The sequence below is a fragment of the Burkholderia ubonensis genome (genome assembly GCF_001718695.1).
In the GTDB taxonomy this organism is placed as follows: Bacteria; Pseudomonadota; Gammaproteobacteria; order Burkholderiales; family Burkholderiaceae; genus Burkholderia; species Burkholderia ubonensis_B.
This window is the reverse complement of the sequence record NZ_CP013420.1, coordinates 3,071,700-3,128,125: the sequence shown is the minus strand read 5'-3', so window position 1 is coordinate 3,128,125 and position 56,426 is coordinate 3,071,700. Positions and strand designations below refer to the sequence as shown.

The 56,426-nt window shown below is 69.6% G+C and carries 48 protein-coding genes and 5 pseudogenes (2 of these 53 cut by a window edge); 25 read left to right on the top strand and 28 right to left on the bottom strand.

Features of this window, described 5'->3' with window-relative positions; genetic code table 11:
• Nucleotides 1-670 carry the 5' portion of an EamA family transporter gene (locus tag WJ35_RS14230; protein WP_196222098.1) on the bottom strand. It extends 209 nt beyond the left edge of the window, so the window shows 670 of its 879 coding nt (coding positions 1-670); its start codon is at nt 668-670; its stop codon lies off the left edge, out of view.
• Nucleotides 671-899: 229 nt separating this feature from the next.
• Between WJ35_RS14230 and WJ35_RS14225 the strand changes: the two genes are divergently transcribed.
• Both WJ35_RS14225 and trxA read left to right on the top strand, forming a co-directional pair.
• On the top strand, nt 900-1,781 hold the full coding sequence (locus WJ35_RS14225; RefSeq protein ID WP_010090876.1) for a pirin family protein: 882 nt from the start codon (nt 900-902) through the stop codon (nt 1,779-1,781).
• Between the two features lie 52 nt (nt 1,782-1,833).
• Entirely contained in the window at nt 1,834-2,685 is an 852-nt protein-coding gene (gene trxA / locus WJ35_RS14220; RefSeq protein WP_069239342.1) for a thioredoxin, read from the top strand.
• A gap of 46 nt (nt 2,686-2,731) precedes the next feature.
• On the opposite strand, the gene tcdA is transcribed toward trxA, so the two are convergent.
• Nucleotides 2,732-3,589 carry a tRNA cyclic N6-threonylcarbamoyladenosine(37) synthase TcdA gene (gene tcdA, locus WJ35_RS14215; protein WP_060237843.1) on the bottom strand — a complete coding sequence of 286 codons (858 nt, stop codon included), beginning with the start codon at nt 3,587-3,589 and terminating at the stop codon, nt 2,732-2,734.
• Between the two features lie 128 nt (nt 3,590-3,717).
• On the opposite strand from tcdA, the gene pdxH reads away from it, so the two are divergent.
• The 3 genes from pdxH to WJ35_RS14200 all read left to right on the top strand — a co-directional run bounded on the left by pdxH (nt 3,718) and on the right by WJ35_RS14200 (nt 7,028).
• Nucleotides 3,718-4,362: a pyridoxamine 5'-phosphate oxidase gene (gene pdxH, locus WJ35_RS14210; RefSeq protein ID WP_059478793.1), complete on the top strand. Its 645-nt coding sequence runs from the start codon at nt 3,718-3,720 to the stop codon at nt 4,360-4,362.
• Between the two features lie 126 nt (nt 4,363-4,488).
• Complete coding sequence (locus WJ35_RS14205; protein WP_060237840.1) at nt 4,489-5,709, top strand: SAM-dependent methyltransferase; 1,221 nt, start codon at nt 4,489-4,491, stop codon at nt 5,707-5,709.
• A gap of 23 nt (nt 5,710-5,732) precedes the next feature.
• On the top strand, nt 5,733-7,028 hold the full coding sequence (locus tag WJ35_RS14200) for a DUF72 domain-containing protein (protein ID WP_060237834.1): 1,296 nt from the start codon (nt 5,733-5,735) through the stop codon (nt 7,026-7,028).
• A gap of 19 nt (nt 7,029-7,047) precedes the next feature.
• Here WJ35_RS14200 and msrA read toward each other — a convergent pair whose 3' ends face one another.
• Complete coding sequence (msrA, locus tag WJ35_RS14195) at nt 7,048-7,608, bottom strand: peptide-methionine (S)-S-oxide reductase MsrA (protein WP_069239341.1); 561 nt, start codon at nt 7,606-7,608, stop codon at nt 7,048-7,050.
• A 237-nt stretch (nt 7,609-7,845) separates the two neighbouring features.
• Here msrA and WJ35_RS31220 point away from each other — a divergent pair, with 237 nt between their 5' ends.
• The 4 genes from WJ35_RS31220 to WJ35_RS14175 all read left to right on the top strand — a co-directional run bounded on the left by WJ35_RS31220 (nt 7,846) and on the right by WJ35_RS14175 (nt 10,984).
• A complete protein-coding gene (locus tag WJ35_RS31220) occupies nt 7,846-8,040 on the top strand; it encodes a hypothetical protein (protein ID WP_124260310.1) in 195 nt (64 codons plus the stop codon).
• A gap of 126 nt (nt 8,041-8,166) precedes the next feature.
• Entirely contained in the window at nt 8,167-9,573 is a 1,407-nt protein-coding gene (locus WJ35_RS14185; RefSeq protein ID WP_069239339.1) for a selenium-binding protein SBP56-related protein, read from the top strand.
• Entirely contained in the window at nt 9,570-10,235 is a 666-nt protein-coding gene (locus WJ35_RS14180; RefSeq protein ID WP_060237830.1) for a hypothetical protein, read from the top strand. The genes WJ35_RS14185 and WJ35_RS14180 overlap by 4 nt, the downstream gene beginning before the upstream one ends.
• A 239-nt stretch (nt 10,236-10,474) precedes the next feature.
• Nucleotides 10,475-10,984, top strand: coding sequence for a flavin reductase family protein (locus tag WJ35_RS14175; RefSeq protein ID WP_059734102.1), 510 nt, complete (start codon nt 10,475-10,477; stop codon nt 10,982-10,984).
• On the opposite strand, the gene WJ35_RS14170 is transcribed toward WJ35_RS14175, so the two are convergent.
• On the bottom strand, nt 10,971-11,471 hold the full coding sequence (locus WJ35_RS14170) for an Lrp/AsnC family transcriptional regulator (RefSeq protein ID WP_010090865.1): 501 nt from the start codon (nt 11,469-11,471) through the stop codon (nt 10,971-10,973). The genes WJ35_RS14175 and WJ35_RS14170 overlap by 14 nt on opposite strands.
• Before the next feature lie 130 nt (nt 11,472-11,601).
• Between WJ35_RS14170 and kynB the strand changes: the two genes are divergently transcribed.
• The 6 genes from kynB (at nt 11,602) to WJ35_RS14140 (ending at nt 18,975) form a co-directional block, all read left to right on the top strand.
• Nucleotides 11,602-12,243 (top strand): arylformamidase, encoded by a 642-nt coding sequence (gene kynB / locus WJ35_RS14165; protein ID WP_060237827.1) that lies wholly within the window; start codon nt 11,602-11,604, stop codon nt 12,241-12,243.
• A 27-nt stretch (nt 12,244-12,270) separates the two neighbouring features.
• Complete coding sequence (gene kynU, locus WJ35_RS14160) at nt 12,271-13,524, top strand: kynureninase (protein WP_060237824.1); 1,254 nt, start codon at nt 12,271-12,273, stop codon at nt 13,522-13,524.
• A gap of 101 nt (nt 13,525-13,625) precedes the next feature.
• Complete coding sequence (kynA, locus tag WJ35_RS14155; RefSeq protein WP_060237821.1) at nt 13,626-14,561, top strand: tryptophan 2,3-dioxygenase; 936 nt, start codon at nt 13,626-13,628, stop codon at nt 14,559-14,561.
• Between the two features lie 384 nt (nt 14,562-14,945).
• On the top strand, nt 14,946-16,340 hold the full coding sequence (dalD, locus tag WJ35_RS14150) for a D-arabinitol 4-dehydrogenase (RefSeq protein WP_069239338.1): 1,395 nt from the start codon (nt 14,946-14,948) through the stop codon (nt 16,338-16,340).
• A 99-nt stretch (nt 16,341-16,439) separates the two neighbouring features.
• Nucleotides 16,440-17,921, top strand: a complete 1,482-nt coding sequence (xylB, locus tag WJ35_RS14145; protein ID WP_060237802.1) for a xylulokinase — start codon at nt 16,440-16,442, stop codon at nt 17,919-17,921.
• 97 nt (nt 17,922-18,018) lie between these two features.
• Nucleotides 18,019-18,975, top strand: coding sequence for a sugar-binding transcriptional regulator (locus tag WJ35_RS14140; RefSeq protein ID WP_060237799.1), 957 nt, complete (start codon nt 18,019-18,021; stop codon nt 18,973-18,975).
• Between the two features lie 13 nt (nt 18,976-18,988).
• On the opposite strand, the gene WJ35_RS14135 is transcribed toward WJ35_RS14140, so the two are convergent.
• The 6 genes from WJ35_RS14135 to WJ35_RS14110 all read right to left on the bottom strand — a co-directional run bounded on the left by WJ35_RS14135 (nt 18,989) and on the right by WJ35_RS14110 (nt 24,984).
• Nucleotides 18,989-20,098: an ABC transporter ATP-binding protein gene (locus WJ35_RS14135; RefSeq protein ID WP_060237796.1), complete on the bottom strand. Its 1,110-nt coding sequence runs from the start codon at nt 20,096-20,098 to the stop codon at nt 18,989-18,991.
• Nucleotides 20,099-20,163: 65 nt separating this feature from the next.
• Nucleotides 20,164-20,859: an HAD family hydrolase gene (locus tag WJ35_RS14130; protein WP_060237793.1), complete on the bottom strand. Its 696-nt coding sequence runs from the start codon at nt 20,857-20,859 to the stop codon at nt 20,164-20,166.
• The gene (locus WJ35_RS14125) at nt 20,856-21,725 is read right to left on the bottom strand and encodes a carbohydrate ABC transporter permease (protein WP_069239337.1); all 870 of its coding nucleotides are present in this window, start codon (nt 21,723-21,725) and stop codon (nt 20,856-20,858) included. The genes WJ35_RS14130 and WJ35_RS14125 overlap by 4 nt, the downstream gene beginning before the upstream one ends.
• A complete protein-coding gene (locus WJ35_RS14120; protein WP_059734116.1) occupies nt 21,722-22,666 on the bottom strand; it encodes a carbohydrate ABC transporter permease in 945 nt (314 codons plus the stop codon). Before WJ35_RS14120 ends, WJ35_RS14125 begins: the two co-directional genes overlap by 4 nt.
• Before the next feature lie 110 nt (nt 22,667-22,776).
• Nucleotides 22,777-24,096: an ABC transporter substrate-binding protein gene (locus tag WJ35_RS14115; RefSeq protein ID WP_010090842.1), complete on the bottom strand. Its 1,320-nt coding sequence runs from the start codon at nt 24,094-24,096 to the stop codon at nt 22,777-22,779.
• A 111-nt stretch (nt 24,097-24,207) separates the two neighbouring features.
• Nucleotides 24,208-24,984: an L-iditol 2-dehydrogenase gene (locus WJ35_RS14110; RefSeq protein ID WP_042586187.1), complete on the bottom strand. Its 777-nt coding sequence runs from the start codon at nt 24,982-24,984 to the stop codon at nt 24,208-24,210.
• A 327-nt stretch (nt 24,985-25,311) separates the two neighbouring features.
• Here WJ35_RS14110 and WJ35_RS14105 point away from each other — a divergent pair, with 327 nt between their 5' ends.
• The 4 genes and pseudogenes from WJ35_RS14105 to WJ35_RS14095 all read left to right on the top strand — a co-directional run bounded on the left by WJ35_RS14105 (nt 25,312) and on the right by WJ35_RS14095 (nt 28,407).
• Nucleotides 25,312-25,773, top strand: coding sequence for a Fur family transcriptional regulator (locus WJ35_RS14105; protein ID WP_069239336.1), 462 nt, complete (start codon nt 25,312-25,314; stop codon nt 25,771-25,773).
• A gap of 48 nt (nt 25,774-25,821) precedes the next feature.
• Nucleotides 25,822-26,736, top strand: coding sequence for a metal ABC transporter solute-binding protein (locus WJ35_RS14100; RefSeq protein ID WP_069239335.1), 915 nt, complete (start codon nt 25,822-25,824; stop codon nt 26,734-26,736).
• Nucleotides 26,733-27,629, top strand: a pseudogene (locus WJ35_RS30085) (ABC transporter ATP-binding protein). The gene WJ35_RS14100 and the pseudogene WJ35_RS30085 overlap by 4 nt, the downstream one beginning before the upstream one ends.
• The gene (locus WJ35_RS14095) at nt 27,622-28,407 is read left to right on the top strand and encodes a metal ABC transporter permease (protein WP_060237785.1); all 786 of its coding nucleotides are present in this window, start codon (nt 27,622-27,624) and stop codon (nt 28,405-28,407) included. Before WJ35_RS30085 ends, WJ35_RS14095 begins: the two are co-directional and overlap by 8 nt.
• A gap of 104 nt (nt 28,408-28,511) precedes the next feature.
• Here the strand turns inward: WJ35_RS14095 and fghA are convergent, their stop codons facing one another.
• Nucleotides 28,512-29,360, bottom strand: a complete 849-nt coding sequence (gene fghA, locus WJ35_RS14090) for an S-formylglutathione hydrolase (protein WP_060237782.1) — start codon at nt 29,358-29,360, stop codon at nt 28,512-28,514.
• A 292-nt stretch (nt 29,361-29,652) separates the two neighbouring features.
• Nucleotides 29,653-31,092 (bottom strand): xylulokinase, encoded by a 1,440-nt coding sequence (locus tag WJ35_RS14085; protein ID WP_069239334.1) that lies wholly within the window; start codon nt 31,090-31,092, stop codon nt 29,653-29,655.
• A 415-nt stretch (nt 31,093-31,507) separates the two neighbouring features.
• On the opposite strand from WJ35_RS14085, the gene WJ35_RS14080 reads away from it, so the two are divergent.
• Nucleotides 31,508-32,884 (top strand): nucleobase:cation symporter-2 family protein, encoded by a 1,377-nt coding sequence (locus WJ35_RS14080; RefSeq protein ID WP_069239333.1) that lies wholly within the window; start codon nt 31,508-31,510, stop codon nt 32,882-32,884.
• A 242-nt stretch (nt 32,885-33,126) separates the two neighbouring features.
• Here the strand turns inward: WJ35_RS14080 and WJ35_RS14075 are convergent, their stop codons facing one another.
• From WJ35_RS14075 to WJ35_RS14065, 3 genes are read right to left on the bottom strand one after another with little or no spacing between them, the layout of a single operon-like run.
• Entirely contained in the window at nt 33,127-34,653 is a 1,527-nt protein-coding gene (locus tag WJ35_RS14075; RefSeq protein WP_069239332.1) for an efflux transporter outer membrane subunit, read from the bottom strand.
• Nucleotides 34,653-37,853 (bottom strand): efflux RND transporter permease subunit, encoded by a 3,201-nt coding sequence (locus tag WJ35_RS14070; protein ID WP_069239331.1) that lies wholly within the window; start codon nt 37,851-37,853, stop codon nt 34,653-34,655. Before WJ35_RS14070 ends, WJ35_RS14075 begins: the two co-directional genes overlap by 1 nt.
• Nucleotides 37,854-37,868: 15 nt before the next feature.
• Complete coding sequence (locus WJ35_RS14065) at nt 37,869-39,125, bottom strand: efflux RND transporter periplasmic adaptor subunit (RefSeq protein ID WP_069239330.1); 1,257 nt, start codon at nt 39,123-39,125, stop codon at nt 37,869-37,871.
• Nucleotides 39,126-39,526: 401 nt separating this feature from the next.
• Here WJ35_RS14065 and WJ35_RS14060 point away from each other — a divergent pair, with 401 nt between their 5' ends.
• Nucleotides 39,527-40,165, top strand: coding sequence for a TetR family transcriptional regulator (locus WJ35_RS14060; protein ID WP_010098534.1), 639 nt, complete (start codon nt 39,527-39,529; stop codon nt 40,163-40,165).
• 25 nt (nt 40,166-40,190) lie between these two features.
• Here WJ35_RS14060 and WJ35_RS14055 read toward each other — a convergent pair whose 3' ends face one another.
• Complete coding sequence (locus WJ35_RS14055; RefSeq protein ID WP_060236940.1) at nt 40,191-40,844, bottom strand: cysteine hydrolase family protein; 654 nt, start codon at nt 40,842-40,844, stop codon at nt 40,191-40,193.
• Nucleotides 40,845-40,995: 151 nt separating this feature from the next.
• On the opposite strand from WJ35_RS14055, the gene WJ35_RS14050 reads away from it, so the two are divergent.
• Nucleotides 40,996-41,991, top strand: coding sequence for a helix-turn-helix domain-containing protein (locus WJ35_RS14050; RefSeq protein WP_069239329.1), 996 nt, complete (start codon nt 40,996-40,998; stop codon nt 41,989-41,991).
• On the opposite strand, the gene WJ35_RS14045 is transcribed toward WJ35_RS14050, so the two are convergent.
• The 7 genes and pseudogenes from WJ35_RS14045 to WJ35_RS14015 form a co-directional block, all read right to left on the bottom strand.
• Entirely contained in the window at nt 41,946-42,209 is a 264-nt protein-coding gene (locus tag WJ35_RS14045; RefSeq protein ID WP_059461454.1) for a hypothetical protein, read from the bottom strand. The genes WJ35_RS14050 and WJ35_RS14045 overlap by 46 nt on opposite strands.
• 126 nt (nt 42,210-42,335) lie before the next feature.
• A complete protein-coding gene (locus tag WJ35_RS14040; RefSeq protein ID WP_069239328.1) occupies nt 42,336-43,031 on the bottom strand; it encodes a CoxG family protein in 696 nt (231 codons plus the stop codon).
• Nucleotides 43,032-43,058: 27 nt separating this feature from the next.
• Nucleotides 43,059-43,418 (bottom strand): DUF427 domain-containing protein, encoded by a 360-nt coding sequence (locus tag WJ35_RS14035; RefSeq protein WP_069239327.1) that lies wholly within the window; start codon nt 43,416-43,418, stop codon nt 43,059-43,061.
• A gap of 129 nt (nt 43,419-43,547) precedes the next feature.
• Nucleotides 43,548-43,983: pseudogene (locus tag WJ35_RS14030) on the bottom strand (carboxypeptidase-like regulatory domain-containing protein).
• A 108-nt stretch (nt 43,984-44,091) separates the two neighbouring features.
• A complete protein-coding gene (locus tag WJ35_RS14025; RefSeq protein WP_060236691.1) occupies nt 44,092-45,576 on the bottom strand; it encodes a DegQ family serine endoprotease in 1,485 nt (494 codons plus the stop codon).
• A gap of 141 nt (nt 45,577-45,717) precedes the next feature.
• Complete coding sequence (locus WJ35_RS14020) at nt 45,718-47,064, bottom strand: ATP-binding protein (protein ID WP_060236693.1); 1,347 nt, start codon at nt 47,062-47,064, stop codon at nt 45,718-45,720.
• A gap of 3 nt (nt 47,065-47,067) precedes the next feature.
• The gene (locus tag WJ35_RS14015; protein ID WP_010090818.1) at nt 47,068-47,730 is read right to left on the bottom strand and encodes a response regulator; all 663 of its coding nucleotides are present in this window, start codon (nt 47,728-47,730) and stop codon (nt 47,068-47,070) included.
• Between the two features lie 180 nt (nt 47,731-47,910).
• Between WJ35_RS14015 and dacB the strand changes: the two are divergent.
• From dacB to WJ35_RS14000, 3 genes and pseudogenes are all read left to right on the top strand, one after another.
• Nucleotides 47,911-49,432: pseudogene (gene dacB / locus WJ35_RS14010) on the top strand (D-alanyl-D-alanine carboxypeptidase/D-alanyl-D-alanine endopeptidase).
• A gap of 203 nt (nt 49,433-49,635) precedes the next feature.
• Nucleotides 49,636-50,553 (top strand): sterol desaturase family protein, encoded by a 918-nt coding sequence (locus WJ35_RS14005; RefSeq protein WP_060236696.1) that lies wholly within the window; start codon nt 49,636-49,638, stop codon nt 50,551-50,553.
• A gap of 93 nt (nt 50,554-50,646) precedes the next feature.
• Nucleotides 50,647-51,782 (top strand): annotated as a pseudogene (locus WJ35_RS14000) (SGNH/GDSL hydrolase family protein).
• A 100-nt stretch (nt 51,783-51,882) separates the two neighbouring features.
• Here the strand turns inward: WJ35_RS14000 and WJ35_RS13995 are convergent.
• From WJ35_RS13995 to fba, 5 genes and pseudogenes are all read right to left on the bottom strand, one after another.
• Nucleotides 51,883-52,913 (bottom strand): annotated as a pseudogene (locus WJ35_RS13995) (L-threonylcarbamoyladenylate synthase).
• 10 nt (nt 52,914-52,923) lie between these two features.
• Nucleotides 52,924-54,117, bottom strand: a complete 1,194-nt coding sequence (locus WJ35_RS13990; protein WP_060236703.1) for a 5-(carboxyamino)imidazole ribonucleotide synthase — start codon at nt 54,115-54,117, stop codon at nt 52,924-52,926.
• 103 nt (nt 54,118-54,220) lie between these two features.
• Entirely contained in the window at nt 54,221-54,742 is a 522-nt protein-coding gene (purE, locus tag WJ35_RS13985; protein WP_006763511.1) for a 5-(carboxyamino)imidazole ribonucleotide mutase, read from the bottom strand.
• Between the two features lie 19 nt (nt 54,743-54,761).
• Nucleotides 54,762-55,652 (bottom strand): phosphoribosylaminoimidazolesuccinocarboxamide synthase, encoded by an 891-nt coding sequence (locus WJ35_RS13980; protein WP_010090810.1) that lies wholly within the window; start codon nt 55,650-55,652, stop codon nt 54,762-54,764.
• A 198-nt stretch (nt 55,653-55,850) separates the two neighbouring features.
• Nucleotides 55,851-56,426, bottom strand: partial view of a class II fructose-bisphosphate aldolase gene (fba, locus tag WJ35_RS13975; protein ID WP_010090809.1) — the 3' portion only. The gene runs 489 nt beyond the window's last position; 576 of the gene's 1,065 nt are visible here — the last part of the coding sequence; its start codon lies beyond the right edge, outside the window; it ends in the stop codon at nt 55,851-55,853.

Sequence of the window (56,426 nt, the reverse complement as noted above, 5' to 3'; positions counted from 1 at the left end):
CGTAGCCGAGCAGCGTCGCGACGAACGCGAGATAGACGACCGCGAAGATCGACGCACCCGTCAGCGCGCCGAGCGCGGCCGCGATCCGCTGCGGCCCTTCGAACCACAGCGACAGCAGGAAGAACGGCACCGGCGGCACGAGGCTCGCCCACACGACGAGCGACACGAGGTTGGCCTGCCCGACCTTCTTCGTCACGATGTTGCCGAACGCCCACATCGCGGCCGAACAGGGCGTGAGCAGGAAGCCGGCCAGCGTCATCGCGCGACCGCCCTGCGCGGCGATCACGACGAGGCCCGTCGCGGCGATCGCGAGGCCGATCAGGTTCTGCACGCGCAGCCGCTCGCCGAGGAACGCCATCGCGAACACCAGCGTGAAGAACGCCTGCGACTGCAGCACGAGCGATGCGAGCCCGGCAGGCATCCCGACGTACATCGCGGTAAACAGGAACACGAACTGGCCGAGCTGGATCGTCGCGCCGTACAGCACGAGCAGCCGCCACGGAATCTGCGGGCGGCGCACGAAGAACACCGCCGGCACCGCCGCGAGCGTGAAGCGCAGCGCGCCGAGCAGCATCGGCGGCATCCCGTCCAGCCCGACCCGGATCACGACGAAGTTCACCCCCCACGCGAGGATCACGACCAGCGCCAGCAGCAGATCCTTCGGGGTCATCATCCGGGTCTCCTTGATTTGTCGTATTGAAGACCGCCAGTTTACCGGCGATCGGGAGCCGCCCGGAATCCCGCGCGCGCAATGTGGATAACGCGCCCACGGCGGTGCGGCGAGCACACTGCCCGCGAGCAAGAACCGTACCGCGCCCCCCGGCCCGCGACGCGTCGCGCGCATGCTGCCGGGCGCCAGTACAATGACCCGCATCCCCGCAGTATCGACAGGATCCACCATGACCGATTCCATCCAAGCCCTGCTGAAGCCGCACGTGCGCGACATCGGCAATCTGCAGGTGCGCCGCACGCTGCCCGCGCTCGCCGCGCGCCTCGTCGGCCCGTTCATCTTCTTCGATCACATGGGACCCGCGACGCTGCCGCCCGGCACGGGCCTCGACGTGCGCCCGCATCCGCACATCGGGCTCGCGACCGTCACCTATCTGTTCGAGGGCGCGATCCTGCACCGCGACAGCCTCGGCTCGCTGCAGGAGATCGTGCCCGGCGACGTCAACTGGATGACCGCGGGACGCGGGATCGTCCATTCCGAGCGCACGCCCGACGCGCTGCGCGAGCGGGGCCACACCGTGCACGGGATCCAGACCTGGGTCGCGCTGCCGCTCGCGCACGAGACCGACGCGCCGTCGTTCGAGCACCACGAGGCCGCGGCGCTGCCGAAGCTGAACGACGACGGCGTATCGCTGACGGTGATCGCCGGCGACGCGTTCGGGCTGCGCTCGCCCGTCACGACGTTCTCGCGCACGCTGTACGTCGCCGCGGAATTCGCGGACGGCGGCCGGCTCGTGCTCGACGCGTCGCACGAGGAGCGCGCGATCTATCTGGTCGACGGCGACCTCGCGATCGACGGCACGCCGCTCGAGCCCGCGCAGATGGCCGTGCTCGCACCGGGCGCGACCGTCACGCTGACGAGCGGCGCCGGCGCGCGCGCGATGCTGCTCGGCGGCGACCGGCTCGAAGGCGAGCGCTTCATCGACTGGAATTTCGTCGCGAGCAGCCGCGACGCGATCGAGCGCGCGAAGGAAGCCTGGACGCGGCAGGAAATGGGCAAGGTGCCCGGCGAGACCGAGTGGATTCCGTTGCCGGAGCGCAAGCCGCGTTGAAAAACGCGCGTGCCGCCCCCACCCTGACGACATTCGAACTCAAGAGGACGACATGGACACCACGCTTGCCACTTTCGAGAAAGACGTCATCGAGGCGTCGCTGGACACGCCCGTGCTGGTCGATTTCTGGGCGCCGTGGTGCGGCCCCTGCAAGACGCTCGGCCCGTTGCTGGAAAAGCTCGAAAGCGACTACGAGGGGCGCTGGAAGCTCGTGAAGGTCAACGTCGACGAGAACCAGGAACTCGCCGCGCACTTCCAGACGCGCAGCATTCCGCACGTGATCGCGTTCGCCGACGGGCGCCCGGTCGACCAGTTCGTCGGCGTGCTGCCCGAAGGGCAGCTGCGCGCGTTCCTCGACCGGCTGCTGCCGGCGCCCGAGGAAGCCGAGCGCCGCGCCGCGCAGCTCGCGGCAGCGGAAGCGCGCTTCGACGACGCGCGCGCCCACCTCGAAGCCGCGCTCGCGCTGAACCCCGGCTTCGACGACGCGCGGCTCGACCTGATCGAGCTGCTGCTCGCGGCCAACCACGTCGATGCGGCGCGCGCGGAAACCGAGCGCCTGTCGCCGCAGACCGTGCAGAACAACGGCGATCCGCGCCTGCAGGCGATCCAGACTCGTTTCGACGCACTCGCCGCGACCGCCGACCTGCCGCCCACCGACGCGCTCGAGGCGCGCATCGCCGCGAATCCGGCCGACCTCGACGCGCGCTTCGATCTCGCGCAGAGCCTGATCGCGCGGCGCGCATACGAAGGTGCGCTGGCGCAGTTGCTGGAAATCGTCGTGCGCGACCGCGCGTACGGCGACGACCTCGGCCGCAAGACGATGATCTCGGTGTTCGAGCTGGCGGGCGACCGCCCGGACCTCGTTGCCGCATGGCGGCGCAAGCTGAGCATGGCGCTCAACTGAACCGGCGCGGCGGGCGGCAAGCGCGCCCGCCGCCTCCCCCCTCCATTCAGGCCGCGACGGCCCGCGCGGCGATCGCCCGCAGCGCGTGCGCGGCCGCCGCGAAGCCGAAGCTCGCGGTCACGCACACGCTCGAGCCGAAGCCCGCGCAGTTGAGCCCCGCGACGTGCGCGGCCGTGGACGGCTCCGCGCCGTCCTCGAGGTCGCAGGCGGCGGCTTCCGGATAGATCAGCGGCTCGTCCGAATACACGGCGCTGACCTTGAAGCGCGCCTTCGGCCCGCGCGGAAAGCCGTGCTGCTTGCGCAGCTGCGCGCGCACCTTCGACAGCAGCGGATCCTGGATCGTCAGCGCGAGATCGTCGATGCGAATGCGGGTCGGGTCGAGCTGCCCGCCCGCGCCGCCGACCGTGACGAGCGGCTGCCCTTTCGCGACGCACCACGCGATCAGCGCGACCTTCGTGCGCACGCTGTCGATCGCGTCGATCACATAGTCGAAGCCGCCGCCGAGCAGCGCATCGAAATTGTCGGGCTCGGCGAAATCCTCGACCCTGTGCACGCGGCACGCGGGATCGATCAGCGCGATCCGCTCGGCCATCGCGTCGACCTTCGGCTTGCCGTAATTGCCGTCGAGCGCGTGGATCTGCCGGTTCGTATTGCTTTCGGCGACGTTGTCGAGATCGACGAGCGTCAACGTGCCGACCCCGCTGCGCGCGAGCGCCTCGGCCGTCCACGAGCCGACCCCGCCGATGCCGATCACCGCGACGTGCGCGCGCTCGAACGCGGCGAGCGCAGGCGCGCCGTACAGCCGCGCAATGCCGCCGAAGCGCCGTGCGCGATCCACGTCAAGCTGACTTGACGGGCTCGGGGTAAGATCAGAGGTTATCGGGGAGGCGTCGTGGGATGACATGGCGGCAAGGAAAACGTAAATCGTGCAGCCCCGTATTTTGCCTGATCCGCTCGCCGACACGCGCCACTGTGCACGCACGTTTCTTCCGCCTTCGCTATACTGGCCCCAGATTGAAGCGTTTGCATAACATGACGACACTCGCCGATCTCCGCATCAATTACTCGCGTGCTTCGCTCGACGAAGCCGATGCCGCCCCGAACCCCTTCGCGCAGTTCGATCGCTGGTTCAAGGAGGCGCTCGACGCCAAGCTCCCCGAGCCGAACACGATGACGCTCGCCACCGTTGGCGAAAACGGCCGGCCGTCCGCACGGATCGTGCTGATCAAGGGCGTCGACGAACGCGGGTTCGTCTTCTTCACCAATTACGAAAGCCGCAAGGGCCGCGATCTCGCCGCGCATCCGTATGCCGCGCTGCTGTTCTACTGGATCGAGCTCGAGCGCCAGGTGCGCATCGAAGGCCGCATCGAGAAGACCAGCGCCGAGGACAGCGACCGCTATTTCGCGTCGCGCCCGCTCGGCTCGCGCATCGGCGCGTGGGCGTCCGACCAGAGCGCCGTGATCGACAGCCGCGCGACGCTCGAAGCGCGCGAAAAGGCCGTCAGCGAGCGCTACGGCGACGACCCGCCGCGGCCGCCGCACTGGGGCGGCTACCGCCTCGTGCCCGACTCGCTCGAATTCTGGCAGGGCCGCCCGTCGCGGCTGCACGACCGGCTGCTGTATACGCGCGACGACGCCGCGCCGCACGGCTGGACGATTTCGCGCCTGTCGCCGTAAGCCGGCGCGGCGCGCACCGCCGATCGCGTTTCGTATTTTTCGTATGGCATCCGGGCGCCCGCCAGGTCGGCGGGCGCCGGTCAAGAAACTCGGCTGTATTCGATTCAACGAACACGGAGATTCCAAATGTTCTGGGAAAAGAAGCTGGCACAGTGGGCGGACGAAGTACGGGCGAAGGCGAACATTCCGGCGCGCCTCGTGTTGTGGAACGGCGATCAGCTCGATTTCGGCACGTTCGCCGCGCCGCAGGTCACGCTGAAGGTCAACAGCGCATCGGCGCTGCCGCTCCTGCTCGACCCGAGCCTCGACAACCTCGGCGAGGCGTACGTGAAGGGCAAGATCGACATCGAGGGCAAGCTCTCCGACATCATCAACATCAGCTACTCGCTCGCGCGCAGCACCGTGACGAATGCGAGCAAGCTCGCGCGCGTGAAGCGCTACTTCAATCACACGAAGAGCACCGACAAGAAGGCGGTCCAGTATCACTACGACGTCTCGAACGCGTTCTACCAGCTGTGGCTCGACGAGAACATGGTCTACTCGTGCGCGTACTTCGAGAACGGCGACGAGGATCTCGCCACCGCGCAGATCAAGAAGATCGACCACATCCTCACGAAGATCCGGCTGCAGCCGGGCCAGCGGCTGCTCGACATCGGCTGCGGCTGGGGCGCGCTGGTGCTGCGGGCCGCAAGCAAGTTCGGCGCGCAGTGCCTCGGCGTGACGCTGTCGCAGAACCAGTTCGACCTCGCGACCGCGCGCGTGAAGGCCGCGGGGCTGCAGGACAAAATCGAGATCCGCCTGCAGGACTACCGCGAGATCGACGGCCAGTTCGACCGCATCACGAGCGTCGGGATGTTCGAGCACGTCGGCCGCAAGAACCTGCCGCTCTACTTCAAGCGCATTCATGACCTGCTCGCCGACGACGGCATCGCGATGAACCACGGCATCACGTCGACCGACGCGGAAAGCGGCGAGACGGCGCTCGGCGGCGGCGAGTTCATCGACCGCTACGTGTTCCCGGACGGCGAGCTGCCGCACATCAGCCTCGCGCTCGAAGCGGCGCAGCGCGGCGGGCTCGAGGCGATTGACGTCGAAAGCCTGCGGCGGCACTATGCGCGCACGCTCGACATCTGGACCGAGAACTTCGAGGCGAAGGCCGAGGAAGCCAGGAAGCTCGTCGACGACGAAAAATTCCGCATCTGGCGCGTGTATCTCGCCGGCTGCGCGTATGCGTTCGAGCACGACGACGTGTCGATCTTTCAAATCGTGTGCCGCAAGGCCGGGCAGAGCGCGAAGACGCTGCCGTGGTCGCGGCGCTACATGTACGAACACGCGCTGCCGCGCTAGGCGGCGCTTCACGCACGGCATGCATGGGTGACGGCAGCACACGGCGCAAGGCGCCGCCGGGACGGCGGCAACACGACGATTCGGACGGGACGCCCGCCGACGGACAGTTCGACCTGTTCGGCGCGGCGCCCGATGACGCGCGCGCCGCTCCCGCCGCGGACGACGACACCCGTGCGAACGCCGGCGATGACGTTGATGCGACGCCGGACGACGGCGGCAACCCAGCGCCGACGCCATCGCCGGCGCGCCGCGCGCACGACGTAGAAACGCCTCCCTCCACCGGCCTGCTGTGGGACGAACCCGCGCCGCAGCCCGCGCCGAAGCAAGGCAAGCGCCGGCGCGGCGTGCCGCCCGCGCCGATCGCGCCCGACGTGGCGGACGCCGCGGCCGGGTTGCCGCCGAACGTGCGGCTCGGCACGTCGTCGTGGTATTTCCCCGGCTGGAACGGCATCGTCTACGACGGCGACTTCGCGCAGACCAAGCTGTCGCGCGAAGGGCTCGAAGCGTACGGCGCGCATCCGCTGCTCAGGAGCGTGAGCCTCGACCGGTCGTTCTACGGGCCGCTGTCCGTCGCCGACTACCTGCGCTACGCGCAGCAGGTGCCGGACGACTTCCGCTTCGTCGTCAAGGCGCCCGCATCGGTCACCGACGCGGTCGTGCGCGGCCGGCGCGGCGAGCCGTCGGGACCGAACCCGACCTTCCTCGACGCAACGCTCGCGACGAACGAATTCGTGCGGCCGTGCGTCGACGGGCTCGGCCAGAAGGCCGGCGTGCTGGTATTCCAGTTCTCGCCGCTGCCCGATCGCCTGCTCGCCGACCCCGCCGCGCTGATCGACCGGCTGAGCGCGTTCTTCGCGGCGCTGCCGCCGCTGCCGCCCGAGCCGGACGGCCCGCGCTACGCGATCGAGATCCGCGACGCGAGCCTGCTCACGCCGCGCTTCATCCGCGCGCTCGCGACGCTCGGCGTGCGCTACTGCGTCGGCCTGCATGCGCGGATGCCCGACCCGCTGCGGCAGGCGGCCGCGCTCGCGCTGCTCGACGGCGACGCGCCGGGCCCGCTGATCGTGCGCTGGAGCCTGCACGGCGGGTTCAAGTACGAGCAGGCGAAAGCGAAATACGAGCCGTTCGACCGGCTCGTCGACGAGGATCCGCACACGCGCTCGGCGCTCGCCGAGCTGGCCGCGCGCTATGCGCTGGCCGGGCAACCCGTGATCATCACGATCAACAACAAGGCCGAAGGCTCCGCGCCGCTGTCGTGCATCGCGCTCGCGCGCGAGATCGCCGCCGCGTGCGCGCACTTGCGCAGCGAGGCGGCATAGGCCTTGTGGAAAGGCCTGTTCACGCGCCGCGCGACGACTTCAGCCGGTGCGCGAACTTCTGGCGGAACTTCGCGAGCTTCGGCCCGATCACGACCGCGCAATAGCCCTGGCCGGGATTCTGCGCATAGTAGTTCTGGTGATAGTCCTCGGCCGGCCAGTAATTGCCGTCGAGCGGCACGACCTGCGTGACGATCGGCTGCGCGAACACCTGCTCGCGCTCGAGCGCGCGGATCACGTCGAGCGCGGTGTCGCGCTGCGCGTCCGAATGCGTAAACACGGCCGACCGGTATTGCGTGCCGACGTCGTTGCCTTGCCGGTTCAGTTGGGTCGGATCGTGCGTCGCGAAGAAGATCTCGAGGATCTCGCGATAGCCGATGCGCGCCGGGTCGAACGTCACGTTGACGACCTCCGCGTGCCCGGTGTCGCCGTCGCATACGTCGCGGTAGCCCGGATTGCGGGTGTGGCCGCCCGCGTAGCCGGACTCGACCGCCGTCACGCCGTCGACGTCGAGAAACACCGCTTCCGTGCACCAGAAGCATCCCCCTCCTAAAGTCGCGGTTTCAAGCATTTCGTTCACCATGAAGTTGAGTACCTCGTTGAAGGTAGCGGCCGGGCACGCGCGCGTGCCCGGCTCGCCGGTCCGTATCGCCGCTGCCCGGTCGCCCGGCGCGCAGCGGCACGCGTTCAAGTATCTCACTCGCACGAAAATCCGGCAGACAGGCATGCGCGCGCCGCGCCCGACCCGCCGCGCATTTCTCGTCTACACTTAGGCACGCTTCGCCGCGACGGCACCCCGCCGCGGCCGCACGCAGCGCCGATGCATGCCCGCCCCGATGCCAACGTCATCCGCCGGAACATCGATATGCACGCCTTAGCAGATACCGTCCGCCTCGCAGGCGAACCGACCGACGCGCATTGCGCCGCGTCGTTCATCCGATCGCATTGCGACGCAACACGCGTGCGTGAGCGGCGCGCGTCGGATGCCGCACCTTTCCGCACCGTTTCCACCTGACGTACCGCAGCGCGCGCCGTGCCGGCGCGTGCGGGCGGCGGCGCGTTCGCCTCGCGCAGCGCTTGCCCACGCACGGCCGGACCGCGGCGCACCCGTGATTCGACACCACCGACAGGAGGCACCACGATGAACATGCGGCCCGACCCGACCTTTCACGCCTCACCGGAGCTTGCGATGCAGGCGCCGCCCGAGGCGTTCGCCTATACGTTGTTGCTGAGCCCCGATTTTTCCAGACCCGACGCGCTCGCCGTGATCGACGTGAAGCCCGGCTCGGAAACCTACGGCCAGGTCGTGCATACGGTGACGATGCCGACCACCGGCGACGAATTCCATCACTTCGGCTGGAATGCGTGCTCGTCGGCGCTGTCGCCGCTCACCGGCCACGCGTTTCTGCAGCGCCGCTACCTGATCATTCCGGGCCTGCGCTCGTCGCGCATCTACGTCGTGGACACGCATCCGCACCCGACCCAGGCGCGCATCCACAAGATCATCGAACCCGACGAAGTGTTCAGCAAGACCGGCTACTCGCGGCCGCACACGGTCCATTGCGGCCCCGAGGGGATCTACGTCAGCACGCTGGGCGGCGCCGGCAAGGACGGCATGGACGGACAGCCGGGCATCTTCATCATGGACTGCGAGACCTTCGACGTCGTCGGCCGCTGGGAAATCGACCGGGGCACGCAGGACAAGCATTACGACTTCTGGTGGAACCTGCCGCGCGACTACATGGTGTCGAGCGAATGGGCGCTGCCGCCGCAATTCGAGAACGGCATCGTCCCCGAGGAACTGCTGGCGAACCGGTACGGGCACCGGCTGCATTTCTGGGATCTGCGCGCGCGGCGCAACGTGCAGACCATCGACCTCGGCGCGCAGCACCAGATGGCGCTGGAAGTGCGGCCCGCGCACGATCCCGTGCGCGAATACGGCTTCGTCGGCGTCGTGATCGACACGACGAACCTCGAAGGCTCGATCTGGACCTGGTGGCGCGAAGACGGCCGGTTCCACATCGAGAAAACCGCGACGATCCCGGCCGAGCCCGCGCCCGCGGACCAGCTGCCGCCGCTGCTGAAACCGTTCGGCGCGGTGCCGCCGCTCGTGACCGACATCGACCTGTCGCTCGACGACCGCTTCCTCTACGTGTCCTGCTGGGGCACCGGCGAGATGCGCCAGTACGACGTCACCGACCCGCGCAAGCCGAAGCTCGCGGGATCGGTGCATATCGGCGGCATCGTGCGGCGCACGCCGCATCCGAACGGCAAGACGTTCGCGGGCGGCCCGCAGATGGTCGAGATCAGCCGCGACGGCAAGCGGGTCTACTGGACCAACTCGCTCTATTCGACGTGGGACGACCAGTTCTACCCCGACGGCGTGCCCGGCGCGCAGGTGATGGCGCACGCCGGCCCCGACGGCGGCCTGACGCTCGCCGACGACTACTGGGTGGCGTTTCCGGACGGCTACCGCGCGCACCAGATCCGGCTCGAAGGCGGCGACTGCTCGACCGATTCGTTTTGCTATCCGTCGGTCCGATCTTGAGCGGCCACGTCACGGCCCAGGTCGGTCTCTGGTCCGCGGTGCTGGCAAGCGGCCTCTATCACGGGTTCAATCCCGCGATGGGATGGCCGCTGGCCGTGTCGAACGGACTGATGGCGCGCAGCAGCCGCGCGCTGGTCGCGGCGCTCGGCTATCTCGCGCTCGGGCACGCGCTGTCGGTGTTCGCGATGATGCTGCCGTTCGCGGCGCTCGCCGCGCTCGTCGCGTGGCAGGCGCCGATCCGGATCGGCGCGAGCGTGCTCGTGATCGCCTGCGGGGCCTTCCTGCTGCTGCGGCCGCGCCACCCGCGGATCCTCGCGCGCATTCCGCCGTCGCGGCTCGGGCTCTGGTCGTTCGCGGTGGCGATCGCGCACGGCGCGGGGCTGATGCTGGTGCCGATCTATCTCGGGCTCTGCGGGATCGACATGGACCCGGGGCATCGGGCGGCGACGGCGCTCGTGAATGCGAACCTCGGGATGGCGCTCGTCGTCGCAACCGCGCACGCCACCGCGATGCTCGCCGCCGGCGGACTGCTCGCGTGGCTCGTCTATCGCTACCTCGGGCTGAAGTTCGTGTCACGGAGCTGGTTCAACCTCGATGCGCTGTGGGCGTCGAGCCTGATCCTGATCGGCGCGCTGTCGCTCGGGCTCGGCGCGGCGGGCTGAAGCCCGCTCACGCCGATGACGGGCTTGCACCACCGGCCGCCGCGCGTCGCGCCATCCTTCGCCGGCAAGTTCGTTGCGCCACCATACCGACCGGATGCGCGGGGCGCAGCGTCCCGCCACGGTCGATTCCGCTAAAATCGCGCCATGCGTCCCATTTCCAGACTGACCGCCTTGTCGCCCTTCGCCCGCTTCACCCGCCGCGCGCCGTGTGCGCGCGCCCCGTTCCGGATGGCCGCCCGATGAGCCGCGCAACGCCGCCGAATTTCGACGCCGCCGCGTTCCGGCAGGCGCTCGGCCAGTTTGCGACCGGCGTGACCGTGATCACGACGCGCGCGCCGTCCGGGCAGCTGATCGGCATCACCGCGAGCTCGTTCAACTCGGTGTCGCTCGACCCGCCGCTCGTGCTGTGGAGCCTCGCGCACAAGTCGGCGTCGATGCCGGTGTTCCGCAGCAACAGCCACTACGTCGTCAACGTGCTCGCGGCATCGCAGCTCGACCTGTGCAAGCGCTTCTCGACCTACAAGGGCGACCGCTTCGAGGGCATCGCGCACGCGGCCGGCAACTCGGGGATGCCCGTGCTCGACGGCGCGATCGCGTGGTTCGAGTGCCACAACCGCAGCCGCTACGACGAAGGCGACCACGTGATCTTCGTCGGCGAGGTCGAGCGCTGCGGCGTGCATCCGGATGCCGGCGCCACCGCGCCGCTCGTGTTCCACGGCGGCGGCTTCCACGGCCTCACACAGCTTTGATCGCCCCGGTGCGCGCCAGCACGACCGGCGCGCCCGCCTCGTCCTTCAGCGTCTGCAGCACGATGTTGGAACGGATGTCCATCACGCCCGGCGCCTTGTACAGCCGGTTCAGCACGAAATCCGAATAGTGCTTGAGGTTGTGCGCGAGCACCCGCAGCAGGTAGTGGCTCTCGCCCGTCACGACGAACGCGCCGACCACCTCCGGCCATTCGCGCAGTTCCTCGGCGAATCGTTCGTGCCACTGCGTCTGCTCGTTGCGCATCGACACCTGCACGAACGCCTCCAGCTCGAAGCCGAGCTTCTCCCGGCTCAGGCACGCGCGGTAATGCTCGATCACGCCCTGGTCCTCCAGCAGGCGCATGCGCCGCAGGCAGGCCGATGGCGACAAGGAAATCCGTTCGGCAAGATCGAGGTTGCTGATTCTGCCTTCCTCCTGCAGGACCGCGAGAATCCGGCAGTCGGTGGCGTCGAGCGTGATCGCGTGCATTTTTGGTCTCCGTTTCCTCTCTGCTTCGAATTATCTGCCAATCTGGCGGTTTGTCCATGGTTATTTCGCAAGCACTTTTTGCGAGCGTCCGCCTATCATGCGAAGCATCATTTCGCTGCTTCGCCATGCCATGGACACCCTCTGGGACATCTCGCCGCCGGTCGACCCCGCCACCCCCGTGTGGCCGGGCGACACGCCGGTCACCGTCGAACGCGTCTGGCGGATGGAGGCGGGCTCGCCCGTCAACGTCGCGCGCCTGACGCTGTCGCCGCATACCGGCGCGCACACCGACGCGCCGCTCCACTATGACGCCGACGGCGCGCCGATCGGCGCGGTGCCGCTCGACGCCTACCTCGGCCGGTGCCGCGTGATCCACTGCATCGGCGCATCCCCCGTCGTCATGCCGGACGACGTCGCGGCCGCGCTCGACGGCGTACCGCCGCGCGTGCTGCTGCGCACCTATGCGCATGCGCCCGCCGCGCAATGGGACCCGGATTTCTGCGCGGTCGCGCCCGACACCATCGACCTGCTCGCCGAGCGCGGCGTGAAGCTGATCGGCATCGACACGCCGTCGCTCGATCCGCAGGAATCGAAGACGATGGACGCGCATCGCCGCATTCGCGCGCACCGGATGGCGATCCTGGAAGGCATCGTGCTCGACGCCGTGCCGGCCGGCGACTATGAACTGATCGCGCTGCCGCTCAAGCTCGCGACGCTCGACGCGAGCCCCGTGCGCGCCGTGCTGCGCGCGCTGCCCGGCCGCGCCGCCTGAACCCTCGACCACCAACCCCGACCCATCATGATCAAGACCCGTGAAGATGCGCTCGCGCTCGACCGCGACGACCCGCTCGCCCCGCTGCGCGGCCAGTTCGCGCTGCCCGACGGCGTGATTTACCTCGACGGCAACTCGCTCGGCGCGCAGCCGCGCGCGTCGGCCGCCCGCGCGCAGCAGGTGATCGGCGCCGAATGGGGCGACGGCCTGATCCGCAGCTGGAACACCGCCGGCTGGTTCGCGCTGCCGCGCCGCCTCGGCGACAAGCTCGCGACGCTGATCGGCGGCGCACCGGACGAGACCGTCGTCACCGATACGATCTCGATCAACCTGTTCAAGCTGCTGTCCGCGATGCTGCGCCATCAGGCCGAGCGCGCGCCCGAGCGCCGCGTGATCGTGTCGGAGCGCTCGAACTTCCCGACCGACCTGTACATCGCGCAGGGGCTGATCGCGCAGCTCGGCGGCGGCTACGAGCTGCGCCTGATCGACGATCCGGCCGACCTGCCCGACGCGCTCGGCGACGACACCGCGGTCGCGATGATCACGCACGTGAACTATCGCACCGGCTACATGCACGACATGCCGGCCGTCACGCAGCTCGTGCACGACGCGGGCGCGCTGATGCTGTGGGATCTCGCGCATTCGGCGGGCGCGGTGCCGGTCGACCTGAACGGCGCGCGCGCGGACGGCGCGGTCGGCTGCACGTACAAGTACCTGAACGGCGGCCCCGGCTCGCCCGCGTTCGTGTGGGTGCCGAAGCGCCATCACGCGCATTTCTCGCAGCCGCTGTCCGGCTGGTGGGGCCACCGCGCGCCGTTCGCGATGCAGCCCGGGTTCGCGCCCGATCCCGGCATCGCGCGCTTCCTGTGCGGCACGCAGCCGATCGTGTCGATGTCGATGGTCGAATGCGGGCTCGACGTGTTCCTGCAGACCGACATGCACGCGATCCGCCGCAAGTCGCTCGCGCTGACCGACGCGTTCGTCGCGCTCGTCGAGGCGCGCTGCGAGGGTCATTCGCTGAAGCTCGTCACGCCGCGCAGCCATCACCAGCGCGGCTCGCAGGCGAGCTTCGAGCATCCGCACGGCTACGAGGTGATGCAGGCGCTGATCGCGCGCGGCGTGATCGGCGACTATCGCGAGCCGCACGTGCTGCGCTTCGGCTTCACGCCGCTCTATACGCGCTTCGCCGACGTGTGGGACGCCGTCGAGACGCTGCGCGACATCCTCGACACCGGCGCATGGAAAGCGCCCGAGTTCGCCACGCGCGGCGCGGTGACCTGACCTGCTGCCGCGGGCCAAGCGGCCCAGCTAGGCGCCCCCAGCTAGGCGCCCCCAGCGATACACATTCAAATCTGGAGATGGAAGTCGTGAATTCTGGTCATATGCAACCGTCCGGCAGCGACGCGCCGGCGGGCTGCCCGTTCTCGGGCGCACGTACCCCAGCCCCTGTACACCCGGCGCACGAAGCGCCGCACGTGCCGGGCGAAGCCGGCGAGCAAGCCGGCTGGCACAACGCGCAGCTCGATTTCTCGAAGTCGATGAGCTACGGCGACTACCTGTCGCTGAACCAGATCCTCGACGCGCAGCATCCGCTGTCGCCCGATCACAACGAGATGCTGTTCATCATCCAGCATCAGACGAGCGAGCTGTGGATGAAGCTCGCGCTGTTCGAGCTGCGCGCGGCGCTCGACGCGGTGCATCGCGACGCGCTGCCGCCCGCGTTCAAGATGCTCGCGCGCGTGTCGCGCATTTTCGAGCAGCTCGTGCAGGCGTGGAACGTGCTCGCGACGATGACGCCGTCCGAGTATTCGGCGATGCGGCCGTATCTCGGCCAGTCGTCGGGCTTCCAGTCGTACCAGTACCGCCAGCTCGAATTCATGCTCGGCAACAAGAACCCGCAGATGCTGCAGCCGCATGCGCATCGGCCGGACATCCTCGAACAGGTGCGCGCGACGCTCGAGGCGCCGTCGTTCTACGACGAGGTCGTGCGCCTGCTCGCGCGGCGCGGCTTCCCCATCGCGCCGTCGCGGCTCGCGCGCGACTGGACCCAGCCGACGCAGCACGACGAAACGGTCGAGGCCGCGTGGCTCGAGGTGTACCGGCATCCGCAGCAGCACTGGGAGCTGTACGAGATGGCCGAGGAGCTGGTCGATCTCGAGGACGCGTTCCGCCAGTGGCGTTTCCGGCACGTGACGACCGTCGAGCGCATCATCGGCTTCAAGCAGGGCACGGGCGGCACGAGCGGCGCGCCCTATCTGCGCAAGATGCTCGACGTCGTGCTGTTCCCCGAGCTCTGGCACGTGCGCACGACGCTGTAGCGCACGCGCGGCTCACGCGGCCCGCGCGTCGTGACGACGAGCGGGCCGCATCATATGCGCGCGGCAAGGCCGGCGCGGGCGGTCAGACGACGCTCGACGCGTTCCTCCGCCACCGTGGCGCGCCGGTGCAGCCGCTTCGGCACGCTGCCGCTATCTGCGCCGCCGCGCCGGTCTGATTCGCCGCCTGATTCGCCGCCTGATTCGCCGCCCGCTTCCCCGCCCCACCCCGCCGCAGCGCACCATCGAAAAGCCGCGCGCACGCCTTGACTTTCGCTCGCCTGAATACGATCATTCGCTCACACGTAGAGCAAATGATCGTATTCGACAGCGCGGATCGCCGGCTTCCCTGCCAGGCCGGCATCCGATCGCGACAGGAGACACCGGATGACCGCATCGCCTTCCGAGCACCCGCCCGTGCTGCTGCACATCGGCGCCGGATCGTTCCACCGCGCGCACCAGGCGTGGTACCTGCATCGCGTGAACGCGGCCGTGCCGGCCGCCGAGCGATGGTCGCTGGTCGTCGGCAACATCCGCGACGACATGCGCGCGACCATGGATGCGCTTGCCGCGCAGCACGGCGCGTACACGCTCGAGACGGTCACGCCGCAAGGCGAGCGCGCGTACGAGACGATCCGCGCGATCACGCGCGTGCTGCCGTGGTCGATCGATCTCGCCGCGCTGATCGACGCCGGCGCGGACCCCGCATGCCGGATCGTGTCGTTCACCGTCACCGAAGGCGGCTACTACCTCGACGAGCACAACCGGCTCGACCTTGCGAACCCCGATCTCGCGGCCGACCTGCAGGGCGCGCGCACGACGCTGTATGGCGCGCTCGCCGCGCTGCTCGCCGAGCGGATGAAGCGCGGCGCGGGCCCGCTCACGCTGCAGAGCTGCGACAACCTGCGCAGCAACGGCGCACGCTTTCGCGCGGGGATGCGCGAATTCCTCGAACGGCGCGGCGCGCGCGACCTGCTCGACTGGTTCGATGCGCACGTCGCAGCCCCAAGCGCGATGGTCGACCGGATCACGCCGCGCCCGACCGCCGACGTGCGCGAGCGCGTGCGCGCGGCAACCGGCGTCGACGACGCGTGCCCGGTGATGGGCGAATCGTTCATCCAGTGGGTGATCGAGGATCGCTTCGCGGCCGGCCGGCCGCAATGGGAGCGGGCGGGCGCCGAACTCGTCGACGACGTGCATCCGTACGAGGAAGCGAAGATCCGCCTGCTCAACGCGACGCACAGCTGCATTGCCTGGGCCGGCACGCTGGCGGGCCATACGTACATCCACGAAGGCACGCACGACGCGGCGATCCGCCGCTTCGCGCACGACTACGCGACGCAGGACGTGATCCCGTGCCTCACTCCGAGCCCGCTCGATCTCGCGCGCTATCGGGACGTCGTGCTCGAGCGCTTCGGCAACCCGTACGTGCTCGACACCAACCAGCGCGTCGCCGCGGACGGCTTCTCGAAGCTGCCCGGCTTCATCGCGCCGACGCTCGCCGAATGCATCGCGCGCGGCGCGGCGCCGGTCGCGACCGCGGTGCTGCCCGCGCTGTTCCTGCGCTTCCTCGAGCGCTGGGCCCGCGGCGCGCTGCCGTATGAATACCAGGACGGCGTGATGGACGAAGGCGCCGCGCGCGCGATCGTGGCGGCCGGCGACCCGGTCGCCGCGCTGTGCGCGCAGCGCCAGCTGTGGGGGGCGCTCGCCGGCAACGCCGTGCTCGTCGACGCGGTGCGCGCCGGCCTCGCGCGCGTCGATGCGTGGCTCGCGCAGCGCTGAGTGCGCCGGCGCCCGGCCGCGCGTCGGGTCTGCCGGCATTGGCACGCCCGCGCCCGCGCGGCTAAAGTAGCGGCTCCTCCCTGACGGAACGGATCGCACATGTATCTCGGCATCGACCTCGGCACCTCGGAAGTGAAGGTGCTGCTGCTCGCCCCGGACGGCACGGTCGTCGGCACCGCGGGCGCGCCGTTCACCGTGTCGCGGCCGCGCCCGCGCTGGGCCGAACAGCATCCGGACGACTGGTGGCGCGGCACGCGCGCCGCGCTCGCCGCGCTGCGCGAGCGTCACCCGCACGCGTTCGCGCAGGTGCGCGGCATCGGGCTGTCGGGCCAGATGCACGGCGCGGTGCTGCTCGACCGCGCCGATCGCGTGCTGCGTCCCGCGATCCTGTGGAACGACATGCGCAGCGCCGACGAATGCGCGCTGCTCACCGAACGCGCGCCGGACCTGCATGCGCTCACCGGCAATCTCGCGATGCCTGGCTTCACCGCGCCGAAGCTGCTGTGGGTCGCGAAGCACGAACCCGGCCTGTTCGCGGCGACGGCCTGCGTGCTGATGCCGAAGGACTACCTGCGGTTCATGCTGACGGGCGCGAAGGTGTCCGATCCGTCCGACGCCGCGGGCACGCTGTGGCTCGACGTCGCGCGCCGCGACTGGTCCGACGCGCTGCTCGCCGCATGCGGGATGACGCGCGCGCAGATGCCGTGGATCGTCGAAGGCAACGCGCCGTCGGGCACCCTGCGCGCCGACGTCGCGCGCGAGCTCGGGCTGTCGGAAGCGGTCGTCGTCGCGGGCGGCGGCGGCGACAACGCGACGAGCGCGCTCGGCATCGGCGCGATCCACGCGGGCGACGGCTTCGTGTCGCTCGGCACGTCGGGCGTGCTGAGCGTCGTCGGCGACCGCTTCATGCCGAACCCGGCGTCCGCGGTACACGCGTTCTGCCACGCGATTCCCGACCGCTGGCAGCTGATGAGCGTCGTGCTGTCGGCGGCGAGCTGCCTGCGCTGGGTCTGCAAGCTGACCGGCACCGACGAGCCGACGCTGCTCGCGGAAGTCGAGGCGCTCGACGCCGGCGCGCTCGCCACCGCGCCGCTGTTCCTGCCCTACCTGTCGGGCGAGCGCACGCCGCACAACGATCCGTACGCGCAGGGCGTGTTCTTCGGGATGACCCATGCGACCGAACGCGCGCATCTCGGCTATGCGGTGCTCGAAGGCGTGACGCTCGGCCTCGCCGACGGCTTCGACGCGCTGCATGCGGCCGGCGTCGAGGCCGACGCGCTGTCGCTGATCGGCGGCGGCGCGCGCAGCGCGTACTGGGCGCAGCTGATCGCCGATGCGCTGAACGTGCGCACCCGCCAGCACGGCGGCGGCGAGACGGGTGCCGCGCTCGGCGCGGCGCGGCTCGGCTGGCTCGCGGTCGGCGGCGATCCGCACGCGGTGCTGGGCAAGCCGCCGGTGCGCGCCGAATACGCGCCCGACGCCGCGCGCCATGCGGCGCTGCGCGAGCGCCTCGCCGCGTTCCGCGCGCTGTACCGGCACGTGCGCCCGCTCTACGAGCCGTCGCGCGCACGGCTCGCCTGACTGACCGACACGCGGGCCGGCCGCGGCGGCGAGTGCGGTACAGTGCGTACCCATGCGCCGCCGGCCGGCCCGCCAGGATCCGAATTCAATCGCTATCGTGCCCAAGTCCTCCGAAAAACTCGATCTCGCCACCCGCGCCGCGTGGCTCTACTACGTCGCGGGCGACACGCAGAACGAAATCGCCGAGAAGCTCCAGGTGTCGCGCCCGGTCGCGCAGCGCCTCGTCGCGTTCGCGGTCGAGAAGAACCTGATCCGCGTGCGCGTCGACCACCAGCTCGCCGACTGTCTCGATCTCGGCACGCAACTGTCGAAACGCTACGGCCTGTCGATGTGCGAAGTCGTGCCGGTCGACGACGACGCGCCCGAGGCGATCGACCGCAAGCTCGCGGTCGCCGGCGCGCAGGTGATGGAGCGCTACCTGAACGAGACGCGGCCGATGGTGATCGCGGTCAGCAGCGGCCGCACGCTGAAGGCCGCGGTCGCGCAGATCGCGCAGATCGACCGGCCGCAGCACCGGCTCGTGTCGATGGTCGGCGCAATCGCCGCCGACGGCTCGTCGAACCGCTACGACGTCGCGCAGGACATCTCCGAGAAGACGGGCGGCAAGCACTTCCTGCTGCCCGCGCCGCTGTTCGCGGACAGCGGCGCCGAACGCGCGCAGTGGTGCAATCACCGGCTGTACCGGATCGTCGAGGCGCTGTCGGGCGAAGCCGACGTCGCGCTGGTCGGCATCGGCAACATCGGCACGCACTGCCCGCTTTACGAGGACGGCTTCATCACCGAGCAGGAGCGCGACGAGATGATCGCGCTCGGCGCGGTTGCCGAACTGCTCGGCGTGCCGATCGACGCGCAGGGCCGCCGGATCACCGCGTCGACGAGCGCGCGCGTGACGAGCGTGCCGCTCGACACGCCGCCGAAGCGCCCGACGATCGCGTTCGCGGGCGGGCCGAAGAAGCGCGACGCGGTGATCGCCGCGCTGCGCGGCGGCTGGCTGTCGGGGCTCGTCACCGACGAGACCTGCGCGCGGGCGGCGCTGGGCGCTCAGGCGTCCTGACGCCGCGGCGCCGTCATGCGGCCTGCGCGTGCGGGCTCAGGCGCCGGAACGCGCGCCCCTCGCCGTCGAACAGATGGCAGTGGTCCGCATCCGCCTGCACGCGCAGCGCCTCGCCGGTGCGATACGTGTCGAGCGGCGGAATCCGCGCGATCAGCCCGTCCGGCGCGACCGCCGATTCCGCGTACAGGTACGCGGCGTCGCCGAGCGATTCGACGGCCATCGTCCGCGCGGCGACGCCGTCGGCCCCTGCCCCGACCTTCAGGTGCTCGGGCCGGATGCCGACCGTCACCGCCGCGCCGCGCTGCAGCCCGGCCGCGTCGACCGACACGCGCTGCGTCTCGCCGCTGTCGAAGCGCACCAGCACGCCGAGCGCATCGACCGCTTCGACGGTGCCGCGCAGGAAGTTCATCTTCGGCGAGCCGATGAAGCCCGCGACGAACTGGTTCGCGGGCGCGTGGTAGAGCGCGTTCGGCGTGCCGACCTGCTGCACGCTGCCGGCCGACAGCACGACGATCTTGTCCGCGAGCGTCATCGCCTCGACCTGGTCGTGCGTCACGTAGATCATCGTCGTCTTCAGCTCGTCGTGCAGCCGCGCGAACTCGAGCCTCATCTTCACGCGCAGCGCCGCGTCGAGGTTCGACAGCGGCTCGTCGAACAGGAACACCTTGGGCTTCCTCGTGATCGCGCGGCCGATCGCGACGCGCTGCCGCTGGCCGCCCGACAACTGCTTCGGCTTGCGGTCGAGCAGGTGGTCGATGTGCAGGATCTTCGCGGCCTGCTTCACCGCCTGGTCGATCTCGGGCTTCTTCGCGCCGGCGAGCTTCAGGCCGAACGCCATGTTGTCGTACAGCGTCATGTGCGGATACAGCGCATACGACTGGAACACCATCGCGATCCCGCGCCTCGCGCTCGGCACGTCGTTGACCTTCGCGCCGTCGATCAGCAGGTCGCCGCTCGAGATGTCCTCGAGCCCCGCGATCATCCGCATCAGCGTGGATTTGCCGCAGCCGCTCGGCCCGACGAACACGACGAACTCGCCGTCGGCGATGTCGAGGTTCACGTTGCGCAGCACTTCGTTGTCTTCGTAGCGCTTCGCGATGTTGCGCAGGAGCACGCTTGCCATGATTTGTCTCCGTTCGAGGTTCGAAGGTTCGATTCCTGATGCGCCGCCCGCGGGCGGCGCGTTGCTCAATGCGGCAGCACCGCGCCCGTCGCCTGCCAGCGTGCGACGTAGCCGGGCAGCTCGTGCATGTCGTCGAATACGTGGCGCGCGCCGATGCCGCGCAGCGCATCGACCTGCGCGGGCGACGCGTGCCCCGCGCCGACGAAGCCGAGCACGGTCATGCCGGCCGCGGCCGCCGCGGTGATGCCGGTCGCGCTGTCCTCGACGACGAGGCATTGCGCGGGCGCGACGCCGAGCGCATGCGCGGCCGCGAGATACACGTCGGGCGCGGGCTTCGGGCGCGCGACGGCGTCCGCGCAGAACAGCCGCTCGCCGAAGAAGCGCTCGAGGCCCGTGCGCGCGAGCGCGGCCTCGACGTACGCGCGGTAGCTGTTGCTCGCGCACGCGATCGGCAGCGTGATCGCGTCGAGGGCAGCCGCGATGCCGTCGACGGCCGGCGCGTTCACCGCCGCGGCTTCGACCGCGCGCCGGATCGCGCCGACGTCCGCGTCGCCCAGCGTGCGGCCGAGCGCATCGCTCGCGCCGGCGAGCACGCGCTCGATCCGCAGCCCGAGCAGCGGCATCACCGCCGGCCGCGCGTCGACGCCGGGCCAGCGCGCTTCGAGCTCGCGCACCAGCATGTCGGCGGCCACCGCTTCGCTGTCGATCAGCACGCCGTCGCAATCGCAGATCAGCGCGCCTTCGTTGCGCGTTCCGTTCATTTGACCGCCCCGAACGTGAGCCCGCGCACGAGCTGCTTCTGCGACAGCCAGCCGACGATCAGGATCGGCGCGACCGCGAGCAGGGACGCTGCGGACAGCTTCGCCCAGAACAGCCCCTCCGGGCTCGAGTACGACGCGATGAACACCGTCAGCGGCGCCGCGTTCGAGCTCGACAGGTTGATGCTCCAGAACGCCTCGTTCCACGACAGGATCACGAGCAGCAGCGCGGTCGACGCGAGCCCCGGCAGCGCCATCGGCAGCAGCAGGTAGACGATCTCCTGCCACGTCGACGCGCCGTCGATGCGCCCCGCCTCGAGGATGTCCTTCGGGATCTCGTTGAAGTAGGTGAAGGTCATCCACACCGCGATCGGCAGGTTGATCAGCGTGTAGACGATCACGAGCCCCGACACGCTGTCGAGCAGGCCCGCGTTCTTCCACAGCAGGTAGATCGGCACGAGCACGCCGACCGACGGCATCATCTTCGTCGACAGCATCCACAGCAGCACCTTCTGCGTGCGGCGGTTCGGGAAGAACGCCATCGCATAGGCGGCCGGCACCGCGAACAGCAGGCAGATCGCCGTCACGCCGGCCGAGATCAGCACCGAATTCCACGCGAACGAGAAGTAGTCGCTGCGCGCGAACACCTCGCGGAAGCTGTCGAGCGTCGGGATGAAGAACAGCGTCGACGCATACGCCTGCTGCTCGGTCTTGAACGCGGTGAGCGCCATCCAGAAGATCGGGAAGAACAGCGCGAGCGCGATCAGCCACGCCAGCAGGCCCGGCGCCGCGCGGCGCGCCCGGCCCCGGCCGAGCGCGGCGGATACGGTGGACACGCGGCGGCCGGCATCGAAAGTCAGGTCGCTCATTGTTCGTACTCCCCTTTCAGGTTGCGTGCGAGCATCCGCACGAGGAAGAACGACACGACGTTCGCGACCACGACGGCGATGATCCCGCCCGCGGACGCGAGGCCGACGTCGAACTGCTGCAGGCCGAGCGCATAGATCAGGTACGACAGGTTGGTCGTCGCGTTGCCGGGGCCGCCGCCCGTCGTCGTGTAGATCTCCGCGAAGATCGACAGCAGGAAGATCGTCTCCATCATCACGACCACCGCGATCGCGCGCTTCAGGTGCGGCAGCGTGATGTAGAAGAACATCGCGACCGGCCCGGCGCCGTCGATGCGCGCCGCCTCCTTCTGCTCCTGGTCGAGCGACTGGATCGCGGTGAACAGGATCAGGAATGCGAACGGCAGCCACTGCCACGCGACGATGATGATCACCGCGGTCAGCGGATAGTCGGCGAACCAGTCGACCGGCGTCATGCCGAGTGCGCGCATCGCGTTCGCGACGAGCCCGTACACCGGATGCAGGATCATGTTCTTCCAGATCAGCGCGGACACCGTCGGCATCACGAAGAACGGCGCGATCGCGAACAGCCGCGCGACGCCCTGCCCGTAGAACTTGCGGTCGAACAGCACCGCCATCAGCACGCCGCCGACCACGGTGATCGCGAGCACCGCGCCGATCAGCACGAGCGTGTGCCAGATCGCCGGCAGGAACGCCGGATCGGTCGCGAGGAAACGGTAGTTGTCGAATCCGGCGAAGCCCTTCACGTCCGGATTGAGCAGGTTGTAGCGCGAGAACGAGTACCAGACCGTCATCGCGAGCGGGATCGACATCCACAGCACCAGCACCGCGACGGACGGCGACACGAGCCAGTTCGCGCCGCGCCGCGGCCGGTCCGGCGCGGGCGGCCGCGGCGCGGCGTCGAGCGGGTGCGCGTGGGTCAAGGGAAGACGTAAGTGACGCATGATCGGGACCACCTCCGATTGAAACGCGGGCGCGCAGCGCTCGCCCGCCTTGCCGCTTCACGACGGCCGTGCGTGCGCAGACGCACGGCGCGCCGCGTGACTTCTCCGTGCTACTTCTGGTAGCCGGCCTGGCGCACCGCGCGGTCGGCCGCGGCCTGCCCGGCCGCGAGCGCCTGGTCGACCGTCAGCTGCCCGGCCACCGCACCCGCGATGCTCTGCCCGACCACGGTGCCGAATGACTGGAACTCGGGAATGCCGACGTACTGCACGCCCGTGTACGGCACCTTCTGCGCGGACGGATCGTTCGGGTCGGCCGTCTCGATCGCCTTCAGCACGAAGTCGGAGAACGGCGCGGCGGCCTTGTATTCGGCGCGCTGATACGTCGACGTGCGCGTGCCCGGCGGCACCGACGCCCACCCTTCGTCCTTCGCGACCAGCTCCACGTACTGCTTCGACGTCGCCCACGCGATGAACTTCTTCGCGGCGTCCTGCTGCTTCGACGTCTTCGGGATCGCGAGCGCCCACGCCCACAGCCAGTGCGAACCCTTCGGCGTCGCCGCGACCGGCGCCGCCGCATAGCCGATCTTGTCCGCGACCTGCGACTGCTGCTTGTTGTACAGAATCCCCGCCGCGACGGTCGCGTCGATCCACATCGCGCACTTGCCGGACGCGGTCAGCGTCAGGTTCTCGTTGAAGCCGTTCGAGCTCGCGCCCGGCGGGCCGTTCTTCTTCAGCAGGTTCACGTAGAAATTGACGGCCTTCTTCCACTCCGGCGACGCGAGCTGCGCATTCCACTTGTCGTCGAACCAGCGGCCGCCGAACGTGTTCACGACCGTCGACAGGTACGCCATGTTCTCGCCCCAGCCGGCCTTGCCGCGCAGGCAGATGCCGTAGATGCCCTTCGACTTGTCGGTCAGCTTGTCCGCGAACCCGGCGATCTGGTCGTAGGTCGGCTGGTCGGGCATCTTGAGGCCCTTCGCCGCGAACAGGTCCTTGCGGTAGAACGTCATCGAGCTCTCGACGTAGAACGGCAGCGCGTAGAGCTGGCCGTTGTACGACAGGCTGTCGCGCGCGGTCTTCACGACGTCGTTCAGGTCGTAGTCGGCCGGCAGGCCGGCCACCGGTGCGAGCCAGCCGCGCTTGCCCCACTGCGGCGTCTCGTAGGTGCCGATCATCACCACGTCGAACTGGCCGCTGCCGGTCGTGATGTCGGTCGTCGCGCGCTGGCGCAGCACGTTTTCCTCGAGGATCACCCAGTTCAGCCTGATGTCGGGATTGGCCTTCTCGAACGCCGGCGCGAGCTTCTTCAGCTCGATCATGTCGGGGTTGTTCAGCGTCGCGATCGTCAGCGTTCCCGCGAGCGCGGCGCCGGCGGCCGTCGCGAGCGCCGCGCCGGCGAGCACGCGGGCGGCAAGCGTCTTTCGTTGCATGGCATGTCTCCAGTGTCTTCTGTGTTGTGTGTTGTCGATGTCGATGAAACGGCGCGCAACCGGCCGGTCAGGCCGCCGCGCGCAGGTCGGGCCGCGTCGGCTCATCCCGCGTCAGCTCATCCAGTTACCGCCGTCGACGTTCAGCGTCTGCGCGGTGATGTAGTCCGCATCGGCCGACGCAAGGAACAGCGCGGCGCCCGTCAGGTCGGCGGGCAGGCCCATCCGGCCGAGCGGCACCGCCTCGCCGACGAGCCGCTTCTTCTCGCCGAGCGGCCGGTTCTCGTAGCGCGCGAAGAGCGCATCGACCTGCTCCCACATCGGCGTGTCGACGACGCCCGGCGCGATCCCGTTCACGTTGATCCGGTGCGGCGCGAGCGCGAGCGCGGCCGACTGCGTATAGCTGATCACCGCCGCCTTGGTCGCGCAATAGTGTGATACGAGCGCCTCGCCGCGCCGCCCGGCCTGCGACGACATGTTGATGATCTTGCCGCCGCGCCCCTGCTCGACCATCCGCTGCGCGACGGCCTGCATCAGGAAGAACAATCCCTTCACGTTGACCGCGAACAGGCGGTCGAACACGTCCCACGATTCGTCGAGGAGCGGGCGCATGTCGAACAGCGCCGCATTGTTGAACAGGATGTCGACGCCGCCGAACCGCTCGACCGCGGTAGCGACGATGCGCGCGATGTCGTCGCGGCGGGTGACGTCCGCGGCCACGGCAACCGCGCGGCCCGGGCTCGCCTCGATGAGCCGCGCGAGCGACCCGCCGGCCGGTTTCACGTCGACGAGCACGCAGCGCGCGCCCTCCTCCAGATAGCGTTGCGCGACCGCTTCGCCGATGCCGCTCGCGGCACCGGTCAGGATCGCGACCTTGTCCTGCAATCTCACTGGCTGTCTCCGTTTCGTTCTGCTGCATGAAGGCCGCGAGGTGAGCGAACGCTCGCCAGCCGATCAATTGCTCTGTTTGTGGTCGAATGATCGGATACGCGATTCGCGCTGTCAAGGCGACGCGGCGGCTTTCGATGATGCGCTGCGGCACGCCGATGCGCGGCGGCGGCCGTCCATGCCCGTCCGGCAAAGGCGCGCGGGTTCGGTGCAGCGCGGCTGAGGCGGGGCGCGTGCGGCGGCGCGCATCGGCGACGCCGCAAGAGCGGTGCAAACCGGCGAGATACGTTATATCATCGCGGTACTCCGTCACCTTGCCTGCTTGCTGCCATGGCTACCTCAACGCCCATCGACGCCCGCCTGTCCCGCGCCGACGCGTTCGCCGCTGACCACGGGCTCGCGTGGACGCCGCTGCGCCGGCAGGTCTACGAGCGCGTGCTCGCCGCGCAGCGCCCCATCGGCGCGTACGACCTGCTCGCCGAGCTCGAGCCGCAGCGCGGCCGGGTGCCGCCCACAACCGTGTATCGCGCGCTGGATTTCCTCGTCGAGCACGGCTTCATCCACCGGATCGAATCGAAGAACGCGTTCTTCGCGTGCTGCGAGATCGGCGTGCCGCACGAAGGCCAGTTCCTGATCTGCGAATCGTGCGGCGACACCACCGAGATTCCGGGCGGCGACCTCGCGAAGCAGCTGTCCGCGAGCCCGCCCGCGCACGGTTTCGAGGTTCATCACCAGGTCGTCGAGCTGAGCGGCCTGTGCGGACACTGCAAGGGCAAGCCCGCGTCACGCTGATCCCGCATCGGGCGGCGTGCAGCGCCGCCCCTTCCTACGAGGAGTTCCATGTTCATTGCCCTGAAGCGCGCGCCGCGGCGCGCCCGGTCGCTTGTCCGTCTGCTCGGTGTGGCCGCCGCCGCGCTGTCCCTCGCCGTGCCCGCGCTCGCGCAGGCCGCGGCCGTCAACGTGGTCGCCGCCGAGAATTTCTACGGCGACGTCGCGTCGCAGATCGGCGGCCGCCACGTCGCGGTGACGAGCATCCTCAGCAATCCCGAGCAGGACCCGCACCTGTTCGAGGCGAGCCCGAAGACCGCGCGCGCGCTGCAGCAGGCGCAGCTCGTGATCTACAACGGCGCCGACTACGACCCGTGGATGGGCAAGCTGCTCGCGGCGTCGAAGCAGGCGAAGCGCGCGACGATCGTCGTCGCCGATCTCGTCGGCAAGAAGGCCGGCGACAACCCGCACCTGTGGTACGACCCGGCGACGATGCCGGCCGCCGCGCGCGCGATCGCGGCCGAGCTCGGCCGCGCGGACCCGGCGCACAAGGCCGACTACGACGCGAACCTGCAGAAGTTCGTCGCGTCGCTGAAGCCCGTCGACGACAAGGTCGCCGCGCTGCGCGCGCAGTACAAGGGCGTGCCGGTGACGGCCACCGAGCCCGTGTTCGGCTACATGTCCGACGCGATCGGCCTCGACATGCGCAACCAGCGCTTCCAGCTCGCGGCGATGAACAACACCGAGGCGAGCGCGCAGGACGTCGCCGCGTTCGAGAGCGACCTGCGCAAGCGGCAGGTGCGCGTGCTCATCTACAACAGCCAGGCCGAGGAGCCGGTGACGAAGCGGATGCTGAAGATCGCGCGCGACGGCGGCGTGCCGACCGTCAGCGTCACCGAGACGCAGCCGGCCGGCAAGACCTTCCAGCAATGGATGGCCGGCCAGCTCGATGCGCTCGGCAAGGCCCTTTCCACCGCCAAGAAATGACCCGGAACCCTCACGCACTCGAACTCGATCGCGTCACGCTCGAACTGGGCGGCCGCACGATCCTGCGCGACGTCAGCTTCTCGATCAAGCCTGGCGAATTCGTCGGCGTGCTCGGGCCGAACGGCGCCGGCAAGACGACGCTGATGCGCGCGGTGCTCGGCCTCGTGCCGGTCGCGGCCCGGCGCGCTCCGCGTCGGCGGCGAGCCGGTCGCGCGCGGCAACCCGTCGATCGGCTACATGCCGCAGATCAGGAGCGGTCTCGCGAGCCGCCGGATGCGCGGCTACGATTTCGTCGCGATGGCGGCCGACGGGCACCGCTGGGGGCTGCCGCATGCGAGCGCCGCGACGCGGCGCGGCGTCGACCGCGTGCTCGACCTGGTCGGCGGCAGCACGCTCGCGCGCCGGCCGCTGTCGGAGCTGTCCGGCGGCGAGCGGCAGCGCCTGCTGCTCGCGCAGTGCCTGCTCGGCAGCCCGAAGCTGCTGCTGCTCGACGAGCCGCTGATCAGCCTCGACCCGAACCACCAGCGCGGCGTCGTCGAACTCGTGCGCCGCGTGCAGCGCGAGCTCGGCATCACGGTGCTGTTCTCCGCGCACGAACTGAACCCGCTCCTCAACGCGCTCGACCGCGTGCTGTATCTCGGCAACGGCGTCGCGGCGCTCGGCACCGTCGACGAGGTGATCACGAAGCCCGTGCTGTCGCGGCTGTACGGATCGCCGATCGACGTGATGCGCGTGAACGGCAAGATCTTCGTGATGTCCGGCGACGTGGAAGTCGAGAAGCACGACCACGAGCACGAAGAGGCGACGACGACGGCCATGCGCACGGCGGCCACGGCCATTCCCACCACGGACACGCGCACCCTCACGCGAGCGGGCAATCACACGATGTTTGAATACGACTTCATGATCAACGCCTTCGCGGCGTCGGGAATCGTCGCGGTGCTCGCGGGCATCGTCGGCTACTTCCTGGTGCTGCGCGGGCAGACCTTCGCCGGCCACGCGCTGTCGCACGTCGGCTTCACCGGCGCGACGGGCGCGGTGCTGCTCGGCATCTCGCCGATCTGGGGGATGGTCGGCTTCACGCTCGCGGCCGGCGTCGGCATGGGCGCGCTCGGCGAGCGGCTCGCGGGGCGCGACGTCGCGATCGGCGTGATCCTGTCGGGCGCGCTCGGCTTCGGCCTGCTGTTCCTGCATTTCTATACGTCGTTCGCGACGCAGGTGACGGCGCTGCTGTTCGGCAACGTGCTCGCGGTCAGCCACGACACGCTCGCGGTGCTCGCGGGCATCGGCGCGGTGAGCCTCGCCGCGCTCGCGCTGATCGCGCGGCCGCTGCTGTTCGCATCGCTGCAGCCCGAACTCGCCGAAGCGAAGGGCGTGTCGCTGCGCGCGGTGTCGGTGCTGTTCCTCGCGGTGTGCGCGCTCGCGGTCGCCGCGGCGACGCAGATCGTCGGCGTGCTGCTCGTGTTCACGCTGCTGGTCGGCCCGGCCGCCGCCGCGCAGAACGTGTCGACGCGGTTGTCGACGGGCGTCGCGCTCGCCGCGCTGTTCGCGCTGTCCGAGGCGTGGCTGGGCATCGTGCTCGCGTATTACACCGACTGGCCGACGAGCTTCTGGATTACGGCGCTGTCGGCGATGGTGTATGGGGCGAGCCTGTTGCGGCGGCACGCGTGACGCATGCGGCGGCGTGACTGCACGCATCATGAAAAACGCCGGCGTGCCTTCGAAGGCACGCCGGCGTTTTTGATTGCGCGACCCGCGCGAAGCAGGTCACACGGTCAGCGCGCGAGCACCCGCGCGTGATGCGCAATGTGATCGGCGATGAACGTCGAGATGAAGTAATACCCGTGGTCGTAGCCCGCATGCCGACGCAGCGTCAGCGGCTGCGCGGCCGCCGCGCACGCCGCTTCGAACACGTCGGGATTCAGCTGGTTCGCGAGGAACTGGTCGGCGAGCCCCTGATCGACGAGGATGCCGTCCGTAAACTTCCGCGCGTCCGCGCGCGCGACGAGCTCGCTCGCGTCGTAGCGCTTCCACGCTTCGCGATCCGCGCCCAGGTAGCCCGAGAATGCCTTCTCGCCCCACGGGCAGCGCGACGGCGCGGCGATCGGCGCGAACGCCGACACCGAGCGATACACGTCCGGATTGCGCAGCGCAAGCACGAGCGCGCCGTGCCCGCCCATCGAGTGACCGAAGATGCCGAGCCGCGCGCCGTCGATCGGCAACTCGGCGCTCACCGTCTCGCGCAGCTCGTCGACGACGTATGAATACATCCGGTAATGCGTCGACCACGGCGATTCGGTCGCATCGACATAGAAGCCCGCGCCGACGCCGAAGTCCCACGCGTCGGTCTCGCCCGGCACGCCCGCGCCGCGCGGGCTCGTGTCGGGCGCGACGAGCGCGAGGCCGTGCTGCGCCGCGTATTGCTGCGCACCGGCCTTGATCGCAAACGTCTCCTCGGTGCAGGTGAGCCCCGCGAGATAGAACAGCGCCGGCACGCGGCCGTGCGCGGCCTGCGGCGGCAGATACACCGAGAACTTCATCGGCAGCCCGATCGCCGTCGAGTCATGGCGATAGAAGCGCTGCTCGCCGCCGTGGCACGCGTGTGACGAAACGAGTTCGAGCATGGGATTCCCTTCCGTTCAATACTGCGTGACCGGGCCAATCGATTCGCCCGCGTTCATCGGTTGAAGCCGTCGGCGGGCTTCGTGCGCGGTGGCGTGCGCGCGGGGCGGCGTCGACTGCAACTCCAACCGCAACGAGACCGCCCCGCCACCGCCCCGGCAACCGTCCCCGCAACCCCATCGTGGCCGCCATGATCCTCGATTGCGCCGACTGCCGCACGCGTGAATCGGCCGCCCGCTTGCCACGACACGTCATCGCCAGCATGCGCCGGCTCGCGCCGGCATGTGCGCGAGTTTAAACGCCGCTCGTGAACCACGTGTCGGTTCGCGCATACAGGTCGACGAAGCGCGCGTGCCGCGTCGCGAGCGCGCGGTCGCCGCACGGCGCCGCCACCGGCGACGCGGCGGGCGCGAGCGCGCGCAATGCGTCCTCGCGCCAGTGGCCGATCGCCACGCCGGCCAGCAGCGCGGCGCCGCGCGTCGCGGCGTTCGGGCAGTCGAGCGCGTCGAGCGACGCGCCGAGCGCGTCGGCCAGCAGCTGGCGCCAGCGCGGATCGACGGAGCCGCCGCCGGCCAGGCGCAGCGACGCGACCGCACGGCCCTCCGCACCTTCCGCACGAATGGCGTCGAGCCCCGCGCGCAGCGCGAACGCGACGCCTTCGAACGCCGCCCTCATCATCGCGCCGCGCGTATCGCCGAGCCCGAGGCCGAGCCAGCCGCCGCGCGCGTCCGGATTCATCCACGGCGAGCGCTCGCCGCTCAGGTACGGCAGGAAGGAGAGCCGCTCGGACGCCGGCTGCGCGAACGCGTCGTCGTAGGCGGCCGGCCAGCTCGCGTAGCCGAGCCAGCCGCGCACCGCTTCGAGCGCGAGCCCGACGTTCTGCATCGCCGCCATCGTGTAGTACCCGCCGCCCGCGGCCGCGCGATAGCGATGCAGCCCGCGTCGCGCGGCGGGCAGCCGGTCCGCGAGCACGACGATCTGCCCGCCGCTGCCGGTCGTCAGCAGTGCGTCGCCGTCGGCGACGAGGCCGCTGCCCAGCGCCGCGCACGCGGTGTCGGCCGCGCCGGTCGCGAGCGGCACGCCGGCCGGCAAGCCGAGCGCCGCGGCCGCCTGCGCGGCGAGCACGCCGCACGGCGCCGTCGACGCGCGCACCGGCGCAAACAGCGCGCGCGGCAGGCCGAGCGCGTCGAGCCGCGCGGCATCCCATGCGCCGTCGGGCGTCGCGAGCGCGGTCGCGCACGCATCGCTCGGATCGGCCGCGACGTCGCCGCCGAGCGCGATGCGCAGCCAGTCCTTCGGCTGCACGGCCCAGCGCGCGGCGCGCAGCGCCGCCGGCTCGCTTGCGGCCATCCAGCGCAGCAGCGGGCCCGCCATCCCCGGCGCGACCGGGTTCGGCGCGTCCGGCCAGTCCGCCGCGCCGGCGAGGCGCGCGGCGCGCGTATCGGGCCACAGCAGCGCGGGCCGCATCGCGCGGCCGGCCGCATCGACCAGCACGACGCCGTGCATCTGCCCCGAAAAACCGATCGCGGCGACCTGCGCCCTTTCGTCGGCGGGCAGCCGCGCGGCCGCGCGCACGAGCGCATCCCACCACGCCTGCGGCGCGATTTCCGCCCAGCCGGGCTGCGGTGACGACAGCGCATAAGGTTCGCTCGCGACCGCGCGTTCGACGCCGTCCGGGTCGAGCGTGACGAGTTTCACCGAGCCGGTGCCGAGATCGATTCCGAGCAAGCGCATGACGAAGCGACGATTTGAATGGACAGGCTTCGATGATAGCGGGATCGCAATATGCGCCCCATTTTTTCGCGATCGTGAATTGCGAATGCGATCGAACTCGCCACGTGCTTTAAAACACCCGTTCGCGGGTTAACCCGGTGCATTTTTTCACACCCTGAAATGACCACTATTCCTGAACCGCGATACACACCATAAAGCACCCCATATTTGACATGGGAGTCCGCATTATTTTGGACGGCTATAAAACCGGGAAACCTCACTCCTGCGGCAGATTCCCGATGCGCGACGCCCCGCTTCATGCCGAATCGGCATATCGAACCAGCAAAGAACGGAATAGAACCCAGTGCTCTTGTTGCGCATGGCCGTTCCGCATAACTTCGTACCACCCCGAATACAAGATCATGGAGTGAGACAGATGCAATCGAACACGGTCCATCCGTGCGATGAAGTGTTGCCGACCGGCAAGCTCGTAACGCTCGGCCTGCAGCACGTTCTCGTCATGTACGCCGGCGCGGTCGCCGTGCCGTTGATCGTCGGCGGCGCGCTCAAGCTGCCGAAAGACCAGATCGCGTTCCTGATCAGCGCCGATCTGTTTTCGTGCGGCATCGCGACGCTGATCCAGACGCTGGGCCTGTGGCTCTTCGGCATCCGCCTGCCCGTGATCATGGGGTGCACGTTCGCGGCGGTCGGCCCGATGATCGCGATCGGCACGAACCCCGGCCTCGGCATCCTCGACATCTTCGGCTCGACGATCGCGGCCGGCGTCATCGGCATCGTGCTCGCGCCGACGATCGGCAAGCTGCTGCGGTTCTTTCCGCCCGTCGTCGTCGGCACGGTGATCTCGGTGATCGGCCTGTCGCTGATGGAAGTCGGCATCAACTGGGCCGCAGGCGGCGTCGGCAATCCGGAATACGGCAGCCCCGTCTACCTCGGCCTGTCGCTGCTCGTGCTCACGCTGATCCTGCTGATCAACAAGTACGGCCGCGGCTTCATCGCGAACATCTCGGTGCTGCTCGGCATCGTCGCGGGCTTCGCGATCGCGTTCGCGCTCGGCCGCGTGAACACCGACGGCGTGTCGATCGCGCCGTGGGTCGGCTTCGTGATGCCGTTCCACTTCGGCTGGCCGCACTTCGACCCGCTGTCGATCGCGACGATGGTCACGGTGATGTTCGTCACGTTCATCGAATCGACCGGGATGTTCCTCGCGGTCGGCGACATGGTCGATCGTCCGGTCGACCAGGATCGCCTCGTGCGCGGCCTGCGCGTCGACGGCCTCGGCACGCTGATCGGCGGCATCTTCAACTCGTTCCCGCATACGTCGTTCTCGCAGAACGTCGGCCTGATCGGCGTGACGGGCGTGAAGAGCCGCTTCGTGTGCGCGACGGGCGGCGTGATCCTCGTGCTGCTCGGCCTGTTCCCGAAGATGGCGCAGGTGGTCGCGTCGGTGCCGCCGTTCGTGCTCGGCGGCGCGGGGATCGTGATGTTCGGGATGGTCGCCGCGAACGGCGTGAAGGTGCTGTCGAAGGTCGACTTCGTGGAGAACCACCACAACCTGTTCATCGTCGCGGTCAGCATCGGCCTCGGCCTCGTGCCGGTCGTGTCGCCGCACTTCTTCTCGAAGCTGCCGGGCGCGCTCGCGCCGATCCTGCACAGCGGCATCCTGCTCGCGTCGGTTTCCGCAGTCATCCTGAACATCGTGTTCAACGGCGTGAAGGGCGAGAAGGACGCGCGCTGCGAGATTCGCCGCGCCGGCCACGACTTCGACGGACGCCCGGCCGACGTGCATCACTGACCGGCTCCGGCCGGCAACGTACCGGAAGCGCAGAACGCCACGGCTTGCCGTGGCGTTCTGCTTTTGGGACCTACGAGCACATGCACGCGACGGCGGCCGCGATACGCGCGATCGCCGGCTTGCGCGCGACATCGCCACGCCGAGCGGTCGCGCAAAAAGAAACGCCACGGACCTCCGTCCGTGGCGTTGTCGCATACGCGTATAACGGCGTACGGGAGCGTTGCCCCCGTACGCCGGCGCGCCTACCCGTTCGTCGCCGCGGCGGATGCCGGCGCCGGCGCGGCCGCCTTGTCGTAGCCTTCCGTCACGTCCGGCGCGCGCGGCGTCTCGCCGGCCCGCTGGATCCAGCCGCCGCCCAGCGCACGATACAGATCGACGAGGTTGGTCCAGCGCGCGAGGCGCGCGCTGATCAGCGACTGCTGCGCGGAATATAGATCCGTCTGCGCGGTCAGCACCGACAGATAGCTGTCGACACCGTTCTTGTAACGCAAGTCCGACAGGTCGTAGCGACGCTGCTGCGCGTGCTCGTTGCGCTGCAGCGCGGCGATCTGCTGGTCGTACGTGCCGCGTGCGGCCAGCCCGTCCGACACCTCGCGGAACGCCGACTGGATCGCCTTCTCGTAGTTCGCGATCTCGATGCGCTTCTGCACGTTCGCGAGATCGAGGTTCGCGAGGTTCGCGCCGCCCTCGAAGATCGGCATCGTGATCTGCGGCGCGAACGACCACGCCGCCGTGCCGGCCTTGAACAGCCCGCCGAGCGTCGGGCTCGCGGTGCCGAACGCGCCCGTCAGCGAGATGCGCGGGAAGAACGCCGCGCGCGCCGCGCCGATGTTCGCGTTCGCCGCGAGCAGGCTCTGCTCGGCTTCCATGATGTCCGGACGGCGCGTCAGCAGGTCCGACGGCAGCCCGGCCGGGATGTCGGTCAGGAAGTTCTGCGCGTCGAGCGGCAGGCCCGGCGGCAGGTCGTCCGGCAGCGGCTCGCCGATCAGCAGCACCAGCGCGTTCACCGCCTGCGCGCGCGCACGCGCCTGCGCCTGCTGGTTCGCGAGCGCCGTCTCGACGATCGTCTGCGCCTGGCGCAGGTCGAGCTCCGAGCCGGTGCCGTTGTCGAACTTCAGCTTCGTCAGGTCGTACGACGCCTGTGCGGATTTCAGCGTGTTTTCCGTCACCTTCAGCAGGTCGTCGGTCGACAGCACCGTCAGGTACTGGTCCGCGACCTGCGCGACCAGCGCGATCTCCGACGCCTTGCGGGCCTGCGCGGTCGCGAGGTATTTCGCGAGCGCCTGGTCCTTCAGGCTCTGGAGCCGGCCGAACAGGTCGAGCTCCCACGACGCGGAAAGCCCGACGCTGTAGGTGCGCGTGATGAGCGGCTGGCGCGTCGTCGACACGCCCGCGGGATAGCGCTGGATGTTGCCGGAGCCGGTGCCGTCGAGGGTCGGGAACAGCCCCGCGCGCGTGATCTGGTACTGCGCGCGCGCCGCCGCGATGTTCAGCACCGCGACTCGCAGGTCGCGGTTGTTCGTCAGCGCGATCTCGATCAGCCGCTGCAGGCGCGGATCGACGAAGAATTCGCGCCAGCCGATGTCGGTCGCCGCCTGGCCGTTCGCGCTGCGCGCGCCGGCCGCAGCGGCCGGCTGCGTCGCGTAGACGCCGCCGGACGGGAACGCCTGCGCGACGGGCGCATCGGGCCGCGTGTAATGCGGCGCCATCGTGCAGCCCGTGGCGAAGAGCGCGACCGCGATTGCAGTCAAAGCGTGTTTTTGCATCATCACTGTCCCTTCTTCTCGTCGTCGCCGTGGTCGCCCTTCTCCGCCTGGTGCATGTGATCCTGCGCAAGACGCAGCGCCTCGTCGGCGTCTTCCTTCTCGCCGCTGAAGATCGCGCGGATCTTCACGAAGAACATCGGGATCATGAAGATCGCGAGGAACGTCGCGGTGATCATCCCGCCGATCACGCCGGTGCCGATCGCGTGCTGGCTCGCCGAGCCCGCGCCGTTGCTGATCGCGAGCGGCATCACGCCGAGAATGAACGCGAGCGACGTCATCAGGATCGGGCGCAGCCGCAGGCGCGCCGCTTCCAGCGCGGCCTCGATCGGCCCCATCTTCTCCGTTACCTGCAGCTCGCGCGCGAACTCGACGATCAGGATCGCGTTCTTCGCGGACAGGCCCACCGTGGTCAGCAGGCCGACCTGGAAGAACACGTCGTTCTCGAGGCCGCGCAGCGTCGCCGCGAGCAGCGCGCCGATCACGCCGAGCGGCACGACCATGATCACCGAGAACGGGATCGACCAGCTTTCATACAGCGCCGCGAGACACAGGAACACGACGAGGATCGAGATCGCATAGAGGATCGGCGCCTGCGAGCCCGACTGGATTTCCTGGAACGACAGCCCCGTCCACGAATAGCCGACGCCTTCCGGCAGCTTCTTCGCGAGCGCTTCCATCGCCGCCATCGCCTGGCCGGTCGACTTGCCCGGTGCGGCCTGGCCCTGGATTTCCATCGCCGAGATGCCGTTGTAGCGCTCGAGCTTCGGCGAACCGTAGGTCCAGTGGCCGGTCGCGAACGCGCTGAACGGCACCATCCCGCCCGAGCCGTTGCGCACGTACCAGACGTTCAGGTCGTCCGGCGTCGTCCGGAACGGCGCATCGGACTGCACGTAGACCTTCTTGATCCGGCCGTCGGTGTCGAGGAAGTTGTTCACGTACTGCGACGCCCATGCGATCGAGAACGTCTGGTCGATCGCCTGCGCGGTGACGCCGAGCGCGTTCGCCTTCTCGCGGTCGATGTTCACCTTGTACTGCGGCGTATCGTTCAGGCCGTTCGGACGCACGCCCTGCAGCGTCGGATCCTTCGAAGCCATCATCAGCAGCTGGTTGCGCGCGGCCATCAGCGCGTCGTGGCCGACGCCCGCGTTGTCCGTCAGCTCGAAGTCGAAGCCGGCGGCGGTGCCGAGTTCCGGAATCGACGGCGGGTTGAACGGAATCACCAGCGCGTCCTTGTACTTCGAATAACGCCCGAACATCCGGCCGATCAGCGCCTGCACCTTCTGGTTCGCGTGCTGACGCTGCGAGTAATCCTTCAGCCTGACGAACACGAGACCCGAGTTCTGGCCGCGGCCCGCGAAGCTGAAGCCGTTGACCGTGAACGCGGAATCGACGATTTCCTTCTCGTCGTTCAGCAGGTAGTCGGAAATGTTCGCGAGCGTCTTCGCGGTGGTTTCCTGCGTCGAGCCGGACGGCGTCTGCACGATCACGAACATGTAGCCCTGGTCCTCATCCGGCAGGAACGACTTCGGCAGGCGTGCGAACAGCAGGCCGACCGCGACGAGCACGGCCAGGTAGATGACGAGCCAGCGGCCCGAGCGCTTGATCACGTGGTGCACGCCGACGTGGTACTTGTCGCGGCTCTGGTTGAACGTGCGGTTGAACCAGCCGAAGAAGCCCTTCTTCTCTTCGTGGTGACCCTGCGGGATCGGCTTGAGGATCGTCGCGCACAGCGCCGGCGTCAGGATCAGCGCGACGAGCACCGACAGCACCATCGCCGACACGATCGTCAGTGAGAACTGACGATAGATCGCGCCGACCGAGCCGCCCGAGAACGCCACCGGCACGAACACCGCCGACAGCACGAGCGCGACGCCGACCAGCGCGCCGGTGATCTGGCCCATCGCCTTCCTGGTCGCCTCCTTCGGCGACAGGCCCTCTTCGGCCATCACCCGCTCGACGTTCTCCACCACCACGATCGCATCGTCGACCAGGAGACCGATCGCGAGCACGAGGCCGAACATCGACAGCGTGTTGATCGAGAAGCCCACCACCGACATGATCGCGAACGTGCCGAGCAGCACCACCGGCACCGCGATCGTCGGGATGATCGTCGCCCGCAGGTTCTGCAGGAACAGGTACATCACGAGGAACACCAGCACGATGCCTTCGAGCAGCGTCTTGACCACTTCCTCGATCGACAGCTTCACGAACGGCGTCGTGTCGTACGGATACGACACCGACAGGCCGTGCGGGAAGTACTTCGACAGCGTGTCCACCTGCTGGCGCACCGCCTTCGCGGTCGCGAGCGCGTTCGCGTTGGTCGCGAGCTGGATGCCCAGCGCCGCGCTCGGCTTGCCGTTGTACTTGGTGTCGAAGTTGTAGTTTTCCGCGCCGAGCGCGACGTGCCCGACATCCTTCAGGCGCACCTGCGAGCCGTCCGGGTTGACCTTCAGCAGGATGTTGCCGAACTGCTCGGGCGTGCGCAGCAGCGTCGCCTCGGTGATCGTCGCCTGCAGCACGGTGCCCGGCTTCGCCGGCGTGCCGCCGAGCTGGCCGCCCGCGACCTGCACGTTCTGCGCGCTGATCGCGCTCGTCACGTCGACCGGCGTGAGGCCGTAGTTCGTCAGGCGGGTCGGATCGAGCCAGATCCGCATCGCGTACTGCGAGCCGAACAGCGTGACGGTGCCGACGCCGTTGAGCCGGCTGATCGGGTCCTTCACGTGCGACGCGACGTAGTTCGCGAGGTCGTAGCGGTTCATGCTGCCGTCTTCGGAGTTGAACGCGAGCACCAGCAGGAAGCTGCTGCTCGACTTCGTCACCGACAGGCCGAGCTGCTGCACGACCTGCGGCAGGATCGGCGTCGCGAGCGACAGCTTGTTCTGCACCTGCACCTGCGCGATGTCGGCGTTGGTGCCCGGCGCGAACGTCAGCGTGATCGTCGCGTTGCCCGAGTCGTCACTCGTCGACGACATGTACAGGAAGTTGTCGAGACCGCTCATCTGCTGCTCGATCACCTGCGTCACCGTGTCTTCCACCGTCTTCGCGGAAGCGCCCGGGTAGTTCGCGGTGATCTGGATCGATGGCGGCGCGATCGTCGGATACTGCGCGATCGGCAGCGTGAAGATCGCCGCGACCCCGGCCAGCATCAGGATGATGGCGATCACCCATGCAAAGATCGGGCGATCGATAAAAAACTTTGCCATGAAACAGGCTCCCTGTTAGTGCGCGCTCGACGCAGCGGCAGCGCTCGCCGGGGCGGCGCCCGACGCGGCTGCGGCACCGGAACCGGCGGCGGCCGGCGCGGCGGATGCGGCTGCACCCGATGCGGCATCGGCTGCCGGCAGCTGCGCGGCGACCGTCTTCACGGTCGCGCCCGGACGCACCTTGTCGATGCCCTGCACGATCACCCGGTCGCCCGCCTGCAGGCCGCCTTCGACGATCCAGTTCTGCCCCTGCATGCCCGTCGTCGTCAGCGGACGCGGCGCGACCTTGTTGTCCGCACCCACCACCAGCGCGACCGCCTGCCCCTTCTGGTCATGCGTGACGCCGATCTGCGGCACCAGGAACGCGTGCTCGTTCACGCCTTCCTCGATGCGCGCGCGCACGAACATCCCCGGCAGCAGCACCCTGTTCGGGTTCGGGAAGATCGCGCGGATCGTCACCGAGCCCGTCGCCTGGTCCACCGTCACGTCCGAGAACTGCAGCTTGCCCGGCTCCGAGTACGTCTTGCCGTCCTCCAGGATCAGCGACACCTTCGCCGCCCCCGGGCCGCTCGTCTTGATCCGCCCGCTCTGCACGTCCTGGCGCAGCTTCAGCCCGTCGAGGCTCGACTGCGTCAGGTCCACGTACACCGGATCGAGCTGCTGCACCGTCGACATCAGCGTCGCCTGGCTCGCCTGCACGTACGCGCCCGGCGTGACCTGCGAGATGCCGACGCGGCCGGTGATCGGCGACACCACGTCCGTATAGCCGAGGTTGATCTGCGCGGTGTCCACCGCTGCCTTGCCGGCCGCGACGTCCGCCGCCGCCTGCCCTTGCGCGGCGACCGCGTTGTCGTAGTCCTGCTTGCTGATCGCGTTCGCACCGACCAGCACCTTGTAGCGCGCGACCAGTGCGTTCTGCGTCGCGAGGTTCGCCTGCGCCTTCGCGAGCGACGCCTTCGCGCTGTTCAGCTGCGCGATGTACGGCGCCGGGTCGATCTTGTAGAGGCGCTGGCCGGCCTTGACGTCGGTGCCTTCGGTGAATTCGCGGCGCAGCACGATGCCGTCGACCCGCGCGCGCACCTGCGCGACCAGGAACGCGTTGGTGCGGCCCGGCAGTTCGGTGAAGACCGGCACGGTTTCCGGCTGGACGGTGACGACGCCGACTTCCGGCGTTTGCGGCGGCGGTGCCGATTCTTTTTTCCCGCACGCGGCCAGGAAAACGGCGGCCGTCGCGACAGTGATTAAGCGGTATGGAACCCGTTCGACGCGCATGGAGCGACCTCTGTGTGTAACCAATGGAATGAGTGTCGCGCCCGGCCCGGACGCAACACGGATGCGCCTTGCGGCGCTGATCGAACACCTGAATTACTGGACTGCTAGATACAGCAAGCGGCACGGAACCACTGTGCCGACGAAGACGCCCCGAACTGCGGGCCGGTAGTGCTTTGGCGGGAATCAGCAGTGTGGGATATTAACTGATTGCCCCTTTGGCCATTCGATCGTAGGGTGGTATTGTATATACATTCACGAATGTATGTAAAAAGACCCTGCGCCGCCGCGACCGCTGGTATTACGAAACGTTACGAGTCGCTAGGATAGCCCGTTTGCACGGGTACGGCGAGGGATGCGAACCTTATTGTTTCGCCCACCGATCGATCTCCCCAGGCCTGAATATGGTCAGACGCACCAAGGAGGAAGCCCTTGCCACGCGCAACGGCATCCTCGACGCCGCCGAACACGTGTTCTTCGAGAAGGGCGTGTCGCACACGTCGCTCGCGGACATCGCGCACCACGCCGGCGTGACGCGCGGCGCCATCTACTGGCATTTCGCGAACAAGAGCGAGCTGTTCGACGCGATGTTCGATCGCGTGCTGCTGCCGATCGACGAGCTGAAGAAGTTGCCGGCCGACGCGCCCGGCAGCAATCCGCTCGACAAGGTCCGCAAGATCCTGATCTGGTGCCTGCTCGGCGTCCAGCGCGATTCGCAGCTGCGCCGGGTGTTCAGCATCCTGTTCATGAAGTGCGAGTACGTGGCGGACCTGGAGCCGCTGCTGCAGCGCAATCGCGCCGGCATGAGCGACGCGCTGCACGCGATCGACGCCGATCTCGCGATGGCCGTGCAACTGAAGCTGCTGCCCGAACGGCTCGACACGTGGCGCGCGACGCTGATGCTGCACGCGCTCGTCAGCGGCTTCGTGCGCGACATGCTGATGCTCCCCGACGAGATCGACGCGGAGCAGCACGCGGAAAAGCTCGTCGACGGCTGCTTCGACATGCTGCGCTACAGCCCGGCGATGCTGAAGGACGACTGACGCGCCGGCGCTCGCGGCGACACGGTCAGGCGGCCTGTGCGCGGCGCGCGCGGGCTCGCCGGTTCGACGCGGACACCGACTCGCGCGCCGGCATCGCGCCGCCCGCCAGCCCGGCGATCCATGCGTCGGTCGACATCACCGCCGCGAAGTTCGACTGGAACACCACCGTATATGCGCGGTGGATCTCCTCGGCGCTTGCCGCGCCGGCCGCGTTCTCGTACGGCACCGCGCCCGTCGCATCCTCCAGATACTCGACGTTCAGCCCCGCATGCGCCGCGTGATACACGGTCGACGCATTGCAGTTGTGCGTCATGTAGCCGGCCACCGCGAGCGTGTCGATTTCGTGCGCGTCGAGCCACGCGGCGAGATCGGTGCCCGCGAACGCGCTCGCGAGCGACTTCTCGATCCGGTGCGCGTACGGCCGCGACGCAACCACCGGATGCAGTTCGACGCCGTCGCCGCCGGGCGCGAAGATCGGCGCGCCCGCCGGCGCGACGTGCTGGACGACGATCACCGGCACGCCGGCCGCGTGCGCGGCATCGATCGCACGGCCGATGTTCGCGAGCGACGTGTCGACGGGCGGGTATTCGATCGGCAGGTCACCCGTCACGTATTCGTTCTGGACGTCGATCACGATGAGGGCGCGGCGGCCGGTGGGCTTTGAAGCGGGCTTCGACATGATGTTCTCCTGGTTCGGACGCGCCGCCCCGCCCCGCAACGGGCGCGGTCGGCAGCGCGATGACGCATTGTCGAACCGCGGCGCCGGCCCCGACAGCGGCCCGATTGCCATTCTTCGATAGAATCGGGCCATCCGCATTCCGGAGCCCGTCATGCCCGCCGTCCCCGCCGTCTCTTCTCCCACCGTCGTCGCCGCGATCGCGTTCGACGGCATCAGCCCGTTCCACCTGTCGGTCCCGTCCGTCGTGTTCGGCAAGGAGCGCGACGCGGCCGACACGCCCGCGTTCGACTTCCGCGTGTGCTCGGCGGACCGGGGCCCGCTCGCGACGACCGGCGGCTTCACGATCTCGGCCCCGCTCGGGCTCGATGCGCTCGACGACGCGCAGATCGTCATCGTGCCGAGCTGGCGCGACCCGGACGAGACGCCGCCGGCGGTGCTGCTCGACGCGGTGCGCGCCGCCGCCGAGCGCGGCGCGCTGCTGGTCGGGCTGTGCCTCGGCGCGTACGTGCTCGCGGCAGCCGGCCTGCTCGACGATCGCCCGGCGACCACGCACTGGGCGTGGGCGGACGACTTCGCGCGGCGCTTTCCGCGCGTGCGGCTCGATCCCGACGTGCTGTACGTCGACGACGGCAACCTGATGACGTCGGCCGGCACCGCCGCGGGGCTCGACTGCTGCCTGCACGTGGTGCGCCGCCGCTTCGGCGCCGACGCGGCGAACCGGATCGCGCGGCGTCTCGTGATTCCGCCGCACCGCCAGGGCGGGCAGGCGCAATACGTGCCGCAGCCCGTCGCCGCGCACCCGCGCGACGCGCGGCTCGCGGGCCTGCTCGACTGGGTGCGCGCGCATCTCGACGCGCCGCACGGCGTCGACTCGCTCGCGGCGCGCGTGCTGATGAGCCGCCGCACGTTCACCCGGCACTTCCGCCAGGCGACCGGCACGACCGTGATCGCGTGGCTGCAGGCCGAACGGCTCGCGCGCGCGCAGCATCTGCTGGAAACCACCGGACAATCGATCGACGCGATCGCGCAGGCGGCCGGCTACGGGTCGAGCGTATCGCTGCGCCAGCATTTCGCGAGCGCGCTCGGCACGTCGCCATCGGCCTATCGGCGGGAATTTCGCGGCGCGGCGCCCGGCGGGCGGCGGTAGGGCCGACCGCCGAAAAGCGCCGCGGCTGCGGCCGCGGTTTCGCCGGGGTTAGGTTCGTCGATCGTCAGCCGCCCTGCGTGCACGGTGAAGCCCGGCACACCGAGCCACAGCAGCAGTGTCGTGCCGCGGCGGCCGATGCTCGCCGCATCGTGCAGCGCGAGGATCGGCGCGGGATCGACGATGACGATGTCGTAGCGCCGCGCCGCGGCGTCGAGCACCGTCTTGAAGCGGCCGTCGTTGAACGGCGCGGACGTGCATATGACGGAGGGGAAAAGTCGCGGTCATCGCGCGGCCTGAGCGCCGGGCTGCCGGCGCGCAGCCCACGCTCCCTGCGACGCAACGGCTCAGGCGCCGTTGATCCAGCGCGCCGCGTACAACAGCACCGCAACGAACAGGATGATCGCGGCCCACGCCCACAAGGGCAGCGGCCCCGATGCGCGCGGTTGCACCGCGCTGGCCGCCCGGCCGGTCAGCGCGCCGCCGAGGTGCTGCAGCGGCGGACGTTTCGCGGTCGCCGTCAGCGACGCGGGCCGCAGGAACACATGCTGGCGACGCGGCGCGCTCGACGCCGCACGGTTCGGCACGAGGCCATGCTTCGCCTGCACCACCGCGCAGAACTCGCTGAAGAAGTCGTCGGCCCATTCGTGCAGCGCGTTCTCGATCTGCCGCGTCGGCAGCTCGGCGAGCGGCCCGGTCGCGGTCGCCCACAGCACGTAGTCGATCTGCGTCGTGGTTGCGTCATCGCCCGGCAGCAGCGCGAGCTCGACCTGCCCGCGCAGCGCACCGAGTCCGTCGGCCCGCGCCTTGAAGCTGATCACGCGCCGCGCGTCGTCCTGCTCGCTGGCCGAATGCGCACGCACGTCGTAGCGCGCCCGCAGCGGGCCGAGCGGCACGGTCAGCGTCAGCGCGTACTCGCCGCGCGTCAGCTCGACGAACGATTCACAATGATCAAAACTCGCGCGCAGCAGCGCGATGTCCTCCAGTGCGTCCCGGACGACCGACGGCGCAAGCGGCACGCGTAATGCGTCGTTCAGTTCCATGATGCCTCCCCGATGAACACTTGCCGCTCAGGACGTCTCGACGAGACTGTCGACCCGCGCGGCATCGAAGGCGACATAGCGCGCAAGCGCCAGCGCCGCCGACTTCGGTTCCTCGTAACTCCATGCGGCGTTTTCGATCACGCCGTCTTCCGTCTGCAAATCGAAATACACGGCCAGGCCGCGCAGCGGGCAGGCCGTCGTGACGCTCGACTTCACCAGCCGATGCATGTTGACGTCGCCGCGCGGCAGGTAATGGGTGTCCGGCGCACCGGTTTCGCGCACCGTCAGCGCGCCGAGCGAATCGGCATAGGTGATGCCGCGGTGAATCACGCGCACGCGATGGCGATTCGGCACGATTTCTAGACGAGGGTCGGCGGCATCGGACATCGTTGTTCCTCCGGGCGGCCGCGGCATCGAGGCCGGGCGCAGGAAACGAAAAAGCCACGGCACGCGGCCGTGGCTTTCATTATCGGCGAAACTCGGTCCGATTGCGCGCCCCGCGACGGGGCCGCCGCGCTACTGCGCGCTCCACTGGAACGCCGCCTTCGTGCCGCCCTTCGCGCCCACCGTGACCGCGCGCGATTCGTCGCTGCCCTGGTACGACGCCTGCACCGTGTAGCGGCCCGGCGGCAGCTTCACGAGCATGTACGGCCCGTGCGCGTCGGTCTTCAGCACTTCAGCGCCGTTCGCGTCGGCAATCCGCACCTGGACGTCGGCCAGGAACTCGCCGCCCGCGCCCGTGAAGCGCAGCGCGAGCGGCCACGCGGCTTCGTTGCGCTGGAACGCCGTCGACTCGTCCTGCCCGATGCCGCCGGACACGAAGGTGACGTCGCCCTGGTGGCGCGCGGCGGGCAAGCCGTCCGACTGCGCGTACGCGCCGGGCGCCGGCCGCGACGCCAACGGCCAGCGCCGCGGCGATCGCGAATCGGGACATGCTGCGTGGATGTTGCATGGCACTCTCCTTTCGGGTCGGAACACTGCATCACGGGTGCCGGGGACGCCGGACGCCCGGCGACGCCCGCCCAGACCGGTCGAGCCGGCCTGAGGCGGCCGCCGCCGGTCAGCTCAGGTCGACCGGCACGAAGATCTGCGCATTGTCGCGCTGGATCAGCAGCGCGAGGCTGTTGCCGGCGCCCTTCACCGCGTCGCGCAGCTGTTCGGGGCTCGTCACCGGCCGGCCGTTCACCGCGAGGATCACGTCGCCGGGCTGGATGCCCGCGCTCGCGGCAGGGCCGCCCGCCTGCTGGACCAGCAGCCCGTGCGACAGCCGCGTCGCGCCGCGCTCCTGCGGCGACAGCGGCCGCACCGCGACGCCGAGCCGGCCCTGTTCGACCGGACCGCCGTCGTTCGATGCGACCTTGGTGTCGGCCATCGAGCCGAGCGTCACGCTGACCGTCTTCTTCGCCTTGTCGCGCCAGATCTGCAGGTCGGCCTTCGAGCCGGGCTTGAAGCTCGCGATCTGCGACGGCAGCGTCGTCGAATCGGCCACCGGCATGCCGTTGACCGCCAGGATCACGTCGCCCGGCTGCAGGCCCGCCTTCGCGGCCGGGCCGCTCGGATCGACCGAACTGACGAGCGCGCCGTCCGGCTTCGGCAGCCCGAACGAGCTGGCCAGCGTCTGGTTCAGCCCCTGCACCGCGACGCCGAGGCGGCCGCGGCTCACGTGGCCCGTCTTCACGAGCTCGTCCTTCACCTTGATCGCCTCGTTGATCGGAATCGCGAACGACAGGCCCTGGAAGCCGCCCGTCTGCGAATAGATCATCGAGTTGATGCCGATCACCTCGCCCTTCAGGTTGAACAGCGGGCCGCCCGAGTTGCCGGGGTTGACCGGCACGTCGGTCTGGATGAACGGCGTGTAGTTCTCGTCGGGCAGCGCGCGCGACTTCGCGCTGATGATGCCGGAGGTCACCGTGTTGTCGAAGCCGTACGGCGAGCCGATCGCGACCACCCACTGACCGACCTTGCTCTGCGCCGGATCGCCGATCTTCACGATCGGCAGCCCGCCCGCGTCGATCTTCAGCACCGCGACGTCGGACTGCTTGTCCGCGCCGACGACCTTCGCCTTGTACTCGCGCTTGTCGGTCAGCTTCACGGTGACGACGTTCGCGCCGTCGATCACGTGCGCATTCGTCAGGATATAGCCGTCCGGGCTGACGATGAACCCGGAGCCGAGGCTCGCGCTCGGCTGGTCGTCCGGCTGCGCGTCGCCGCCCATGCCGGGCATCTGGCCATAGAAGTGCTTGAAGAACTGGTAGAACGGGTCGCTCGGGTCGATCGGCAGCTGCGGCTGCTGCATGCGTCGCGCGGTCTGCTTCACCACGTGCTTCGCGCTGATGTTCACGACCGCCGGGCCGTAGGTCTCGACGAGCCCGGAAAAATCGGGAATGCCGGTCTTCGCGGCCGCTTCGGCCGGCATCAGCGCGGCCGCCTGCGCGGGCGTGATGATCTGCGGATCGGCACGCCGGGTGCCCGCCACGTAGCCGGCGGACAGCGCGGCCGCCACCGCGACGGCAACGGCGCCGCGCGCAAGGAATCGGGTATTCATCGTAGGACCTCCTCTTTTTGTTACGACGCAGCGTAACGACCCTGACTTAAAGGAGGCTTAATCAGCCTTAAACGGGGCTTAAACCACCACCGGAAGGCGCGCGGACGGCCTTCTGCGCCGATCCTGCCCAATCCCGCTCCTTCATACCTGCTCGGACTGGCGCGGCGCCTCGGCCGGCATCTCGGCGTTGTGAAACACGACGCTGACGAGCAGGCCGCCCGCCGCCGCGTCGCCGAGCGTCACCGTCGCGCCCTGCTGCGCCGCAACGCGCTTGACGATCGCGAGGCCGAGCCCGCTGCCCGACACGTCGGTGCGGGCCCGCGCGGAGCTGTCGCGGTAGAAGCGGTCGAACACGCGCTCGCGCTCGTCGGCCGGGATGCCCGGGCCGCTGTCGCCGATCTGCACGCATGCGCGGCCGGCCGCGTCGCGCATCAGCGACACGTCGATGCGGCCGCCGTCGGGCGTGTACTTGACCGCGTTGTCGAGCAGGTTGCCGAACATCACGCGCAGCGCGGCGACGTCGGCGACGACCCGCGCGGGCTGCGACTCCTCGAAGCCCAGGTCGATGCCGCGACGCTGCGCGAGCGGCGCGTGCGCGGCCGCGCATTCGGCGAGCAGCGCCTGCAGGTCGACCGCCTCGCGCACCGTCCCGCCGTCCGGTTCCGAGCGGGCGAGCGCGAGCAGCTGTTCCGCGAGGCGCGTCGCGCGCGTGACGCCGTCCTGCAGGTCGGCGAGCGCCTCGCGGCGCGACGCGTCGTCCTTCGCGCGCCCGACGAGTTGCGCCTGGATCTGCACCGCCGCGAGCGGCGTGCGCAGCTCGTGCGCGGCGTCGGCCACGAACGCCTTCTGCGTGTCGAGCGCCGCCGACAGCCGCGCGAGCAGCCCGTTGAGCGCATGCACGAGCGGCTGCACCTCGAGCGGCAGCGGCGCATCGGGCAGCGGATCGAGCGCCTCCGGCCGGCGCGCCTCGACCGCGCGCGTCACGCGGCGCAGCGGCGCGAGCCCGCGCCCGACGATCATCCACACGGCCGCGCCGAGGAACGGCAGCAGCACGATCAGCGGCCACAGCGTGCGCAGCGCGACGTTCGCCGCGAGCCGGTTGCGCACCGACACCGGCTGCGCGAGCTGCACGACGTTGTCGCCGACGATCGCGCCGTACACGCGCCATTCGCCGCGGTCGGTGCGCTCGGTCGAGAAGCCGAGCTCGGCGCGCGGCGCGATCGGCGCGCGCGGATGCGAGAAGTACATCAGCACGCCGTTGCGGTTCCAGATCTGGATCACGATGCCTTCGTCGCCGTTGGTGCGCGAGCCGAACACCTGCGAGAACGGCTCGGACGGCAGCGCCGCGGCGATCTCCTGCAGCTGGTAGTCGAACAGCTCGTTCGCCTCCGCGAGCGCCTGCCGGTAGATCAGCCAGCCGGCCATGCCCACGCCGGCGACGACGATCGCCAGCAGCCAGATCAGCAATTGATGACGGATCGACCTCACGCGTCAGCTTTCCTTGACGACCATGTAGCCGAGCCCGCGCACGTTGCGGATCAGGTCCGAACCGAGCTTCTTGCGCAGCGCGTGGATGTAGACCTCGACGGTGTTGCTGCCGATCTCCTCGCCCCAGCCGTACATCTTCTCCTCGAGCTGGCTCTTCGACAGCACCGCGCCCGGCCGCGCGAGCAGCGCCTCGAGCAGCGCGAACTCGCGCGCCGACAGCGCGACGGGCGCGCCGTCGAGCGTCACCTGGTGCGAAGCGGGATCGAGCGTCAGCGCGCCGTGGCGGATCAGCGATTCGCTGCGCCCCGCCTGGCGGCGAATCAGCGCGCGCATCCGCGCGCCCAGCTCGTCGAGATCGAACGGCTTGACCAGGTAGTCGTCGGCGCCCGCGTCGAGCCCCTTCACGCGATCGGCGATCGCGTCGCGCGCGGTGACGATCAGCACCGGCAGCGCCAGCCCGCGCGCGCGCAGCGTGCGCAGCACGTCGATGCCGTCGCGCTTCGGCAGGCCCAGATCGAGCAGCAGCAGGTCGTACGCCTCGCCGCCGAGCGCGGTGAGCGCCGCGTCGCCGTCCTGCACCCAGTCGACCGCGAAGCCGTCCGAGCGCAGCGCCTTGCGCACGCCCTCGGCGATCATCCGGTCGTCTTCGACAAGCAATATCCGCATCTGGGTCGGCATCCGTGGGACGAGTGAATCATGCCGAGCATTGTAGCGCCGCGGATTGCGTGCGCGGCATCGTGCACCGCGCCGCGGCGGTTTCATCGGATCCGACCCAACTTGTCTCTACAATGTGCGCTTCGGCGCCGCGCGCGCCTCGCTCACGCACCCGCTTTCCCGTATTCGTCCATGCCGATTTCCGTCCTCGCCGCCCGGTTCGCGCCCCGCGCCCGCCTCTGCCTGCGCGCCGCCGCCGTCCTCGCCGCCTGCACCGCCCTGTCGTTCGCGCCGCCCGCGCAAGCCCGCAAGAAGCCGCACAAGCCGCCCCGTCGTGTCCGCCGCCGCGCGCGCGGCCGGCCTGCCGCCGTCCGTGCTGGTCGCGCTGCAGCGCGCGAAGGTGCCCGCGTCGGCGATGAGCGTCGTCGTCGAGCGGGTCGGCGATCCGGAGCCGCTCGTCGCGTGGAACGCGAGCCGCCCGATGCTGCCGGCATCGACGATGAAGCTCGTCACGACCTTCTCGGGCCTGTCGATCCTCGGCCCCGACTTCCGCTGGCGCACGTCCGCCTATGCGGACGGCACGCTCGACCCGGACGGCACGCTGCAGGGCAACCTGTACATCAAGGGCAGCGGCGATCCGAAGCTCGTGCCCGAGGAGCTGATCGACCTCGTCGACAAGATCCGCAAGGCCGGCATCAAGCGCGTGAGCGGCGGGCTCGTGCTCGACAAGACCTATTTCGCGGCGTCGACGCGCGACCTGCCGGCGTTCGACGAGGACGCGAGCGCGCCGTACAACGTCGGCCCCGACCCGCTGCTGTACGCGTTCAAGGCCGTCTCGTTCACGCTGACGCCGGGCGACGACGGCAAGGTCGCGATCGACGTGCTGCCGCCGCTCGCGAACCTGTCGATCGACAACCAGCTCCATGAAGGCAACGGCTCGTGCGGCGCGGCGTCGGCCGCGGCGCGCCCGACGCTGACGGCGGGCGACGGCATGCTGACCGCGTCGTTCGCGGGCGACTATCCGCTGCGCTGCGGCGCGCGCACGACCAACCTCGCGATCCTCGATCACTCGACGTTCTTCGCGCGCGGCTTCCTCGCGCTGTGGCAGCAGGACGGCGGCACCATCACGGGCCCCGTGAGTGAGGGCAAGGTGCCGGCGACCGCGCGGCCCGTCGCCGTGCACCACAGCCCGGTGCTCGGCAGCGTCGTCTACGACATCAACAAGTTCAGCAACAACGTGATGGCGCGCAACCTGTTCCTGACGATCGGCGCGGAAAGCGGCAAGCCGCCCGCGACGCCCGAGCAGTCGAGCCGCGTGATCCGCGCGTTCCTGCAGAAAAGCGGCATCGCGATGCCGGAGCTCGTGCTCGACAACGGCTCGGGCCTGTCGCGCGACGAGCACGTGAGCGCGCAGTCGCTCGCCGCGCTGCTGCAGGCCGCGAACGCGAGCCCGGTCGCGCAGGCGTTCATCGATTCGCTGCCGATCGCCGGCATCGACGGCACGATGAAGAACCGGCTCACGAACGCGGGCGTGCTCGGCAACGCGCACATCAAGACCGGCACGCTGCGCGACGTGCGCGCGATCGCCGGCTACGTCGCGGGCGCGGACGGCCAGAGCTACGTCGTCGTCAGCTTCATCAACGACGATCACGCGGAAGCCGCGCGCGCCGCGCACGACAGCCTGCTCGAATGGATCTACGCGGGCGCGCGCTGACGGCCGCGCCGGCAAAACGGGGCCGCACCGCGCAGCCCCGCACGGCGCGGCTTCGGTAGAAACCCTGTCCTCTGAGGGAACCCTCTACGCTCCCCTCTCGCCTAGCGCGACCCGATTGCGTAGGCTGTCGCCTGACCCATATTCACAATCGGGCGTCTGCCCGGCCACGAGACTTGCAGGGGAAAGAAGGAGGAGACACGCCCATGCGATTCGACGTCGAATTGCTTCTGCTCGCGCTGGCGCCCGTCTTCCTGCTCTGCATCGGCTGGGAGGCCTGGCACTTCGCCCGCACCCGTCCGCAGGCCGCCGTCTACGCCTGGCGGGACACACTGTGCAACGCCGCGCTCGCGCTGATGCACCAGGGCGCGGACAAGGTCGCATGGCTGTTCGTGATTCCCGTGTACGCATACTGCTACCGGCACTACCGCCTCTTCACGTGGCAGGACGGCTGGCTGTCGTTCGCCGTGCTGTTCGTCGCGCAGGACCTCCTCTACTACGTGTTCCATCGCGCGAGCCACCGCGTGCGCTGGCTGTGGGCCGCGCACGTCGTGCACCACTCGTCCGAGCGGATGAATTTCTCGACCGCGATGCGCCAGAGCCTGATGTACCCGGTCGCCGGCATGTGGGCGTTCTGGCTGCCGCTCGCGCTGCTCGGCTTTCCGCCGCAGCAGATCGTCGGCATCGTGCTGATCAACCTCGCGTTCCAGTTCTTCGTGCATACGCAGGCGTTCGGCAAGCTCGGCTGGATCGAATACGTCTTCAACACGCCGTCGATCCATCGCGCACACCATGCGCGCAACCCGCGCTACATCGACCGCAACTATGCGGGCGTGCTCGTGATCTGGGATCGGCTGTTCGGCAGCTTCGTCGAGGAGACGCCGGCCGACCCGCCTCAATACGGGATCGTCGAGCGGCTCGGCTCGAACAACCCGCTCGTCGCGACGTTCCACGAGTGGGGCTCGATGGCCGCCGATGCGTGGCGCGTGCCCGGATGGCGCGACAAGCTGCGCGCGGTTTTCGGGCCGCCCGAATGGGCGAGCGCCTATCATGCACGGATGGCCGGCGCCGCCGCTGACGATCCGCGCACGGCGCAGCCCGCAGGCGCGAACCGGTCAAGCTAGAACAACTTTCAGCCAACGGCCGCCGCGACCCGGACCTGAGCGGGCATGCGGCAGATGCGAAACATCAGGCCATATCTACGAGGAGATCGATCGATGCAACCACAACGAACCGCACCGTCCCGCGCACGGCGCCGCCTGCTGCGCACCGCCCAGGTTGCGATCGCAGGCGCCACGTTCGCGCTGCTCGCCGCATGCGGCGGCGGCGGCGACGACAACAACGCGCCCGCCGCGCCGCCGTCCGGCGTGAAGATGCAGATCGTGTCGTTCGGCGACAGCCTGTCCGACGTCGGCACCTATTCGCAGATCCTGCTCGGCTTCGGCGGCGGGCGCTTCACGACCAACCCGGGGCAGGTCTGGACGCAGAACGTCGCGAATTACTACGGCGACACGCTGCAGCCCGCCAACCAGGGCGGCTTCGGCATCCCGCTGCAGGCGACGGGCGGTCTCGGCTATGCGCAGGGCGGCTCGCGCGTCGCGCTGCAGCCGGGCATCGGCCACGCGGACGCGAGCGTGCCGAACTCGGACTTCGCGCAGGCGACGACGACGCCGATCGCCGACCAGGTCAAGCAGTACCTGTCGCAGCACGGCAGCTTCAACGCAGGCCAGATCGTGCTGATCAACGGCGGCGCGAACGACATCTTCTACCAGGCGCAGGTCGCGCAGGCACAGGGCAACACGCCGGCCGCGCAGCTCGCGGCCGCGCAGGCGATCGGCCTGGCCGCGCAGCAGCTCGGGGGGCTCGTCCAGCAGATCGTCGCCGCAGGCGGCACGCACGTGTTCGTGTCGAACATCCCGGACATCGGCGGCACGCCGCTCGCGCTGCAAGGCGGCACGCAGGCGACCTTCACGCGGCTGTCGGGGCTGTTCAACCAGACGCTCGCCGGCACGCTGGCCGCGCTGAAGGTCGACCCGACGAAGTACAAGCTGGTCGACGTGTTCACGTGGCAGGACGGCATCGCGGCCAACTATCAGGCGAACGGCTTCGCCGTGTCGAACACCGACACCGCGTGCAACCTGAAGGCGATGGTGGGGCCGCTGCGACGAAGTTCGGCGCGCCGGTGCCGACGGCCTTCGGCTCGTCGCTGTTCTGCTCGCCGCAGACCTACACGACGGCGAACGCGGACCAGACCTACATGTTCGCCGACACGGTCCACCCGACGACGCGCCTGCACGCGCTGTTCGCGCAGTTCGTCGAGCAGCAGATCGCATCGACCGGCGTCGGCAAGTAAGCGCGACGCACGCAACGAAAAACGCCCGACCGGTTCGCGCCGGTCGGGCGTTTTCTTTTCATCTCGTCCGCGGATGCCGCCGCGGCAACCGCTCGCGCCCTTACCCCTGCGCTTCGAACGCGGCCGCCGCGCGGCCGAGCCGGTCGTTGACCGCGATCCATTCGACGGTGTCCGGCAGCTTCTCGACGAGGATCCGCGCGACGTCCGCACGGTCGAGCGCGCGCAGCATCCCGTAGAGCGCGTGCGCATACGCCTGCGGATCTTCCGGCGCGGCGATGAAATGCACGTCGGCGGCCTGCGCCCAGCGGCCCGCGCGCGATGCGCGCGCGACCAGTGCGACCCGTTCGCCGGCCGCGTGCGCGGCGGCGAGCAGCGGCTCCAGTTGATCGAACGGCAGCAGCGCGAGCGGCGTGCGCGGCGCGTAATGCGCCTTCAGCGTGCCGGACGCGCGCGGCGCGGTCGCGTCGCTGCCGTCCGGCAGCCGCGGCGCGCGGCCAAGCACGTCGGCGATCTGCTGCGGGCTCACGTGGCCCGGGCGCAGCAGCGCCGGGAAGCCGCGCGACAAGTCGAGGATCGTCGATTCGATGCCGACTTCCGACGGCCCGCCGTCGAGCACGTGCACCGTGTCGCCGAACTCGTCGCGCACGTGCTGCGCGGTCGTCGGGCTCACGTGCCCGAAGCGGTTCGCGGACGGCGCCGCCACCCCGCCGTGCCCGCCGCGCCGCGCGCTGAACGCGTCCAGCAGCGCCTGCGCGACCGGGTGGGACGGGCAGCGCAGGCCGACCGAGTCCTGCCCGCCGCTCACGGCGTCCGGAATGCGCGGATGGCGCTTCAGGATCAGCGTCAGCGGGCCGGGCCAGAACGCGTCGATCAGCTCTTGCGCGCATCGTCGGGCAACGCTTCGACCCAGTAGCCCGGATCGCCGCCCGGCGGCAGGTGCACGATCACCGGATGATTCGCCGGCCGGCCCTTCGCCGCATAGATGCGCGCGACGGCCTCGGGATTGGCCGCGTCGCCGCCGAGCCCGTAGACGGTTTCGGTCGGAAACGCGACGAGCTGGCCCGCATCGAGCAGCGCGGCGGCGGCGGCGATCTGCGCGCGCGTCACGGACTTCGGGAGATCGCTGGACATCGGCACGGCGTCAGTCGAGCGGCACGCGCAGCAGCTGCGCGCACGTGGTGGCCGCGCCGAGCGCGTCGTCGCGCGTCGCGGCCGTGAAGTTCACGTGGCCCATCTTGCGGCCGACGCGCGCCTCTTCCTTGCCGTACAGGTGCAGATGCGCGGCCGGCATCGCGGCGACCTGGTCCCACGGCGGCGTGACGGACGCGCCCGCGGCGCCGTCCGGGAACCACACGTCGCCGAGGATGTTCAGCATCGCGGCCGGCGAATGCTGGCGCGGGTTGCCGAGCGGCATGCGCGTCATCGCGCGCACCTGCTGCTCGAACTGGCTCGTCGCGCACGCATCGACCGTGTAGTGGCCGGAATTGTGCGGGCGCGGCGCCATCTCGTTCGCGACGAACGAGCCGTCCTCGAGCACGAAGAATTCGACGCACAGCACGCCGACGTAGCCGAGCGTGTCGGCGATCCGCACCGCGGCCTGCTGCGCCTTCTCGACGAGCGCGGCATCGGCGGCCGGCGCCGGCACGACCGTCAGCGACAGGATGCCCGCGTGGTGGGTGTTCTGCGCGAGCGGGAACGCGGCCGAGCGGCCGTCGGCGCCGCGCGCGATCAGCGCCGACACCTCGTACTTCAGCGGCAGGCGCTTCTCCAGCACGCACGGCACGCCGCCGAGCGCCGCGTGCGCGTCGCGCGCTTCCTGCGCGCTGCTCACCCGCACCTGCCCCTTGCCGTCGTAGCCGAGCCGCGCGGTCTTCAGGATGCCCGGCAGCACCGCGTCGAGCGCCGCATCGTCGAGCGCGGCGAGCGCCGCGGCCGATTCGATCACGACATGCGGCGCGACCGGCACGCCGGACGCCTCGATGAACCGCTTCTCCGCGATCCGGTCCTGCGCGACCGCGACGCAGCGGCCGGCCGGCGCGACGAACGTCGTGCGCGCGAGGAAATCGAGGCTCGCGGCCGGGACGTTCTCGAACTCGGTCGACACCGCGTCGCACAGCGCCGCCAGTTCGGCGAGCGCGGCTTCATCGTCGTACGCCGCGCGCAGGTGGCGGTCGGCGACCGCGCCGGCGGGGCTCGTCGGATCGGGATCGAGCACGGCGACGCGGTAGCCCATCGCTTGCGCGGCGAAGCAGAACATGCGGCCGAGCTGGCCGCCGCCGACCATGCCCAGCCAGGCGCCGGGCAGGATCGGGGAAGTGGATTGAGAAGTGGTCATGTCAGTGGTCGGTCACGGCGGGCAGCGCGCCCGCCGCAGTAAGGACAATCCGGGTTCGACTGCCCGGTTGCCGGGCAGCCCTGGTCCGGGCGGCCCGTTGCATTCATTCCAGCGGCGGCAGCACCATTGCGTGCGCGGCCTCGTTCTGGCGCACGCGGAACGCGGCGAGCCGGTTCGCGTAGTCGGCCGACGTGCCGGACAGGATCGACACCGCGAACAGCGCCGCGTTCGCCGCGCCGGCCTCGCCGATCGCGAAGGTCGCGACCGGCACGCCCTTCGGCATCTGCACGATCGAGTGCAGCGAATCGACGCCCTTCAGGTACTTGCTCGCGACCGGCACGCCGAGCACCGGCACCGTCGTCTTCGCGGCGAGCATGCCCGGCAGGTGCGCCGCGCCGCCCGCGCCGGCGATGATCGCGCGCAGGCCGCGCTCGCGCGCCTTCTCCGCATAGTCGAACATCTCGTCGGGCATCCGGTGCGCGGACACGACCTTCGCCTCGTACGGCACGCCGAACTCCTGCAGGATGGCCACCGCATGCTTCATCACGTCCCAGTCGGAACTCGAACCCATCAGCACGCCGACGAGCGGCGCGCTGTGCGTGTGGGCAGTCTGGACTTCACTCATTTCGTGTTCCCGTCGATGCTCAGGCGAGCGGCTGGCCGGTGATGCGCTCGAGCGCTTCCTGATATTTCGCGGCCGTCTTCTCGACGACGTCGGCCGGCAGCGCCGGCGCCGGCGCCGTCTTGCCCCACGGCTGCGCCTCGAGCCAGTCGCGCACGAACTGCTTGTCGAACGACGGCGGGTTCGTGCCGACCTGGTACTGGTCGGCCGGCCAGAAGCGCGACGAATCGGCCGTCAGCACTTCGTCCATCAGGTACAGCTTGCCGTGGTTGTCGAGGCCGAATTCGAACTTCGTGTCGGCGATGATGATGCCGCGCGTCGCCGCGTAGTCAGCCGCTTCCTTGTACAGCTTGATCGAGATGTCGCGGATCGTCGCGGCCAGCTCGGTGCCGATGCGGCGCTCGGTTTCCTCGAACGTGATGTTCTCGTCGTGCTCGCCCATCTCGGCCTTCGCGGCCGGCGTGAAGATCGGCTCGGGCAGCTTCTGCGCGTTCTGCAGGCCTTCCGGCAGCTTGACGCCGCACACGGCGCCGCTCTCCTGGTATTCCTTCCAGCCGCTGCCGGCCAGGTAGCCGCGCACGACGGCTTCGATGAGGATCGGCTCGAGGCGCTTGACCACCACGCCGCGGCCCTTGACCTGCTCGACCTCGTCGGCCGCGACGACCGCTTCCGGCGCGTCGCCCGTCAGGTGGTTCGGGACGATGTGCGCGAGCTTGTCGAACCAGAAGTTCGCCATCTGGTTCAGCACGCGGCCCTTGTTCGGAATCGGCTCGCCCATGATCACGTCGAATGCCGACAGGCGGTCGGTCGTGACGATCAGGAGCTTGTCGTTGCCGACCGCGTAGTTGTCGCGGACCTTGCCGCGACCGAGGAGCGGCAGCGAGCGGAGCGTGGATTCGTAGAGGGTAGACATCGTCTTTTCGCAGATAAGGAGCCAAACAAAAAGGGAAACGCCGTTCCCCGCGGCTGGCGGGAACGGCGGCCTTGCGATACTTCGGCGTGCGGCCGGGCGGCAAGGCCCGGGCGGCGCCGGCCGGCCCTTTTTCGGCCGGCGGGACGGTCACGGCCGGCGGACATCCGCCGGCCGGCAGCCCCGGATCGTACTACAGTCTCAGCGCACGACCTGCGCGAGCTCGCCTGCCTTGTACTTCTCGGCGATCTTGTCGAGCGGCACCGGCTTGATCTTGCCGGCCTGGCCTTCGCAGCCGAACGCGAGGTAGCGGTCGACGCAGACCTTCTTCGCCGCTTCGCGCGCCGGCTTCAGGTAGTCGCGCGGATCGAACTTGCCCGGGTTCTCGAACAGGTAGCGGCGGATCGCGCCGGTGATCGCGAGACGCAGGTCGGTGTCGATGTTGATCTTGCGCACGCCGTGCTTGATGCCTTCCTGGATTTCCTCGACCGGCACGCCGTAGGTTTCCTTCATGTCGCCGCCGAACTGGCGGATCTCTTCCAGCAGCTCCTGCGGCACCGACGACGAACCGTGCATCACGAGGTGCGTGTTCGGGATGCGCGCGTGGATCTCCTTGATGCGCTGGATCGACAGGATGTCGCCCGTCGGCTTCTTCGAGAACTTGTACGCGCCGTGCGACGTGCCGATCGCGATCGCGAGCGCGTCGCACTGCGTGAGCTTCACGAAGTCGGCAGCCTGCTCCGGATCGGTCAGCAGCTGCTCGCGGGTCATCGTGCC

What these genes read in the sequence shown, in the direction of transcription:
- WJ35_RS14120 (WP_059734116.1), bottom strand. Translation starts at nt 22,666, where the DNA reads ATGCGTCACTTACGTCTTCCCTTGACCCACGCGCACCCGCTCGACGCC.
- WJ35_RS14060 (WP_010098534.1), top strand. Translation starts at nt 39,527, where the DNA reads ATGGTCAGACGCACCAAGGAGGAAGCCCTTGCCACGCGCAACGGCATC.
- pdxH (WP_059478793.1), top strand. Translation starts at nt 3,718, where the DNA reads ATGACGACACTCGCCGATCTCCGCATCAATTACTCGCGTGCTTCGCTC.
- kynU (WP_060237824.1), top strand. Translation starts at nt 12,271, where the DNA reads ATGATCAAGACCCGTGAAGATGCGCTCGCGCTCGACCGCGACGACCCG.
- WJ35_RS14225 (WP_010090876.1), top strand. Translation starts at nt 900, where the DNA reads ATGACCGATTCCATCCAAGCCCTGCTGAAGCCGCACGTGCGCGACATC.
- xylB (WP_060237802.1), top strand. Translation starts at nt 16,440, where the DNA reads ATGTATCTCGGCATCGACCTCGGCACCTCGGAAGTGAAGGTGCTGCTG.
- WJ35_RS14115 (WP_010090842.1), bottom strand. Translation starts at nt 24,096, where the DNA reads ATGCAACGAAAGACGCTTGCCGCCCGCGTGCTCGCCGGCGCGGCGCTC.
- WJ35_RS14200 (WP_060237834.1), top strand. Translation starts at nt 5,733, where the DNA reads ATGGGTGACGGCAGCACACGGCGCAAGGCGCCGCCGGGACGGCGGCAA.
- WJ35_RS14075 (WP_069239332.1), bottom strand. Translation starts at nt 34,653, where the DNA reads ATGATGCAAAAACACGCTTTGACTGCAATCGCGGTCGCGCTCTTCGCC.
- WJ35_RS14105 (WP_069239336.1), top strand. Translation starts at nt 25,312, where the DNA reads ATGGCTACCTCAACGCCCATCGACGCCCGCCTGTCCCGCGCCGACGCG.
- WJ35_RS14170 (WP_010090865.1), bottom strand. Translation starts at nt 11,471, where the DNA reads ATGCACGCGATCACGCTCGACGCCACCGACTGCCGGATTCTCGCGGTC.
- WJ35_RS14035 (WP_069239327.1), bottom strand. Translation starts at nt 43,418, where the DNA reads ATGTCCGATGCCGCCGACCCTCGTCTAGAAATCGTGCCGAATCGCCAT.
- WJ35_RS14055 (WP_060236940.1), bottom strand. Translation starts at nt 40,844, where the DNA reads ATGTCGAAGCCCGCTTCAAAGCCCACCGGCCGCCGCGCCCTCATCGTG.
- WJ35_RS14065 (WP_069239330.1), bottom strand. Translation starts at nt 39,125, where the DNA reads ATGCGCGTCGAACGGGTTCCATACCGCTTAATCACTGTCGCGACGGCC.
- WJ35_RS14135 (WP_060237796.1), bottom strand. Translation starts at nt 20,098, where the DNA reads ATGGCAAGCGTGCTCCTGCGCAACATCGCGAAGCGCTACGAAGACAAC.
- tcdA (WP_060237843.1), bottom strand. Translation starts at nt 3,589, where the DNA reads ATGTCATCCCACGACGCCTCCCCGATAACCTCTGATCTTACCCCGAGC.
- WJ35_RS14005 (WP_060236696.1), top strand. Translation starts at nt 49,636, where the DNA reads ATGCGATTCGACGTCGAATTGCTTCTGCTCGCGCTGGCGCCCGTCTTC.
- WJ35_RS14080 (WP_069239333.1), top strand. Translation starts at nt 31,508, where the DNA reads ATGCAATCGAACACGGTCCATCCGTGCGATGAAGTGTTGCCGACCGGC.
- kynB (WP_060237827.1), top strand. Translation starts at nt 11,602, where the DNA reads ATGGACACCCTCTGGGACATCTCGCCGCCGGTCGACCCCGCCACCCCC.
- WJ35_RS13990 (WP_060236703.1), bottom strand. Translation starts at nt 54,117, where the DNA reads ATGACCACTTCTCAATCCACTTCCCCGATCCTGCCCGGCGCCTGGCTG.
- WJ35_RS14025 (WP_060236691.1), bottom strand. Translation starts at nt 45,576, where the DNA reads ATGAATACCCGATTCCTTGCGCGCGGCGCCGTTGCCGTCGCGGTGGCG.
- dalD (WP_069239338.1), top strand. Translation starts at nt 14,946, where the DNA reads ATGACCGCATCGCCTTCCGAGCACCCGCCCGTGCTGCTGCACATCGGC.
- WJ35_RS14085 (WP_069239334.1), bottom strand. Translation starts at nt 31,092, where the DNA reads ATGCGCTTGCTCGGAATCGATCTCGGCACCGGCTCGGTGAAACTCGTC.
- WJ35_RS14185 (WP_069239339.1), top strand. Translation starts at nt 8,167, where the DNA reads ATGAACATGCGGCCCGACCCGACCTTTCACGCCTCACCGGAGCTTGCG.
- WJ35_RS31220 (WP_124260310.1), top strand. Translation starts at nt 7,846, where the DNA reads ATGCATGCCCGCCCCGATGCCAACGTCATCCGCCGGAACATCGATATG.
- trxA (WP_069239342.1), top strand. Translation starts at nt 1,834, where the DNA reads ATGGACACCACGCTTGCCACTTTCGAGAAAGACGTCATCGAGGCGTCG.
- purE (WP_006763511.1), bottom strand. Translation starts at nt 54,742, where the DNA reads ATGAGTGAAGTCCAGACTGCCCACACGCACAGCGCGCCGCTCGTCGGC.
- WJ35_RS14205 (WP_060237840.1), top strand. Translation starts at nt 4,489, where the DNA reads ATGTTCTGGGAAAAGAAGCTGGCACAGTGGGCGGACGAAGTACGGGCG.
- WJ35_RS13980 (WP_010090810.1), bottom strand. Translation starts at nt 55,652, where the DNA reads ATGTCTACCCTCTACGAATCCACGCTCCGCTCGCTGCCGCTCCTCGGT.
- msrA (WP_069239341.1), bottom strand. Translation starts at nt 7,608, where the DNA reads ATGGTGAACGAAATGCTTGAAACCGCGACTTTAGGAGGGGGATGCTTC.
- WJ35_RS14130 (WP_060237793.1), bottom strand. Translation starts at nt 20,859, where the DNA reads ATGAACGGAACGCGCAACGAAGGCGCGCTGATCTGCGATTGCGACGGC.
- WJ35_RS14095 (WP_060237785.1), top strand. Translation starts at nt 27,622, where the DNA reads ATGTTTGAATACGACTTCATGATCAACGCCTTCGCGGCGTCGGGAATC.
- fghA (WP_060237782.1), bottom strand. Translation starts at nt 29,360, where the DNA reads ATGCTCGAACTCGTTTCGTCACACGCGTGCCACGGCGGCGAGCAGCGC.
- WJ35_RS14100 (WP_069239335.1), top strand. Translation starts at nt 25,822, where the DNA reads ATGTTCATTGCCCTGAAGCGCGCGCCGCGGCGCGCCCGGTCGCTTGTC.
- kynA (WP_060237821.1), top strand. Translation starts at nt 13,626, where the DNA reads ATGCAACCGTCCGGCAGCGACGCGCCGGCGGGCTGCCCGTTCTCGGGC.
- WJ35_RS14050 (WP_069239329.1), top strand. Translation starts at nt 40,996, where the DNA reads ATGCCCGCCGTCCCCGCCGTCTCTTCTCCCACCGTCGTCGCCGCGATC.
- WJ35_RS14070 (WP_069239331.1), bottom strand. Translation starts at nt 37,853, where the DNA reads ATGGCAAAGTTTTTTATCGATCGCCCGATCTTTGCATGGGTGATCGCC.
- WJ35_RS14040 (WP_069239328.1), bottom strand. Translation starts at nt 43,031, where the DNA reads ATGGAACTGAACGACGCATTACGCGTGCCGCTTGCGCCGTCGGTCGTC.
- WJ35_RS14125 (WP_069239337.1), bottom strand. Translation starts at nt 21,725, where the DNA reads ATGAGCGACCTGACTTTCGATGCCGGCCGCCGCGTGTCCACCGTATCC.
- WJ35_RS14175 (WP_059734102.1), top strand. Translation starts at nt 10,475, where the DNA reads ATGAGCCGCGCAACGCCGCCGAATTTCGACGCCGCCGCGTTCCGGCAG.
- WJ35_RS14015 (WP_010090818.1), bottom strand. Translation starts at nt 47,730, where the DNA reads ATGCGGATATTGCTTGTCGAAGACGACCGGATGATCGCCGAGGGCGTG.